Source organism: Paenibacillus sp. JZ16 (assembly GCF_015326965.1).
In the GTDB taxonomy this organism is placed as follows: domain Bacteria; phylum Bacillota; class Bacilli; order Paenibacillales; family Paenibacillaceae; genus Paenibacillus_AQ.
Genome location: NZ_CP017659.1, coordinates 288,358 through 346,028, shown reverse-complemented (window position 1 = coordinate 346,028; position 57,671 = coordinate 288,358). Strand labels below are relative to the sequence as shown.

Genomic DNA, 57,671 nt, shown 5'->3' with positions numbered 1-57,671 from the left:
GAAAATCTGTCCCAAGTAAAAAATATTAAATTGATTGATTTTGCATCCATGGTCGCCAATCCGTACAAAAGCGCCATGGCTCCAGAGTTAAGGGTGTCCGGCAATCAAGCGGAACAATCTAACTTGGATGCCTTAAAGTCAACCCGTAATCAAGCGGTACTCAAACTTGGCGATTTGGGCGTATTTCGAGGAGACAAGCTGGTGGGATGGATGAACCGAAAAGAAAGCAGAGGCGTCGCTTGGCTCTCGAACAGCGTCAAAAACCTGATCATTGTTACCCCATGCAGCGATCGAGAAGCTTCCCGGTTGTCGAGTTACCGAGTCATCCAATCATCGACCCAAGTGGACCCCAAAATGGTGAATGGTTCGGTCAACATGATGATCCATATTCAAACAGTGGGGGCTCTTGATGAAACCAGCTGTACGATGGATTTGACGAACCCGGACGTTATTTCGAAACTCGAGGATACGATTGCCGAGCAGATCAAGGATGAAGTGCTGGCTGCGTGGAAGAGCATGAAGGATTTGAATGTGGACGTGGTTGGTTTCATGGATATGATTCACAGAAAATATCCTGCAGCCAGCAAACACCTTACAAATTCGGAGAGACCGCTCCAGGAACTGGAACTCAAACTGAATGTAAAAGTCACCGTTGAACACACGAATATGATCAATAAACCCTTCTCGAATTTGATTGAACCCAATAAGTAGAACGCTATCGATACCTATAACAAGGAGGTCCCAAATGGAGAAGATCGGTAAATACCAAATCATTGCCATGACCATCTTGTTTATGATCGGCAGCACCCCTTTGTATGAACTGGGGATTGAAGCTAAACAAGATGCGTGGCTGGTCGTGCTGGTTGCAATGATCACGGGAATGTTACTGCTGTTCATCTATTTATATATCCAGAACCAAAATTCGGAGCATGCTCTTCCCCAAATTTTAAATCAGCACTTCGGCAAATATTTAGGTTCCATCATTACTGCAGCCTATATCGTTTATTTTGCGTATGAATCCATGAGGAATACCCGCGAGTTCGCGGACATTATTAATATCTCCTTTCTCCCCAGCACACCGCTGTACTTCCTGATTCTCTTAATGGTGTTGCTGTCCGGTTATGCCGTATGGAAAGGCATTGAGGTATTCTTTCGCGTCACCGAATTCCTGCTCCCTTTCACGCTGATCGGGTATATCCTGATCGTTCTCATGTTCATCGGTTCGAATATCATTCATCTTGAGCGCCTTATGCCTATATTAGAAAACGGAATTCTGCCTGTGCTGCGAACATCGTTGCCGGAGGTGATTAGTTTTCCGTTCGGTCAGGTCGTAGTATTTCTCATGTTTTGGAGTCATCTCGAAGACAAGAAAACGCTGTCCAAGGCATCCTTGTCTTCCTATATATTCGTAGGTATCTTTTTATTGATATTCAATATTTTAAATCTTGCGATTCTGGATCCCACCATAACGAGCATATCGACTTTTCCGCTGCTTCGGTCGGTTCGTCTCATTGAAATCGCCGATTTTCTGGAGCGTTTGGACCCGTTAATCATCTTGCTGATCTATATTGGCATATTCGTTAAAATGACCGCATTCTACCTCGGCGCCGTACTCGGTCTTTCCAGCCTGATCAAAGTCAGCCATAAAAAAACAACCGTGATCGTGGGTGCTTTCATCTTTACCATTTCGTTCGTCTCTCCGAACTTTATTTATCATATCTGGATCGGGTTTGCTCAAAATTTGAAATACCATTTTCCTATCTTCCAGATCTGGGTCCCTTTGATTCTAGCGTTGATTATTTTAATCAAAAGGCCTCGCTCTTCCAAATCCGGCTGATTGGGAACTCAATACATTACAAGAATTTGTATTGAACTCATAGAAAAAACCCCCTCCAATAGACTTTGATGCGCCTTTCACACACTGTCTAATTAAAGGGGGGCATATCATATTCGCGTCCTTATTATCCGGATATGTGCACGGATAGGTTGCTGCAGTTACTCTCTCTTTTGTTTCGGTTGCAGTGAGGCGTTACGCATCATCGGATAGGTGGTTAACAGCGCTGCTAAACCTGCGATTCCGGCTATCGTGAAACCGGTCATTGCATTTATATTTAATGTCGACAACCATGCTATAGGTGCTTCAAGCACTCCCGAGTAGTAGAGAAACATGGCTGCGATGGCAATGATCATGATACTGATTAATGTCCTTGTCATGCCCGCACGATACGTTATGCAGTAGATAAAAAAAGCGCCGCCGAACAAGATTAGTCCGACCATGAGATCGATCCATAAGTAAGGAAAAAATTGGTACTCACTGGAATGAAACATCCCCGCATGCGTAATGGATACCGAGCTGACTCCGCGATCGTATAATGTCCATAATAAACATTGTAAGAGGTTTAAGACTAGCATATACACAAATACACTTGAAACGCCGATGACATAAAAGCTTTTCAGCATTTGAGTTCGTGTGCCTCCAAGGCTGACAGCAATAGGCAGAAGGCTTTTGAACCCCATGACCCCATAGAACGGGATAAAGAAAAAATATGCGGGGCTTGAAATAGAACTGAGTGTCTTATCCATATCAAAGGATGTCCCGATAATAATCCAGGCTGCTGTTAATGGCAGCGTAATGTACAACAGAAGCAGCTTCCCCAAGAACCAGCTTGCATCTTCATAGATTAAACGAAACGTGCCGTGCGTCGAGCTCATCGTACCCCCTCCTTCACATTATCCGTCATATGAAGCAAATAATCCTGAAGATGCGCTTTCTCCACGGAAATTCCATTACTGCGGCCTAGCTCTCTCCATTCGTCGGAGAACGGGACATCAATCATAACTTTCTTTACGGAACCGATGGTGCTTTCATTTAGGATCTTTTGGTTACTGATTAATTGATTCACTCGATCGTGTTCACCGGTTATCCAGATCCCCCGTTCCCGCACCTCTTCCATCGGCTCATGTAACAGCAGCTTTCCGTCATGAACAACCACGATGGATTCCAGCAATGGTTGTAATTCCTCGATTTGATGTGTCGACACCAAGATCAGGCGCGGAAACGCATCATAGCTATCCAACAGCCGTTCATAGAACTTTTTTCGCATTCCTGCATCAAGCCCGTTGGTCGGTTCATCCAAGATCGTAACATCCGCCTGGCTGGCCAAACCGATCACAACCTGTAATGCCGTTTTCATCCCGGTCGACAGCTTCTTGGCTTTTTTATGCTGCGGCAGTTTAAACGTTTCCAGCAGCTCTTCTGCCAATTCCTGATTCCAGTTCGGTTTGAAATATTGATAAAACCGCAAGGCATCGCGTATGGTCCAAATATCACTGAACGGATGATCTTCCTGCATGTAACACAAATGTCGTTGGGCTTCCTGGTTATTGTATGGCCGGTGGCCCATAACCTCAATGTTGCCTTGACTAGGAATCTGATGCCCCGCAATCAGTTTCATCAACGTCGTTTTGCCCACACCGTTCCGTCCCCATAATCCCGTAATGACTGGATTTTGTTCAACGTATGACAATTCCTTGATCACAGGAACATCTTCGTAGGAAAAAGATACCTGCTTTAAAGAAATCATAAGTTCCCCTCCTCTTCCACTATGCACTCCATAACCTCCTCGACCGTCATGCCAATTCGCCTCGCCTCTTCCAGCATCGGACGAATATAATACTCCCGATAATGCTTTTGTTTGTCACGCAGCACCTGTTTCCTGGCCCCTTCCTTTACAAACATTCCTATTCCTCTCTGCTTGTAAATGATGTCCAGGTCAACCAAGGCTTGAAGCCCTCTACGCGCCGTGGCACGGTTAATGTTATAAAATCGGGACAATTCATTCTCAGAAGGGACGCGCTCCCCTTCCTTCACTACACCATCCACAATATCATCGATAATCATTTGAGCAATTTGTTGAAAAATGGGCTGGGATTCATCCAACAAAGCTTTCAAGGTGAAGCCTCCTTTCTGACCGTTATCATCCCCTTAGTCGTTAGGTTGATTACTCGTATGATCAACTGTACAACATGGTGCTGCAATTGTAAAGGGAGAATTATCCGGATCTAACATACATTTGATTCCTTCAAATCAAAAAAAGCCGCATTTTCGCGGCTTTTTCAACGTGCAATAAGTAATATGAACGACTATAGACCATTTGATTCCAACTGTCCTGAAGCTGCTGCAGGTAACCATCCTTCAAGCAGTGCTCCACCTTCCGGTTGGTTGCTTGCGGCAAGTTCGCCTCCGTGCTGCCTAACAATTCTTTGTGAAATGGTTAAGCCTAATCCGCTGCCACCGGTTGAACGACTTCTGGATGCTTCCCCGCGATATAGAGGTTCAAATACACGCTCAAGCTCTTCCCCAGAGAAGCCCGGCCCGGTATCGCGTATCGTAAACTTAACCTTATCACCAACTTTATTACACTGGACTTCGATTTCACCACCCGCAGATGTGTGTCTTACGGCATTATCCAGAAGATTGTTCATGGCTCGTTCTAATAAATGCATATCTCCATGGATGATGCACCGATCCGTTACATGGAACGAGATGGAAACTCCTTTTTGCCGAGCCAGCGGACTCAGACTATCCATCGAATTCCGGACGACCTGGTTAAAATCCACCGTTTTAGTATTCAGTTGCGACTCCACATACTCCATTTTTGTAAAAGTGAAAAGATCCTCTACCAAACGATCCAATTGGGCCGATTTGTCTTTGCAGACTGCAACATATTGGGCTATTTTCTCCGGAGATTGAGCGATCCCTTGCTCCAGACCATCCAAGTATCCTCGCAAAGCGAACAACGGTGTCCGTAAATCATGCGCAACAGCCGCAATGACGAATCGGCGTTCCTCTTCCAGTTCAGCCTGTTTTCGATAGGATTGCTCAAGTCCCTTGACCATAACATCGAATCCATCGCGCACTTCAGCGATTTCGGTGACCCTGGACATGGGTAGCCGAACATCCCAATCCCCTGTTGCAATTTGTCTTGCTGCATTTCCCATCTTCTCGAGTGGTTTGAGAACGAATCGCCTCATTTCCATTCCGACAACAAAGATCGCAAGCAGCAGCCCGACAAAAGCCGACATCACTTGAAATTGGTTGGATTGAGGTAAGTACAGAATAACCCTTCCCAGCAATGAGCCGTCCTCGATGACGGAGAACCGCTCGGTTGATAAATTAGTGCCACGTCGGTCAGGATTGGAACGATAAATTTCCTGATCTTCTGCGGATTGAATGAGCACATCCATCTTCGCTTCACGCAGCGCGGAATACAATTGGTTTTGCCAGACTGGATCTGTCCATTGGTCTGTGTCCGATTCAATTCGCTGCGTCATTTCCGATATATTTCGTTGCAGGGTCTCGTTTTGCAGCCGACCTAGTTCGAAGCTGAGTGTCTTGGTTTCCATAAAGTGCGCAGTAACAAAGAAGATCCACGGCAATAAGAGGATAAAGAAGAAGCAAAGCATGGTAAACGTACGAATGCGGAGTGACCTCATATTACCCTCCCTCAAAGCGATACCCTACTCCCCATACGTTGACCAGGAATATCGGTTTATTCGGATCAGCTTCGATTTTCTCGCGAAGCCGACTAAGATGGACCCGAATTGTATGCCTGTCGCCCACCCCATCCCAAAACTTCGAAAGTAATTGTTCATAGGAGAAAACATGTCTCGGATGTTCGGCAAATAATCGCAGCAGCTCATATTCCCTGGGTGTGAGCACGATGTTGTTTCCATCCACTAGTACTTCTCTTGTGGACAGGTTTAATTTAATGCGTCCGTAATCCAAGACCCTGTTATCCAATTGTTGTGGGGAAGCGGACCGCCGCAATACGGCTTTTACTCTGGCAACGATCTCACCCGGCGAAGCGGTTTTGACGATGTAATCATCGCCTCCGAGGGTAAGGCCTCGAATCTTATCCACATCATCGCTGCGAGCGCTCAAGAACAGGATTGGTACATTGCTCTCCCCGCGAATCCGGCGGCAAAACTCAAATCCATTTTGTCCCGGCATCATAATGTCAAGAACAATACAATCAACGGAGTTTTCCTTAAATATGTCCCACGCTTGAGCGGTGTCGCAAGCGGTTTTCACTTGAAAGTGGTCATTCTCTAGAAAATCCCTTAATAGCTCAACAATATCTTGGTCATCGTCTACAACCAGAATCGTCTTTGATACGCTCATGTTTATCCCACCTTTGCTTTCCTAGTTTATCATTTTTTTTAACAAGAACTAACGCGAGCTTATGTATTGTGATGTTTTCTTTATACTTTTGTGATCTTTTTTCATCTTTGTTTGAGATATTCGTTTGGTATGCTTCTATTTGCGCACACGACCAGCCCCAACTTCGGGTGATCGTCCCGCACACCATGATAAAGGAGGTATACATATGGGTTTGGAAAATAACGCCTTCTCGTTCTTTCCTTTCGGCGCTTTGTTTTGTCTCACGCTGTTTTCTTTCCTGGCGGTTCGAGTATACGCGATTCGTTATCGTTACAAAAACGGTCATCAAAAGAATGACGTCGCTATGATTCTGAAGAACCGAATGGCCAATGGTGAAATTGATGAGAAGGAATATCGTAAGCTGAAAGATCTTTTGACTAAATAGAGACTAGGAGGATTTATGGATGCTTAACGTTCAAATTGTGTTGTTTGACGGCTTCGACCTGCTGGATGCGATAGCGCCTTACGAGGTCTTCTGTGCTGCAGCCATGAATGCTGAAAATGCGTTAAACGTAGAATTGGTCACCGCCGAGGGATCAAGATCCGTGCCTAGCGGCATCAACGGGTTGAGGATTGAAGCAAGTGGCAGACTGGACCCGGAACGAGCGGGCATCATTCTCGTACCTGGCGCGTCCGGCGACGTCGAGGGAGATGGGCCCGATTCGGTTCCGGCTATTCTGGGCCGGGCCATGAGTACCGAATTGACCCGGTTGATCAAGCAGGCTCTCCAGCACAAAGACATTACAGTCGCTACGGTCTGTGGCGGTTCCCTGATTCTTGCTATGGGAGGCCTCTTAGAAGGCCGGCCGGCGGTAACGAACCATCTGGGCATGGCCTTACTTAGTGCAACTGGGGCAGTTCCCGTCTCGGCTCGCGTCGTGGACGACGGCAATCTGGTTACCGGTGGCGGCGTAACTTCAGGACTCGATGTAGCGCTATATCTGGTGGAACGTGAACTTGGACCTCGTATCGCTCACGCGGTAGAGCGGTTATTCGAATATGAACGAAGAGGCACGGTTTGGAAGGATACAGGGATAAAGCCTAACGTTAATAAATCAGTGCCGAGCGACGAACCAAATGCCGCGGTGAACAAAACAGCAATGATACCCACGCCAAGCTCCCAGCATAGCAAAAGCATACAGGCATCGGTCTTCGACGGGGATTGGGAGACCACTATCGCTACGCCCGTCGGGAAGATGGAGGTCAAGCTCTCCATATTGACAAGGGACGATTTGATCCAGGGCACGGCAACGCAGGGGGATGAAACCATTGAGTTTATGAACCCTGTACTTCAGGATAACAAGCTGGCCTGGTCACTACGAATCACGAAACCCATGCGCTTGAATCTCAAGTTTGAAGTTGTCGCCGATGGAGATCACATGGTTGGTATAGCCAAAGCTGGCTTACTGCCTGCATCCAAGTTAACAGGAAATCGGGTTACCTAATCGTAAGAAAGAAAATCCGCGGCATACACGCGCTCTGGCTTCCAGGTATGTATGTCGATCGTGTTTTTCCGTATTCAGAAATGGTGTGTATCAAATATGGAGCTTCGGGAGTTGCGAACGGATGAAGAAACGAAAATCGTTATATCTATTGCTGGCCTGTGTCAGCATTCTATTTATACTACACGCCTTGGTGAAAAACTATTGGATCGATCCAGGTGCTTCGGGATTCTTAAGCCATAAGACCGGGCTAAAGCGCGAGCTCAATCTCCCGGTTTGGCTTAATGTCATGTACGTTCATGTTGCTTTCGCATGTGTGGCCATGGCATCGGGACTGATTAACTTTTCGAATCGAATATTTGAAAGAAGCCGCAGGCTGCATCGCATAAACGGCTATGTATATATCGTATCCGTACTGCTGGTTGTGTTAACTTCCGGATATATGGCCCCCTACGCGACAGGCGGCAAAATAAGCAGTATGGGATTCAATCTGCTGAATATGATCTGGCTGGTTATCACCATTACGGCGCTCGTGCAAATCAAGAGGAAAAGGATCATTCGACATCGCAACTGGATGATTCGTAGTTATGCCTTTTGCTTCACAAACATGTTGATCCATCTCATTACTTCCCTTTTTCATCAGGGATTCGGGTACGTTTACCCTACTAGCTACACCATCGGCGTTTACGGCTCGATAGCGCTGCTGCTAGTTATTCCTGAAATCATCATCAGAACGAATCGAAAGGAATTGGTATCAGGATGAAAAAAATACTTAGTTTACTCACGTCGTTAACACTCGTTCTATGTCTATTCGCCCCCGCAGCAAGCGCAGAAAGAAACAAGAACCCAGATCCATCCATGGGTAAAAGCGTGCATGTACAAATCGTATTATTCGATGGGTTTGATCTGCTGGACGCCTTAGCGCCATATGAAGTATTTGCTGCTGCCGGAATGTACACTGGTGGAAAAGTCACTGTAGAATTAGTATCTGCAGAAGGTAAGCGTTCGGTACCGAGCGGGCTGAATGGACCTGCCCTCGAAGCGCAAGATATGTTAGACCCTAATCGTTCCGGGATTATTGTAGTTCCTGGTGCTTCGGGGAAGCCAGCAGGGAATACCGCAGATGCTATTCCCAACATATTGAGGCAGGCTAAGGATACGGGGTTAACAACGATGATGAAACAAGCTATGAATAATAAGGACGTTACGGTGGCTACCGTGTGTGGAGGTTCATTGCTGCTGGCTATGGATGGATTGTTGAAAGACAGATATGCTGTCACCAATCAGATAGGCATGGGTGCGTTAGGGGCTCTCGGTGCAATTCCGGTCGATGCAAGAATCGTGGAAGATGGCCCACGCTTGGTAACTGGCGGAGGTGTTACTTCCGGACTTGATGTGGCCTTGTATTTGGTTGAGCGTGAAGTCGGACCACAGATTGCGAATGCTATAGAGAAGTTATTCGAGTACGAGCGCAGAGGAACGGTGTGGCAAGCAAACGGCTTACCGCCGATTAACTTTGAGACGAGCCAGGAAACGCCTAAAAAAGAGCAACCGTCTGCACCGGGGAACAAAGACAAAAAGTGAGGAATCGAGGCGATCGGGGAGCTTGGAACCGTGTCGCTCCCACATACCGTTATTAGAGAAAAACAAGTCGCAATGAATTTATGTCGTTTCATCTACTCTAACTGTATAAAATCATCAAAAAAGCCGCAATTTGTGCGGCTTTTTGCGTGTATGCATTGCCTCTATATCAAGCAAAAAATTTATTTATTCCCTTGTAATTCATGCCGCGATGTGTTCCATTATCCTCTCGCTAAAAAAGCAGCAATCAAACCGGCAAGTTCGTCTGCATGTGTCAGGGTAGCCATATGGTCAGCCCCCTCGATTACCTCGAAACGGATGCCTTGCACACGCTTGAACTGTTCCGCAATTCGTTGCATATCCTCCCATTCGACCGTTCCCTGAATAAACAGCGTCCTTGCAGCAAGCTCCTCCAACCGCTCGATCGCTGGCGGCATCGGCCATATCACCTCGAAGCTCTTCCACTCACTAAACACTCTGGTCATATACAACGTGTGCATCTCGCGCAAAAAGTCCCGTTCAGAGCTGGACATCGTCACACGATAATTAGGCCCGCTCAACGATTGTTCGACCAGACGGTCGACATCGGGTGCGCATGCATTTACTTGGGCCATCCAATCGATGAATGGCTGGGCGTGCTTGAAACCGGTTAGCGATGGTGCGATTAATACTAAATGGTCAACCCTGGAAGGGTAAGTCAAGGCAAAATCCGTAACGGCCTGCCCTCCCATGGAATGACCGACAAGCGAAGCGCTGTCAATTTGCAGATGATCGAGCAATGCCCGAAGGTCTTCAACCAAGCTGGTTGGTTTTTGCGGCGCTGGGGATTTTCCCGTTCCCCGCCCATCATACGTGATGACTTGATGGCTCCGGGCTAAATGCGGGGCAATATAGTTCCATTCTCTTGAATCGACACCTGGACTGTGTACCAACACAACAGGTGTCCCACTGCCTTGAGTTTGATAAGCTAAATCCATTTGAAAACTCCTCTCTCCAATGGATGATACATCCAGATTATGATTCTAATATAATTTAAGACTGAACATTCGGTCAATATAAAATTGCATGAAATCCGAGTTGTTTTTCTTGGATGGGATAAGAACGGTCAAAATCAAAACAAAAAAGCCGCCAATGGCGACTTCTTAAACGCGCGATAATCCTACCCGAGATTCCTCCCGTTTACCAACTTTACTGAGCGCAACATTTAATGAACCGGCTTCAGAAAGACTGAACACAATATGGAAGTGAGTTTGACGTTCCTCTTCTTGCAGTCGCTGGTTGTTAACGGCATCTATGTGCATTTCCATCAGATTATACAATCTCTGACCGAACACTCTATCTTCATGCTCACCATTCGTTGAATCGTGTATTGCAGTATTTAGCAGCTGACGAAGTAAAAGCCAATGTTCTCTTTCTCCAAACCCGCTAATTTCTCAAAGAGTTTATCGATTACGATCCCTCCCAAACTTTCGGCTTATTCATATAAAAAAACAAGAAGTTCATCACTTCTTGTTTTCCGCACAGCTGCCACGCTTCGATGCCGCATCCAATACCGACTGGATCGTTTGCTCCTCCAAGTATTGATACAATTGCCGTTCGGCGCCGTCCATCACCTGTTTGACCAGACATACGCACTCACGGGGATTATCCTCGTGCATCTTGGCAGCCTTCTCTTCGGCTAGCAGGCGATGCTGCTGCGAATTGAGATTGGAGCATTCAAACAACTGCTGTCTTCCTTCAATGACCTGTATCACTTCAAGGAATGTAATCTTCTCTGCCTGCTTGGCCAGCTCGTAGCCTCCGTTCACTCCCGGTACAGCCCGCACGATACCATCCTGCCTCAGCTTGGACATGATTTTGGATAAGTAGCTTTCCGAGACGCCCAGCGTCGCAGATAACTCCTTGATCCCGATGTTCTGATCACGCTCCGAATGAGCCAAGTGGATTAATGCGTGCAGAGCATAATCAACGCTTTTGGAAAACTGTATAGCGGTTCCCCCCTTAAATTCGAATTATATAGACCTATGATATCCATTATAGTAATTCGGATTTGTTTTTGCAATGAATCCACGCTTCCTGGTGGAGCATGGTTACACTCACCTTCTGATTCATTGAGGAATATGGTTGAAAAAAAAGCCGCCAACATGGCGACTTCAAGAGTTAATCATACGGATTGACACAAGCCAAAAGACTATTTCGGCGTGTTGCTATTCCGAGGATCATATAATCCCGACGTGTCCTTGAACCATTCGAAGATATGCGATACACAAACCTTAAGGACCGCATAGCCGGGAACGGCTAACAAAATGCCAACCACACCGAACAGATTGCCGGCCGTCAGTATGACAAAGATAATCGTAATGGGGTGAATCTTGAGCGTTTTACCCATAATTTGGGGTGAGATGAACTTCCCTTCTATTAATTGCACGATCGTCCATACCGCCACCATCTTCAGCAGCATCACCGGAGAAGTGACCAGAGCTACAATGAGCGCAGGCGTAATCGCGATTGCGGGTCCCAGATAAGGCACCACGCTGGTGAACGATGCAATAATCGCCAGAATCAACGCGTAATCCAAACCGATGATCATGTAACCGATATACAGCAGAATACCAATACAGAAGCTCACAATAATCTGCCCGCGGATAAACGAGCTGATCTGATGGTTGATATCCTGAAGCACATGCAAAATTCCGGAACGACTCTTCGTCGGCAGGAAAGACAATATTTTCAGAGGGAGCTTCTTGCCGTCTTTCAGCATATAAAACAGTACAAAAGGTACCGTCACGATCGACAACACAACCTCTGTAAATGCACCCAGAAACCCGCCAACTCTACTCCACGTGTGGTTTAGAAGTTCCGTTGCCTTCTGCGTGACGGTGGTCCACCATTCCTGGGAGTTAATGTTCATGGTTTCTTGAATCTGGTTATACAACTCGCTGCCCGTTAGATCTTCAAACTGCTGTCTAACCTTTTCGCTATATGTCGGAAAGTTATCAATCAGCCCCATAATCTGGTTGCGCAGCACCGGAATGACCGCGAGCACCACAATCGTTAGAATACCAGCTATAACCAGATAGAGGATCAGGATGGACCATCCACGCTTGATTTTCCATTTCTCCATCACATCCACCAGAGGATTCAGCAAATAATAGAGTATTCCTGATAAAATGATCGGCAATACGATCGTCTTGATTAACACGGCGAGCGGATGCAGCACAAACGAAATTTTGCTTAGAACCAACACATTGAGTCCAACCAGCAACAGAACAAGCAAAAGAAGCACAAATTTATTGTTCAGAAAAAAGCGCTTGAACCGATCCGGCCAAATACGGGGTTGCTCCATACATGTCCTCCCTTACTTATGTATACATATTCAAGTTGTAAAGCTGAGCATCGATTCACGACACCGAAAAAAACCGACAAAACGACGGGCTCTTCATTCTTTTAACTATAATGTTTGAACGGGGCACATGTCCAGTTTACCAAGAACGAACGGGGAGATACGTTCATGTATTCACAGACATCAGTAATAAACAAGCCCGCATGTCACTATGACACGCAGGCTGAAGCAATTCGGTAAGATGATGTTACAAGTATCGAGAAATGATCCGCACCAGCTTGGCTGGCAGCTCATTCAGGTTGGTCATATCCAAAAATCTCTCGGCACCATAGATCTGACTAATGACATCTTTGTCTTGGCCGATGGCTGCCGCCAGAAATTTGACTCCTTTTCTTTCGTATTCGGATAGAGTCTGCCGCATGTCTTGAATCGCCAGACTACCGGTATAGTCATCCATGGCTTTAGGCTGCCCGTCGCTGATGCTAATCAACAGCTTCGTTTGTTTCGGTGAATTTGCTAACCGTTCCGCCATAATTCTTAAAGCCATACCATCCCGATTATTACTTCTGGCCCGGATGCCCATCAGCCTGAACCGGTCGCGGACATCCGGTTGATCGTAATCGGCATAAGCGAAGATGGACATCTGCTCCAAACGGGAAACATCCGCAGTATCCCCATAAATTAAAACAGGTATATGGCAAATTTGGCAGAATTCATAGACCGCGATGACCGCCCGCTTAGCCGCCTCGAGTCTCCCAAAAGCAGCCATCGATGCTGATTCATCGACCCTTAAACCGACGACAAGACCAGGGGATTCCGTCGGAGGACGTTTCTTGGCAAAATACCTGAAATCACGGTAAGCCACGCTGTCTGCCTGAAACTTAGAACCATAGTAATGGTTCTTGGCATATTCCGTGGTTATCTCGTGCTCCAACAGCGGCATCGTCTGTCTGGCGATTTCCCGCACGATGGGCATAATGTCCTTACGCAGACTCCGATATTCCTCCTGCTGGATCGGGTCAACATCAGGACGGTGAACGATCAGCTTTACAGCCTGATGAATCGAATCGGACACGATGGCCCTGGAGACTTGATTCAGCTTTTTGCGGAAGTCCCGCTCCTTCTGTTTCTCCTCCTCTGTCATGGGTTCGGGATTGGCCTGATGATATTGCGGTGATCCGTCCTCTCCTGAATCCGTGCTTTCCATATCCGCTGACTCATCCGCGAGGATGGATGTGCTGTCTTCGCTTTCAGCGGACTTCTTTAACTGGAGCCCTTCTTCCTCAGCTTGCCCGTCAGGCATGGAATCCAGTTCTATATCGCTCTCCCATGTCGCGATCTCCACTGCCTCTGGGCTTCGTTTTTTATTCTTTTCAACCGGGACTTCCTCCAACATATCCAGCAAACCTTCGCCTTTCAGCGCTTCTTCCAGCAGTGTGATCTCTTCCGAATCGGTTGTTATCTTGTAAATCACTTTATGATAAAGGGATTCCCTCGCAGAAGCACCTTGCGCAACGGTATCCACCCAATAGAAATAAGAGCGCATGCCAGCCACGCCTTTAATGGCATTAGCTCGGGCTGTTTTATCCAATAGGATAATGACCCTTGCCAGCACATCCAGCATTTCATCGTTTTGATAGCCGGTTTTGGCCATCGCTCGCTCTATCATAATCTCTTTGGTCGGCAGGTCCATCTTCTCCGTATGCTGCACTCGGTCACGCAATGCCTCGTTAAGCGGCCTGGATCCGGCGTAACTGCGGTTTGCCGTGATCACCGCTATGAAATCCGGATGCCGCTGCACGATCTCCGTTGGGAGATTAAGACTGCCGCCCGGCTCCAATGCGGAATTCAATGCCATTAATACGCCGGCATCCCGAATCACGTTCGGTTCCTGGATTTCCAGCAGATAGCCCTTCTGAAAAGCTCGGACGATCTCGGAAGCGTAAAATCGATATTCTACAGCTCCATCCTGAGCCATATTCGCGGCCAGCTTCAATAATTGCTTCATTTTTGCGGAAGCCATCTCTTGTGTAATCTCCAGCGCCTCCATCAAAATCTCCGTCGAGCTTCGAAAGCCGTCGCTTTCGTATAATGCTTTCAAGGCCGCTCGGTCCGCTGATTCCAACTGCTTCATTCGATCAGATGAAATAACCGGCAAAATGGCTCCGAGGATATCCGATTTATCCATATCGGCAAAACAAGTTACTTTGGTATAGGGTAACCTGAAGTTTGCGGACAACGCCTTGGCAAGCTGCGTTTTTCCGGAGCCGGCATCCCCTTCCAATAAAATCGTGGCGATTTTCATCTCGCCGCGGTGCCAATTACGCTTGATTTCATTCGTGATTCGCCGTTCTTCCTCGCTTGCTGTATGTGTTAATGGTTTTTTCCAGACAAGACTTTTTTCTTCCTCGGTCAATACTCTCCCAGGAGACAGCACGTAAGATTCATTATCATGCTGGTCTTTCATGACCGCTCACCTCCAAACTCTCGTTAACTCTGAACGCAGGAATGGGTTCATCACTCCCAATCCGGCAGCTTTCTCACCGTACATAACCCAATTCTTCTAACATTCTCGTCAAAGTGCGCAGACGTTCACCAATCATCTCACCATTATCGCTCAATGCCTCGTTGAACAGCTTGATATCCTCCTGAATCTGTTCATTATCCGTGCATACTGCTACCGTCATGGCGTTCCCCTGCAATCCGATCCGGTCGATCACAGGATGTTGCGGGTCATATAAATCTTCAAATCTATAGGCTTCGCTAAAATGTGTCAGGGCACTGCAAATGAGGATGGATAAATCCAGAATTCGATGAAGAGGTAACTCATCCGATGGACCGGCCCCTTGTTCCTCAGCAGCTCTCCATACTTTGGCGGCAATATGCGCCCTACCGTCCCCGTTCTGCTTGGTCAATCCCAAAGATAGTGCACTTACATCTGTCTTATATGCGAATCGCCCATCCACTTTCCCATAGTTATCCGAAATAATCACGGGTTTATGATTTGTAGAAGCAGGTATATTCATTGCGTCTCCTCTTTTCCAAAGAATTAAATCGTAATCCAACTGTGCTCATAGCTGCCTATTTAATATAGGTTTCAACACATTAATTTAAATTGTTAAATAAACATAAACATGATCGATCTATCTATATAATAGACAATATTAATATTGTTGTAAACAGGAGCTTGAAAACACGCATATCGAATCGTTTCCGAGAAGGGGCTGGATTCCCCAAAAAACGGTGAAGGCCGATGTCGATTTGTCTAAGCCGGAACAAACGAAAGGCTGCCGCACTATTCCTGCGGCAGCCTTGTTACAGCTGAAGATATTCCATACATATACTACTCCAGATTAAATGCTGATTCGAGCTCGCGAATCCGATCGTCATCGATGTGTATGACATTCCCAAGCGTTCTGGCCGACAGAATGGACTTGGCGCTGTACTCTGCAACTTCCAATCGATCAAAAGCATTGAGCAGGCTCTGGCCCGCAACGATGACGCAATTATTGTTCACGATGGCGATCGGCGTATCGGGTCTAAACAGCGAAGCGGTACGCTCGGGCTCATTGTAAACCGCATTAAAGGGAAGCTTGGGCATTCCGCGAAGCAAGATATAACTCTCCGGAATCGTTCTTGAATCGAATACGGTATCCGTTACGGCAAATGCCATGATGTTAGGCGGGTGCGCGATAATCACCGAATCGACATGCGGCTGCATTTTATAAATCGCTTCATGGAGAAAGACGGATTTGCTCGGCTGTTTGCCGGCCTCGGCTTTGCCGTTCTCTATACGAACGAGGTCACCCGGCTCCAGATGGTTGCGGTCTTTGCCGTAGGGTGTAATGATAAAATCATGACCAAATAAACGATGGGAAAAAGTACCCTGCGTGCTTGTAAACAGACCTTGTTTATACGCACGCCGCATAATTGCGCACATGTCCCGGCGAATTTCTTTTTCCTCCGACGTGCAGGTGTCGCGGATATACGTATCCAGCTGCAGCGTGCTTTTGTTGCGGACGATGTCGTAATCCTCATCCGTCAACAGGACGGGATTTCCGAGTCGCCGCGCCTCGATCTCCAGCCTCGCACAGAAGTCTAGGGTTTCAAACCGGTTAAACGCTTGCGGAAGATCCCCGGCTCCGACCACAACGCCATGGTTCTCCAGCATGACCGTGTCAATCCCGCGCTTGAAAACAGCCGCAATGTTCTCCCCGAGCTGCTCGCTTCCAGGCAGGGCGTAAGGTGCGATCCCGATCTCGCCGCAGATCTGCCGTTCGTTCGGAAGCAGCCTGGTATCCGGAATGCGTCGGACAATACTGAACGAAACCAGCGCAGGCGGATGGGCATGAATGATTGCTTTCAAATCCGGACGGGCTTGATAGATAAGCCTGTGGAAGGGAAATTCACTGGATGGTTTATGATTTCCCAGGGCCGTACCATCCTCCTTCACGCATACCATATCTCCCCGTGTAAGGGAGCCTTTGTCCACCCCGGCGGGTGTTATCCAAATATCTCCGTTCTCGTCCCTGATAGACAGATTACCCCCGGACGTGGTCGTCATGCCATGGTTATAAATACGATTGATAAATTGAAGGAGCAGATCTGCCGGATGCAAAAACTCCTGATTCATTCCTACCACCGCCTTATCCGAATGTCTTTGTTTAGTTTTGTTTGTTTTTATTATACTGTTTTTTCTATTGATAAGCGATCAAGATTGTGGCAAAAACAAAACAATAACTGTAAGTAATGATTGTGATCTCGAACGGGAACAAAACAGAGATGATATCATCCCTGTTTTGTTGTGTCGCGGTTTATCTTCATGACTTTACTTCAACAAATCAACCATTGGATAGTCTGCGGACGGAGAGGTCAGCAGCGGCTGTGGAGCACCCTTTAAATGAAAATCGAAGAAGGCAGCGACATAATCTCGATGGGCAGCGATTGTCTGTTTCGGGTCGGCAGTTCCGATAAATTGCTGGACTACTCGCGGCGATAGGCTCAGCTTATCTTGAAGCTGTGGAAGCAGCGTCTGATAATCTGTAAACGTATAATGTGCTCCCTCGGGAATAGTTAGATCGAGTTTCCAGCCGGTCGAATGCTGCCAGAACGATTGACGGTCCATCGCGGTTAGATGGGAATCAACCTCGCCATCCTTATTGTAGCCTGAATTCATGAGCATGAAAGGGCGATCCAAACCATGCTGCGCCACCGGCAATGGATTATCGGGCATGTGGCCCATCGTTCCATCCATGTCGATGCCAGCGTCAAAGCGATCATCCTCGTACATCACCTGAGCAGCAGTAGCCCCGCCGGCGGAATGTCCGAATATTCCGATCTTAGACAGGTCCCATGTTTGTTGAAGTCCAGCGGGCAATGGTTGATCGCCTGGATGACTGCCTTCCTTGATGAGTTCGAATTGGTCCAACACATATTGGATATCATCCACTCTTACCTCCAGCATCTTCAGTACCGTCTCTGCACTGAAAGGCGGTAATGACTCCGTTGCCACACGTCCATCGGGAAATTGGACCGCAGAGGCTTCATACGTATGATCGACTGTAACGACCACATAACCTCTGCTGGCCAAGTCTTCGACTACAGCCGTCCCGAAGTTTCTTGGAACAGACCCGCCAGGTGAGTAGATGAGCAGCGGCCACCCAACGTCGTTGTTCGCCGGCGGTGCATTTAACCAAGCGTGAGTGCCGATACCGGAGAGATCGACCCGACCGGGATCCAATCCGATCGTCGAGATTGTGTTTTCATCATAATATTTTGCTGCTTCGGGCTGCATGTACACTGCCTTCTGCTCGCTTTTTCCCGTGGCGGGGTACCATATGCTGATCATGAGTTCCCTGTCTCTGTCCTGTTTCCATGGATCCACCCGGTTGTCATCCTTGAAGTGCATTTCCATCGTCCCCACAGAATATTCTCCAGTAGGTTCTGGTAGCTGTAATTGGATTTTCTCTGCCTGGCCCCTCTCATCCTGCGTTGCAGGGGTTTCCGTGCTGAAGAAGATTCCAATCAGAACCAGAAGACAGACCATGATTGCGATAGCCGCAATTCTAACCACGGGGGCAGACCTTCCATTGACGATCCTGTTGATGGAGTTGACCGTGAGCACATAATAAACCGTGTAGATCAGGAAAAACACAGCCACGCAGATCAGGATGGGCAGCATGAGACTGGCGCCTGCCATATTGCTGAATAATCTTTTTAACAATTGCAGGATGACCATGTAATGTGCAAGGCCGATCATGAGCGGCAAAGCAAAAATAAATGCGTTCTGCCTAATGATTGCCACACTTACTTCTTTTCCGCTTACACCGATTTTTTTAAGAATATCGTACCGTGGTTTGTCTGCTGTTGCTTCAGTCAGCTGCTTGAAATAGATCATGCTGCCTGTTGCCATGACAAAAACGAGCCCAAGAAATCCTAAGATAAACACATTAAAGGCCGCTTCTTCGATTCCAAGACGGTATTCGGAATAATATGAAGATAAATTCGATTCCGGTGTCTTCAGCGACGCCAGCGCATCAGCCGTGTGCTTCGTCGTCTTCTGTTCCTGCACCGCATACCCGACATAGCGGGTCGGAGAAACTTGCGCCTCCATTTTGTCGTAGGTGCCGTTACTTACAACAATCATCACATCCGGATAACTCCAATTCATGATTCGTTCTACGGTCATCCCCGTAAAAGCAAGAGTTAACCGTTGATCCGGCAATTCGATATCGACCGTTTCGCCTTCATAATCGGGCCACTCATAGTCCGTATACATGGGCCGGATCGCTATAGCTTCATCCTGTTCGATCGGATCAAGTACAGGGAAGCGCAGCGCCGCTGCCACCTGGTTGTATTGATCGATCGAGACCACTTTGAGCGGGGTTTTGTCTGCTTCGATCATTCTCTCCGGAAGGATCTCTGGATTGGAAGCCTCCCCTTTTGTCTCCAGCACCGGAATCGTCATTTGCGCAATAATCGGATGCGCTTCATCTCCACGTATGATTTCGTCTACTTTTTTATTAAAGGCGTTGTCCTGGGCAATATACATGTAGCTAAATGGAGCGGTAAGCTTCGATGTTTTGTCAAACGTATAGTATGCGCCTAAGCCGACGCTGAAGGCGCACAACGCCGCAGCGGATAACAGGGAAATGACGCTTAACAAACGAGCGTTTCCTTTAATCCGGTACACCAAATTAGAGGTGATGACCAAATTCATGCCTTTATAATAACTTCGTTTTCTCTTCTTGGCGGTTCTCAGCAAGACAATGACCAGCGAGGAGAAGAGCAGAAGCGTTCCAGCGATAATTCCGACAGTCATCACGCTCAGATTGACAAGAATTTCTTCGGTGACGGCAAAATCGCGGAAGGCGAACCCATATCCCGCAGTCAAAAAGAGAACTGCACCCACTGCCGATAGAAACGACGCTTTCGGCTCTTGCTCCCCTTCCTGCTCCGCGCGAAACAATTCGATGAGTTTAAAGCTGTAAATCAATCGATAGCCTTGGATCGACGTCGCCAAAATAATCACCATGAACACGATGAGCGTATGAATCAGAGCTCGAAGAGAGAAAGCCATGCCTACCTGTACCGGCGTCCCCAGCAGCTTGATTAAGATCATAGCGAACAGCTTGGACAACAATGTGCCAATCAAGATTCCTATGATTAAAACAGTTACCCCAATGATCAGGTTTTCATAAAACAGCATTTTTCCGATCTTTTTTTGGGTAGACCAAGTAACGCGTACAAGCCTACTTCCTTTTTACGCTGCCTGGAGAAAAAACGGTTGGAATACATAATAAAGACGGTAACAAATACGATCAAAATGATGGATGCTATCATAAAAACGGATCGCATGCTCTGCGATGATTCGATTGAACTCGTAATTTCTTGGCTGTATTGCAAAGAAAGAAAAGTATAATAGATAATGACGCTGAACAGGATGGAAATGAAATAGATCGTGTAGTTTTTGAAGTTCCCTTTCATGTTCTTTTTCACGATGTCAAACAAGGTCACTTGCATCCCCTCCCAAAACGGTCAATACATCCAATATTTTTTTAAAAAAGTGTTTGCGGGATGCATCTCCTCTAGTCAGTTCGGTGAAAATGCGACCATCCTTTATAAACAGCACCCGCGTGCAGTAGCTTGCCGCAAACGTGTCATGAGTGACCATCAAAATCGTTGCCTGATCATATTCATTCAGGTCTTTCAGGCTCTCCAGCAGCGCGGTCGCCGATTTCGAATCCAGAGCGCCGGTCGGCTCATCGGCCAGCAGCAGACTGGGGCCGGAAATCATGGCGCGTGAAGCCGCAGTCCGCTGTTTTTGCCCTCCGGAAATCTGATACGGGTATTTGTTCAGAATCGGGGTGATGCCGAATTTGTCCGCGATTTCCTCCACTCTATGCTCCAGTTCTTTGACATTCATCTTGGCCAGCGCCAAGGGCAGCAAGATGTTCTCCTTCACCGTTAAAGTGTCCAGCAAATTGTAATCTTGAAAAATGAATCCCAGTTTATCCCGGCGAAAAGCGGATAATTGTTCCTCATCCATCTTCAGTACGTCTACCCCGTCAATCATCACCTCTCCCGAAGTAGGCTGATCAATTGTCGCAAGCACATGGAGCAATGTCGACTTGCCTGCGCCGGACGGCCCCATGATCCCCACGAACTCTCCCTCCTGCACGGTCAAATCGATATCATCCAAGGCGGTATATACATTTCCTTTTACGCCATAAACCTTTCTAATCTGAGAAGCGTTCACTACCATTTTCATGTTGATCTATCCTTCCTGGTTATCAATATAGAAACAATCAGCACGATTTCGACATCATGTATTTCTTATCCTGATCTTAATACAGTTCACCTTTACTTTAGCTTACAACTTCCCCCTCTACCTTACATTCCTGTCACATTAGACAAAGGAAGAACCCCCGGATACTTGCTTGTCTGCCGCGGGAAGATCGTATACAATGTGTTTAATTTGCCGCTCGTAACGCCCGGGAGGATCGTTTATGAAAATCATGATCGTAGAGGATGACCCGACCATTCGGGGGATGATCCAATTAGCATTAACCAAATGGAGCTTGGAAACGGTAATCGTCGAAAACTTTGACCATGTCGTACAGTGCTTTATTCATAACCAACCCCATCTTGTCATCATGGATATTAACCTGCCTTCGTATGATGGATTTTACTGGTGTCAGAAGATAAGAGAAATTTCCAATGTACCGGTGGTCTTTCTTTCTTCCCGCGATTCGCCCATGGATGTTGTTATGTCAGTGAATATGGGCGGGGACGATTATATTCAGAAGCCGTTCCATATGGATGTGTTGACCGCTAAAGTTAATGCGCTGCTGCGCCGAACCTATTCCTATTCGGACATGCAATCGGATGTGCTCGAACATGAGGGGGTCATGTTCCATCCGGAGAAAGGTATTCTCTCGTATGAAGGAGGGAAAGCGGAGCTTACCAAAACGGAGGTCAGTATACTGAAAATCCTCATGCAGCAAAAGGGAAAGGTTGTTGACCGTAAGAAAATCATGCGTCATCTTTGGCAGGATGAAAGCTTCGTGGACGAAAACACGTTAACCGTTAACATCGTCCGCTTGCGTAAAAAACTGGCCGGCATCGGAAAGGAAAACTGGATTGTTACCAAGAAAGGGCAAGGTTATATGGTCCCATGAGTTTCATTCAATACATAAAGGACAAACGTTATTTTTTGATGTTGTACGCGGGTATGATGGGCTTTATTTCAATAATCATGACTTTATCCTTCAACCCGGCCCTCGTGTCAGGCAACTTGCTGTATATTCATATCGTTTGCTTTGCCTTGGTCGCAGCTTACTTGCTAATTGGCTATTATTATCGAAGATCCTATTACCGGAAGCTTCAGCAACTGATCCATCTGGACCGGGATGATTGGACTGTCGTTGCCCCTGAACCACAAAACTTGCAACAACGGCTGTATCTCGAGCTTTTCACCAAATTGCATCGCCAACATGAACGCGACCTTCGGAAACTGAATGAAGAGAAGATCGATCATCAGGAATTTATCTTGTCCTGGATTCATGAGGTGAAACTTCCGATAGCGGCAAGTCGTCTGCTAATGGAGAATAGCACCGGGGAAACAGCAGATTCCCTAGCCGATAAACTTGAGGATGAGCTCGACAAAATTGAAAATTATGTGGAGCAGGCATTATACTATTCTCGAATTGATTCCTTCTCCAAAGATTACTTCATCACGGAAGAACCATTAGACGCGATCATTAAAACCTGTGCGAAAAAATTCGCAAAAACGTTTATCAACAAGCGGATTCGCTTTCATATGGAGGACATTCGGCAATCGGTTCATACCGACCGGAAATGGCTCGGATTTATCCTTGATCAAATCGTTGCGAATGCTTTGAAATATACGAATGAAGGCGGAACCATCACATTCACGGTCGAGGAGGACCGACAGGAAAAAAGGATGCATATTATAGATTCGGGCATCGGAATTCAGCCGGAAGATCTTCATCGAGTCTTTGATAAAGGATTTACCGGTTCCATCGGAAGAAGCCATGCCAAATCGACCGGCATGGGTCTTTACCTCGCAAAGCAATTAGTGCATAAGCTGGGCCATCATTTATCCATCCAATCGGAGGCGGGAGCTTATACCAAGGTCACGATCCATTTTCCTAAAACGGATACGTATCACAGCTTGCTGTAACGGTTTGAGCCCGCTACCCAACCTAAATCAAAGGAAGCCGCCAGTATGGCGGCTTCTTCATCGTATAGAGTTCTTGTCGACTGGCAGTCATCAAAGTCATCCTATAAGACCATACATGTTATGATCGAATGCCTACATCACTAAGCAGAATGCTTCCCCGCTTGGTTAGATTGAACTCGATGCGAATCTTGCTCAACTGCAGCGGGTTGAAGTCCGGATTCATTTTGTGATAATCGTCTAACTGGAAATCATAGCTTTGAAATACAGGTTCTGAAGTATTGCCTGCATTCGAAAATGGCCATTTGAGAAGTTTACCTTCAATAACAGGCGGCAACTTGGATATGTGGCTGAGGGGAAGACTTGCCTGATGGCCCTTCCTATCTTCAACCGTAATCGTAAAATTGATAAGCTCTTTCGGGTCGCCGCTTTCTTCTGTTTTGCGTGCATCTGCCAGCGAAAATACGATCGAGCTATCCCTCCCTGTTTCCACCCCGTTATCCGGCAAAGTAACCGTATAGGACGCAGGCTCGGACGAACCGTTCGAATTCCAGCCTAAGCGAACCGCGCTGTAATCCGCTTCGCCTAATTTTGTCTTAACCTTTTCTTCCTTCCATTGCTGCAGGTTCTCGCCCTGCAAGCTGCCGCCGGTAAGTGTGGTGCTCTGCAGATCGATGTCTTCATGAAAATTGGCGATCAAAGTCATCTGCGAATCGTAATAATTGCCCACATACAGATTGTCGGGAATCCATTCCTTGGCATAACCCAAATCCTTGAACACCTCCCTGTATTGCCTTTGGTCCTTCAGCGTGGCATCCAGGAACGAAGATATGAACACTTTTGCGATGGTTTCCTGCTCATCCCGTGGCATAATTTGACGTAGGTTAAACAGTTGGTTCCCCAACCCTGCCCCATCCCCTCTGCCCCAGCCTCCGTTAAACTGGCCGTGGTTGGCTCCATAGATATAGATCAGCGATTTCATGTAATTTGTGCCCTTGGTATAACGAATCCGGTGATATTGCTTCGCACCGTCCAGGCTGTTGACATCCATATCATGAGCTCCATGCAAAGCCAGATAATTTACGTCTTGCAGCGGCAAAGGTTTGCCTTGCGGCTTATATTGCCCGTCCGTTCCCGCAATGGAAATGAGCGAGCGGATCGAGAAGTTATAATCAAACTTGATATCCCCATGGTCCGGATGACGGCTAAGCTTGTTATACGCTGCCGCGATCGCGACCGCTTCGCCGCCTCGGGAATGACCGATGAGGGCGATTCGTTCCATATTGACCTTTTGGTAAAACGGGTTGTCCGGATCGCTGTTCCAGCCCTTCCAGGTTTGCAAATGCTCCAGCAGCAGCAGACCCCTTGCCGGGTTTTCCTTTAGCAGCGGATTGATCAGGAATAGATCCTCATATGGGGAGAAATTGAGGAAATTTTCATCCACGGAGACAAATATATACCCTTTGCTCGCGAGCAGCCTGCCGAGATATTCATAACCCGGATCGGAATAATCATTCATTAAGTGATTACCATGTACAATCAAAACAAGCGGAAAGGTGCCCTCCCCTTCGGGATACCACACTCTTCCGTTTAACGGCATGGCCTCGGGTCCGAATCCAAGCGACTTCGTGCGCAAAGACGACCATTTCTCAACAAACCTGGACGCATCCACCGTTTGGGTGGTTAGGGAACCGCTTTGGTTAAATTCTGTCCGATAGTTGTCAGGATTTCCGTATAACAGACTTTGGACGGGATATGTGCCTTGTTCGGCCGGGTTAATCATCGAGTCTTCATATCGGGTTGAGATTTTCAGCTGTTTCAATGTGATGTCCGGAGCGGCATCATCTCCGGCACGAATCAGCCAGAAACTGCCCGCGCCGATCGCGATGGTGATCAAGGACAAACAGGCCATCGAGCCGATTTTCCTGGTTTTAGACACTTGCTTGTAGCTTCCCGCTGCAAATTTATAAGCCAATGCACCAAATAAAGATAAAACAATGGCCAAAGAGACGATGAAGACTGCCGATACGCCCGGCTGCACAATAAAACAGAACAAAAACATGATCAGGGAATACAGCAACATCCAAATATAACGGCTTGGTAGTTTCTTGACCCCGTGCAGCAACATTGATGCTAGGCCGCTTATAAGGGCAGCCGCAAAGAGAAACAGGAATGTGCCCACGATGAATTTACCGACACCATGCCCCGTCAATAGATAGTTGGCCTGTATCAAAATTAGAATAAAGCCGGTGGCGCCAAGCCCAAGCGACGCCCCCTTCCATCCAGGGGATAACGGCCCCCTACGCTTCCGGTTTGCCATGATTCTTCGAAAAAAAGTAACGCCTTTTTCTTTCTCTTTCTCTTTGTGTATTTCCAATCTCTCCAGTCCTCCTGTATCCCTTAAAGTGGTTGGTTCTACTTCTGAGGTTACCGGATAACTCTTTCGCTCCGCTTTCCTGAATCTTTCAGTAATCTTACAATTCGTTAGGAAGAAAAAGAATGAATTTCGTGTGCCCGTTCGTGATCAGCCTGATGTTACCCCCATGTTTTTCAACCACTTGTTTGGCAATGGCAAGACCCAGACCCGTCCCCCCATCGCTTTTTCGGGCTTGGTCTCCGCGGACAAAGGCATCGAAGACCTTTTCCTTCAACACATCCGGAATTCCGATGCCATCGTCTGTAATGTGAATTTCGACTCCTTTCCCCGTTGCTGCCAATTTCAGTTCAACAGCTGTACCGGGCGGATTGTATTGAATAGCGTTTGATAGGATATTGGAAACCGCCCGATTTAACCAGGTCGTGTTGAATGGTACGATGATTACACTGTCAGGAATATCGTAATGGAAATGAAACTTCTGTTCTTCGAACACCTCGTAATACTCGGCTGCAATTTCCCTTGTGAATTCTGTAATGTCGGATGCCTCAACGGCAAAAGGATAGTCGGGACTATCCAGCTTGGACAGCTCGAAGATACCGTCGATCAGCTCCGACATCAGGCTGGCTTTGTCGGAAATCAAACGCAGGATTTTTTGCCTTCTCTCTTCCGAATTAACGAGCCCCAATTCCATCGCTTCGATATAGCCCTGAATGGTGGTCATCGGTGTCTTCAGGTCATGGGAAATGTCAATCAGCATTCGCTGCTTGCTCTCTGCAAGCTCTCGCTTTTCCCTCTCCATCCGTTCGAGCCGTGCAGCCATATCATTGAAATCATCCTGAATCTGCGCAAGTTCATAGCTCGCTCGAAAATGTAATCTTTCATGGTAATGTCCACGTGCAATGCTGCGGATACCATCCGCAATCGATCGGAGCGGGGTCGTCAGCCGGGATGCCGTCCATCTTCCGAAGACATATACGGTAATTGCAAACAAAGCGAGAAACAGCAGCAGCGTTTTCAGTGCCATTCCATAAAACACCTTCTCATGCTGATCGCTGTCCATGCCTGGCACGGCTGTTGGACTGCCTATGACTCCAGCCTCCGCCTTGACCGGTCCGGAAGCCTCCATAAAATAATCCATGATCAGCGCATTTAATACAAATAGCGAAAACGCGGCAATAAGCGCAATGGTAACAAAGAAAAAAATATATTGGCGAATCAGTGAACGCTGCAGACGATTAGGTGAATTCATGGCTGTAACTCATCTTTCTTCGCAAACCGGTAACCGAGACCGCGAATGGTTTTGATATAGACAGGCTTCCTGGGACAAGCCTCGATTTTGTCGCGAAGCCTGCTGATTTGGACCATCACGGCATTATCGTCAGCCAAATAAAGTTCATCCCAGGCATGCTCAAAAATTTGCTTCTTCGTAAATACGCGCCCCGGCTCCCCCATGAACAGCTTCAATAATTTGTACTCGATCGCACTCAGCGAAATCGGCGTTCCCTTGATGTATAACATGCATTCCCGGTGATCCAGCTGCAAGTCCCCGACGCAGGTTTCGGATACCGCTGGAGCTTCCAACGGCTCATTAAACTCACAGGAGCGTCTTAACTGTGCCTGAATTCTCGCCATCACTTCGAGCGGGCTGAACGGCTTGGACACATAATCGTCTGCCCCCAGCTTGAGTCCGGTTATTTTATCAAGCTCCTGATTTTTGGCCGAGATGAGAATAACCGGGATTTTATAATCCTGCCGCATCATACGGAGCAGCTGGAATCCGTCGATGAGCGGCATCATGATATCGAAGAGTGCGAGATCCACGTGCCTGCTTCGCAGATGCTCTAGGGCAGTTTTCCCGTCGAAAGCTTCGAGCGTCTTATATCCCTCTGCGTCCAGATAAAGTTTAAGCATGTCAATGATATCCGGATCATCATCGACTACAAGTATGGTTTTAGGCATAGATGCATCCTCCTCCAAGTAATATATGGTTCTCCTTGGGGGGCGAAATTCCTTTTTAGGGTTTGTTCGTTAACTCATGGTCGGAGGTCCCAGCAACTTTACCAAGGCAGATTCGAAACGGCAGGCAAGTCGAATGCCCACTGGAAATCTCGCTTCTTGCCAATAACGGTTCGTTTTAATGTAATTGATGGCGGGATGTTCGTTAAACCTGGAATCGCAAATTCCAAATATTCCGATGTTACTGGCTCCCCCTGCGTATAAGCTCCACCGATATGGACCTTGTATTCCTGCCCATTATTATCAACTGCTACCCATTCATCAAGTAATGGCTGATTCATAAACCTTCCCTTGGCGTACAGGGCAACAATTTGTTCTCCTGTAGAAGGATCTTTCAGCAGCGAAGATTTTGTAAACGTAAGGGTGTCTCCTCCATCCATCATCACAGCGGGATTCTTATCCAGCTCTCTGGGGTTAAGCTGAATGGCGCCTTCGTTTAGGAAACGCATGGTCAATCCGTCGACCACCACCCTCACATGACTGGAATCCGGAGGAATCACGGTCGAATCGAATTCATTGGACCATTCCAGGGTCCCGCTTGAAGTATTCATTTGCTGCGATTCCACTTTTTTAATATAGGATCCGATGGTCTTATACCGGTTACCTTCCTTAATCTTCACTTGATACAAAACCTCCAGGCCGTTATGCCAGTTCGATGGGACCTGTTCGAGCATCTGGGGAGCCAGGGATATCGACATATCAAAGCGGATACCGTTTGGTGTAACTAGAAGCTGTTTCATGTCCATATTGAGCCCTTCCTGCGTTGAATATGTATCCTCTAAAGGTTTAGATACCGATAAAGATTTGGCATTTGTCATATCCATCGTCAACTCCAGCGGCCAATTAACCAGGACACGTTCTTGTGGTTGTTGTTCTGGATCAGCTACTACTTCTACTGCTTTACCCTGGATAACAATGTGATCCGGAACCGTGCCATTGAATACATAAACATAATCCTGTATTCCCGGATCCGTGTTGCGAAGATGCCTACCGGGAATTGCAACTTGGCGTCCCTGCGTGTCCGTAATCAAGAACGGATCGCGCACACTGTCTTTTAGTGAACGGCCATCTGGTCCGAATTGCTTCGTGATGATAACAATATGGGAACGGTCCTTCAACACGGCCATGATTTCCATCGAGTATCCGCCATCTTCCACTTTGACGTTCTGCATTTGAAGAAGATCAAAGCGTCGAGCTCTTTCATATTCCTCATCCCATAACCAATATCCGTTGGTGGATAAAGAGTCACTTCCTTGATACCGATGCTCGCCGATCATAGAGGTACTGTCAGGCGAATTCTGCCATACCATATACGCTCCGCCCATGAGTATTACGGCAGCAGCTCCGGTCATCACCATTCGCCGCAATACCTGCTTGAAAGCGGCTTTCTTTTGCAAGCCTCCGCCAAGCCCCCTCGGGTCCATTTCGATGTTCTCTAATGCTTTCATCACGTTTGAAGTAAATTCGGGGTCCGGTCCTTCCTCATATATTTTGGAGCCCCAATACTCCTCGTCACTAGCCTTTAATATAGGTTTCAAACCATATCCCTCCCTTGTTCTCGATTTGTTTCTTGAGATTCTTTTTGCCTCTGTGCATGGCATTTCGAACTTGGTCAGCATTTAATCCGGTAATCTCGCAGATTTCTTCATATGTCAGGTCATTCGTATACTTGAGAAGGAGCACCAATCGATACTTAAAGGGCAATTCCTGTAGCTGATGATATAATTCCCTCTGCATTTCTTTTTGAAGGACAAACTGTTCAGGCGTATGCTGGTGGCTTGGTTCATGGGTCCCTTCATTTGAAGCAGAACGGATTCGATTTCGGCGCTGAAGATCCTTCACCGCATGAACGACGATTCTATATACCCAGGCCGAAAAATGCCCTTCGTCCCGATAATTCGCCAAGCTGCGGTAGATTTTAACAAATGCTTCCTGCGCAATGTCCTGAGAATCCTGATGATTTAACCCCATGCTGCGGATGATTCCGTATACTTTAATTTTGTAACGATCGACGATAACGGCAAATAATTGCTTTTCGCCTCCGACGATACGACGAATGATCTCGGTTTCGGAAGACGCATCTGTCATGTGTTTCACCTCATTTCCCTGCTCATTTAGTACAACCTATAAACGTAAGCTGTCCCTCAAACTTCTCAGTAAAGTTAAAAATAAAAAATCAAAAAAGAACCTTCCGGAATCGGAAAGGCACTTTCCATCTGACTATTTAGCGGCGTCCAACGAAACCATATAAGAGTAGCTGGATAAGTTCCGCCATCTTGTTTTTATAATTCCCGGCTCTGGCCCAGGAAGCTTGGAGCGTCCCGACGACACTTAATAATTCCAATAGGGTCTCCAGCGAAACAGAGGAATGAATCGCCCCTTCCTTGTTCCCCAGCTCAATAAATTCCTGAATAAGCTCTATTCTAATTTGATTCGTGTTTTCACTATATAAGCTCGCTAACACCTGATCCTCAACGGCACCCGGTGTACCAAGCAATTGATAGTCTTGATCTGCACAGATCTCCAAAATCCGAGATATCTTATCCTTAAAGTCGATATTTTGATGCAAAAGCTCCTTAGCCATTTGGATCGTATTTTGCATCAGAACATTCGCACATTCCTTGACCACCCCTTCTTTACTGCCGAAGTAGTTATACAGCGATACCGACGATACGCCGGATTCATCGGCAATGTCCTTAATGCTAACATGGACGAAGCCTTTTTCTTTAAAAAGCTTTAATGCCGCATGAATGATTGCATCCTTCTTTTGCTGCGTTCTGATTTCGAATTTATTCATCACTCTTCACTCACTTCCCGTGTTCATCACTACAAGTAGTTTAACATAATGCGAATAGTTTTTAAATTTCACATTCAATATTTAAAAACTTGTTGACATCCTGGTTGATGTCCATATAGAATCAAGCTATGATTTTTAAATTTTGAAGATAATATTTAAAAACTTTGTTAAAGAGACAAGGGATAAACGCTTGAGCAAACATGGTTTGATTCAATCCTTTAACCCAAAATGGAGGGACCCGCGATGAGAATATTGGTTTACGGCGCAGGGGTTCTGGGCAGTTATTTAGCCCACGAGCTAGTGCGTGGAGGGCACAACGTCACGATGCTGGCAAGAGGACGACGAGCAGAGGAGTTGGAGAAGAACGGCAATGTCATTCGGCATTATTTTCAGTTTCAAACTACGGTTAATCAAGTAAGGGTCATCCGAGAACTACAGCCGGACGATGTTTATGACCTTATTTTTGTTGTAATGAAATATCCGGATTTCGAGGCTGTGCTGCCTGCCCTTGCGGCGAATCATAGCTGCCATATCGTTATAATGGGCAACAATGCAAGCCCTGGGGAAATGGAGAAGTATTTGCAAACCCATAGTCCGGTAGCGAAACAGGTTTCGTTCGCTTTTCAGTCGATTGCCGGCTGGAGGGAGAATGGCCGGATCATTAGCGTGCACGGCCCAAAAACCAACCTAACGATCGGTGGTTTAGGAGAGGATCTGTCATGGCGCACACTGATCGATGAAGCCTTGGTTAACACTAAATATAAATGGAATTACATTACAAATATGGATGAGTGGCTGAAAAGTCATTTTGTGATCATCTTGCCTTTGAATTCCATAGCTTCTTCATATAACGGTAATTTGCGCAGAGCCGCAAAAGACAAGAAGCTTCTTAATCTGGTCATCCATGCGGTAGATGAGGGGCATCAAGTCTTAGAGAAAAACGGCTTTACGGTTACGCCTGCCGGTCAGAAGCAATTTGCCCGGGGCAAAAGAAAGCTGTTCTACATCCTGCTGAAGCTGATGCTCTCAAGCCCGATTGGCAGAATCCTGTTAAGTGATAAGGCGGTGTCGGCAGACGAGATGACCGCTTTACAGCAAGCTTTTGATCATTTGAAGATACGCGCAAACATAGCTACGCCTCATTGGGATGAGCTTCTACATTATTCCCCACCCATACAGGGATCATAGAAGATGGCTCAGTCGATCTATCACTTAGCCAGATAAGAGACAATGTTCATTAAAAATCTCTGCTCAACCAACGAGCAGAGATGATATGAACCTTCCGACGGACCTAGACTGACACTTCAAGAGCAGGCTGTCACCGCCTTGAACCTTGTTAAACGGCTACACATCCCCTTCACTCTCCTTGGCAAGGTTGTTGCTCGAAGCCACCAAGCTTCCTCTTCGCTCGTACGCAACAATTACCATAGCCATGCTTAATACAGCGCATATCATATACATGACGGAGTATGAGAAATAATCCGCGATGGGCCCCATCACAACCCCGCCCATGGATACGCCAAGGTCAGCCATGGCAATAAACAGCCCGATTAACACATTGCGGTTGGATGAAGGTAATACAAAGGACAAATAAGTAGTTAACGTTGGGTATAAGAGCGCCTGCGTAATGCCCATGAGAATAGCGCCAGTATAAAGAAAAGCTGCTCCCTGCTCTGAAGAAATGCTGATGCAAACTGCAGCGAGGGTTAGTAGAAGCATAGTACCCATGATAAAAAACGAATGCCATTTGCCATCCGAAGGAATTCTTTTTCTTAGAAGAAATCGTGAAGCAACAACGACCGCAGCCTGGAGCATCAAATAAATGCCGGCACTGCCGCTGCTTAGCTGCGATCCGTATAATGGCATAAACGTTGTTACGGCTCCAAATATGATCGATGCCGACAGCATTAACACGCTGCATTTGAACAGGGACGGATTCTTCACGATTTGTCCAAAGGAATGAAATACGCCCGAACGATTCGCCGATTGTCCGGATGGTCCCTCTTCTCTATCCATCTTGACGCTGTATCCGAACAAACCGGTACAGATTGCGATGGCTACAAAAATGACGGTGAATGAATCCATCCCCCCGGTCTGCCAGAGGCCTAATGCGAGAACGGGGCCGATCACGCCGGGAATATAGGAAAACAATGAATAGAACGAGATTCCTTGCGAACGTTCCTTCTCGGGCAGTGCATCGATGATGCCGATCTGGAGTGCCATCGAAAAAAAAGCCGTTGCTACCCCTTGCAATATTCGAGCAACCAGATATCCTCCTAATCCTGTACATGTATACAGAATTAAGGCAGCGCCATTGACCAAAAGGATCAGCCGCAGCACCTTGACCGGACCGTGCTTTTGAATCAAATGTCCGGCCCAGGGTCGAAAGAACATCGTCGTGAACATGTAAGCTCCCATGACAAGACCGATGGTTGAGCTGCTGGCTCCCCAAGCAGCTCCTTGTAGCGGAATTAATACATTGAGTAAAGCATTCGCGCTGAAATAAAGCAGCGCCAGTATATATAAACGCAAAAATGGCCAAGACATCGCTCCACTCACTATTTCTCTCCTCCTGCTTGCGACTGATCCTTAGAACGTAATCAAATGCTCCATTAATTTTTTGGCATAATCCGACTGAACATGCTTTAATTCCTCTACACGAACCGTTTCCTCCACCCTGCCGCTTTTGAATATCAGAACCCTGTCGCAAAGATAAGCGGCAGCTTGTATATCATGCGTGATGAAGATGTAACTCATCTTATAAATGTCTTTGAGCTCCTTCAATAATCGAAGGACTTGAATTTGTACGGATACGTCCAAAGAGCTAATCGCCTCGTCGAGTACGATACACTTCGGTTCCGTGGCAATGGCTCTGGCAATGCATACTCGCTGCGCCTCACCACCGGATAACTCATGAGCATATTTCGTTTTATAGGAAGCATCCAATCCGACCTGATTCAGCAACAGATCGATTTTGGCCCTCGTATCATCATTCAATGACCTCTGCGCCGTTAAGGGTTCCATGATCGCTTGTTCCACAGTAAAGAATGGGTTGATTGACGAAGTGTAATCCTGAAATACGGCGCTTATATTGCCAAATCGCACATGGCGATGTATGACGTGGTTCCCTTCGAATAAGACATGCCCAAGGTCCGGTTTCTCAATTCCCAAGATCATGCGTCCCAGGGTTGATTTGCCGCTACCGCTTTCACCGATGATGCCGAGGCATTCCCCACTGCCGCATTCAAAGCTTACACCCTCCAGAATGCGTTGCCTTTTCCCTGAAAACAAGCCGCCGACCCGGTAGGATTTATGAACGTTCTCAACTTTCAGCACGTTACACTCCCCCGTTCATAATCTTATTGAAATGGTGGCTGAGCTCAAGGCGCGTGGAAACCAAGTATTGCGTGTAAGGGTGCTGTGGTGCTGTAAATACCTCTTCAACGCTCCCGCTCTCCACGATGTCGCCGTTTCTCATAACCAGGACTTCATCGGCAATCTTCTTCACGACACCCAAGTCATGCGACACAAAGATCATGGAGCCGCCCATCCTTTCGCGAAGCTGGATGAATTGTTCCACGACCTCGAATTGCGAGATCGTATCCAGCGCCGTTGTCGGTTCATCGGCGATGACGACAGCGGGTTCCAGCACCAGCGTGAGCGCGATCATTAAACGCTGCAGCATCCCGCCGGATAACTGGTGAGGAAACTTATTCATGATCTCCATCGGATGGGAAAGCATAACGCTTTCCATCGCTTTTTTCATGCTGGCTTCAGCCTCGCCTTTGCTCCAGCCGAAATGCGCCTTCAACGTCTCTTGGAAATGAACGCCGACCACACTGGAGGGATCGAATGCTCCCATCCCGTTCTGCATGATCATGCCGATGTGCTTTCCCCTTCTTTTTCTCATGTCCCTTTCCGACAGGTGATTTAAATGCTCTCCTTGGAAGATGATTTCCCCGGATTGGCGAATCCAGGGTTTATGCAGCCTTATGATCGACCTGCATGTCAGGGATTTTCCGCTCCCGCTTTCCCCTACAATCGCCAGACAGGTTCCCTCCTTTAATTGAAAGGAGCTGTCATGGATAATCTCTTTTCCCTCGTTCGCATCCCATACCCTTAGATGCTTAACCTCTAGCATATTCATAAGTCGGTTTCTCCACCTCTGTTGATCTCGGCTGCTTACCGGAATTCATCCTTTTGGGATCAAGCGCGACTTGAAGCCCATCTGCCAGAAAATTGAAAGCCGATACGGCAATCACAATAGCCAAGCCAGGCGCTAACATGAGCTCGGGGCGTGAGAACATAACCTCTCTCGCTTCATTCAGCATCATCCCCCATTCCGCATTGGGGGCCTTGATGCCAAGCCCTAAGAATGATAATCCGGAGATCTGCAGAATCATGGAACACATTGAACCGCTGGCAATGACGGCAATATCCGAAAATGTCACGGGAACGATATGCTTCAATATGATCCTGCGATTGCTGATGCCGGCTGCTTTTGAAAACTTCACATAATCCATTTCCGCGTACTGCAGGACCGACGTTCGGATGACACGGGCAAACCACGCCCATTTCATGGCAACAAAAGCAATCAGGATGTTCTCAAGGCCTGCTCCCAGGATGCCGACAACCGCCAACGTCATAACATAACCGGGAAAAGATAGCATGATATCGCAAATTCGCATCAGGATCGCGTCCGTTTTTCCTCTGAAGTAACCTGCAATGAAACCAACGATCCCGCCAACTCCTACCGACGCCAACAGAGCTGCCAACACCCATAAAATACTGGGACGTATGCCATAAATTATCCGGGATAAGATACATCTCCCCAGATGATCGTTACCGAACCAATGCGCCCAGGAAGACCCGGCATAACGCAGCTTCATATCAACTTGATTCGGATCGTGGGGCGCGAATATAGGGGCACACAGGCCCACGATGACAATTGCAGCTATGGCGACCAGTGACAGGCTGGCCAGCTTGTCTCTACTCAAACTTCGAAGTACGTTCATCAGATTTCCTTCCTTAGTTTCGGATTCAGTGCAGCATTGATCATGTCGGACAAGGTGTTAAATAACACGAAGGCTACAGCCAGAATAAGAACATACGCCTGGATGACCGGAAAGTCCCTGCTTAGAATGGATTTCACGCTCAGCCGCCCAAGTCCGGGCCATGCAAACACATTTTCGATGACGACAGTGCTGCCCAGAATAATGGGGATCGCCATGCAAAATATGGATACGGCAACCTGAAGCGAATTTCTCAGAATGCGCATAGTAATCTTCTTCTCGGGCAAACCGCAGGCTCTCCCGTAAACAACATATTCTTCATGCAAGTGATTCAACATCGAGCTTCTTACGTTTCTGAAATAAATGCCGACATAACTCACCGATATGACCGTCACGGGAAGGATATAGCTTTGATACGAATCCATTCCGCTGGTTGGCAGCAGGTCCAAACGCACGGAAAAATACCAGATCAAAATCGATGCAAGCCAGTATGAAGGCATCGCTGTTAGAAAGAAGGAAACTCCTCTCACTGACCGATCCCATATTCTGCCCTCGTTTAATGCGCAAGCAACCCCCAAGATAACGGACATGATGATAATAATGGTTGACGAAACCATGGTCAGCTTTAAAGTATTGAGAAATGCCGGGCTTATCAATGACCAAACCGTCTGTCCCGTCACGTAGGATTCTCCAAAGTCCAATCGAAGGCAGGCCATCACCCAATCGGCGTACTGTTTCAAGAACGGCTGATTCAGCCCTAGCTCTTCACGCGTCTGTGCGATCAGTTCTTCCGTGATTTCCGGAACTTCTTGGGCGCGGAGCACCACTTCGGCAGGATCCATGGGGGACAGATTAATCAGCAGAAAGGTCAAAAACGAAATGATGAGCAGAATCGGAACGGACAACAATAACCTTTTTACTATATAACTTCCCATAATGACTCCTTATCGAATAATAAGTTCGTGTCCTATTCAAAATACATTTGCTCAAAAGGAAGCTCAAACTGGGTTTGCTTGAACGTGATGCCTTTCAAGTCCTTCGGTGCAAGAACCGTGACGCTCCCGCTCGAGATCGGGATAAACACCGCTTCATCGTGAACCGTTCGCATAATTTCAGCGTATAGCGACTTGCGGGTCTCCTCGTCCTTGGATACCATAACTTCTTGAATATGCTCATAAAGATGATCCGCTTGTGCGATTCCTTTGGTTGTATGTAGATAAGAAGCTTCAGAAGTGAAGGCAGAGATGGTGCTCTGCGGGTCATACGCCAAACCCCAGGTTTGATTAAACAATAACTCATAATCCCCCGTGGATCTTCGATTCGCGATGGAGCTCGACTCTTCTCCGATGATATCCAGCTTGATTCCGATCCCTTTTACCGCATTTTGGATGAATTCCGCCTGCGTTTTTTGTGATGATGAATTACTGTCATAATATAATTTCATGGCCAGCTCCTTACCGGCTTTGAACCTGGCCTTGCCGTCACTCTCCTTCTTCCATCCGGCCTCTTCCAGCATTTGCTCAGCCCTTCCCGGATCATAGCCGCGTTCCTTCAATTCGACATCCGCATAATTCACATTGGATGAGAACAGCGTGTTCGCTTCCGTCTCGGTCCCCTCGAATATGTCCTTACTGATGGTTTCCCGATCGATTGTATGCCAGATCGCTTCACGGACCGCGGTTTCGCTTACCGGACTTTCCGATTTGCTGCTGTTCGCCACCATCATTTTTGTATTCATGGCTTCGCTGCGAACCAGCTGATATGTTCCGGCATCAACCAGTTGATTCATCGCTTGCACGTCGATGCTGTCTGCTCCCCGATCATCGGTGAATACGAAGTTCACCTCTCCTTTCTGCATGGCCAAAAACGTCGTCTCGCCCGCAGGCAGTACCTTGGCCGTGATTTTTTTGATTTTTGGCGGACCTCCCCAATACTCCTCGTTGGCGGTAAAGGTAGCGTACTCGTCGATTTTATGTTCCGTAAACTGGTAAGGACCCGTACCGTGGTGTCCATTAACGCCATCCTTCGTTTCCCCCTGAATGAAATCCTTGGGTGAGAGAAACACATACGGCCGCGTCATGGACAGTTCGACCAGTGCAGGGTAATAGGCTTCGCTTAAAACCAATTGGACGGTGTATGCATCCACTACCTTCACGTTCTTGATTTTGGTCGACAGTTTAATCCAGGCGTGTTTCTCGGCATTATGCTGCACGGCATCGATATTCAGTTTGACAGCTTCGGCATTAAATGGTTCTCCGTCATGAAACTTCACGTCCTTCCTCAGATGAAAGGTGTAGGTGGTTCCATCTTCCGAAATGTCCCAGGATTCCGCCAGCAAAGGCTTGATCCCTTCCTTTGTGTTCTCCACCAGCGATTCATATACCATACCCTGAGCCGGCATGGATCCCGTGTATAAATGAGGATTCATATCATGAATATCTTTTGCTGTAGCATAGATGATTTCATCCCTGATTGCTGATTCGGCCTTACTTCCCTGCGTTGTCTCCCCGCACCCTGCCAGAAGCGCGATGGAGATCATTAACATCCATATCTTGACACTTTTTCTATTCACAGTTTTCCTCCTGCTATCCACTTGTTTATTGTTTCTTTCATTGGTTTGATAGTTCCATGCATATCAGATCCAGATCTTCCTCGAAGCTCTGAACCGTAAACGCATTGGACAACGACCGGCCCTTGTGAGCAAGTGATACATTTACGATTTTGTCCTCATACGATTGGATGAACTGATCGATGGTAGGACAATCCACCTTCAAGAATCTGGCAATGCCCTGGATCACCTTGATTCGATAATAGTCTTCTTTAGGCATTCTCGGGATATCCAGGCAGCCTTCCTTATTGATAAACAAACTCCTAATCGGAACAGCCGAGAAATCAAAGTACTTTCCATCTGCATCGGGCTGAGAAAAAGGGTCAATTAACAAGGAGGCGTAACGTATATACAATAGATACTCCTGATGAATCGCTTGTAATTGATCAAAGCTATCGATATCCTGGCGCGATAAACTCTCGTTTCTTACCGGATAGTTATCATCCGTCATAAATTTCAGCAAATTGATGCCCTTCATCCCTAATTGGTTTAAGATGTTCATCATCTCTTTCCACTGGGACAACATACTGCGAATCAGATCTTGCGTAATTGGGCCTTCAGGAAAAAGCTTGTAGACGTACTTGCGCGAACCCGACTCATCAAATATGGCGCTTAACGAGAAATCATTCATGAACAAAGCAGGATGAACATATAACGAAATATTTCTTGCCTCTGCCTCTAGCGGCGTCCTCATGACGCTTAGCTCAATATTCAGCTCCTTATACAGGCGGCTCAGCTTGTCGACAAGATCAGAGTGCCCTCGCGTAGAGCCGATATAGACCTTTTTCTTAACCCCCGTCGTGATGACATGATTCGAAACTTGGTTATCCACCCACCTCGTGTCGCCATAATATGTAGAAAAACTAATGACTTCCGCATCCGGATTCAGTTGACGTATAAAACCGGATATCAAGCTGTTAGAACCAAAAGTTGGAGATATCAGCACCACACATTTGACCTTACGCAGGACGTTATGATTCATCTGCTGTAAGACTTCCATATACGCATCGGTCGTCACCGCAACAAATAAAGTGTCCCATTCGCCTTCTATGGTCTCAAAACCCTGAAACACATCGTCAATGCGACATTCGCCTTCCATGGAACGATGCTTTTCATTTTGGATGCTCGCGTAAACCATTTGATCGTTCCTCGCAAGGCCGTCGAAGAATCCAAGAGACCGAACCGATTCACGACCGGCGATCCCCAGGCGACAATGGAACCCCTTTTTAAGAGTCACTGCCAGCTGCAAGGCTGCAGGGCCTGTTCCCAACAACAGGACATGCTTCATCTCTTTCATAAGTCACCTCACTCCGATTACAGGTCTGCTAAGCCAGGATTTTTTGATATAAAGCGATGTCAAATATATCGTCTCGGCGCAGCACGTTATCCACTAGTCCCCATTTATGTTCATCCGTCTCTTTCAGGGGATAGTTGAATAAAGATTTCAATCGGTTTCCATACCTCATGGCTACAACAACCTGCTCATTCGTCAACGGATATAAACGCTCCAGCAGTTCGTACTTCTCTGCAACCGTTGAGCTGAAAATGATGTGGGTTATCTCATTTAAATCATCAAGGAATTCAACCGATGTCTTTTCCAATCGGATCTTCAGCTCAGGACCCAATGTCTCTACAACCTTCAGACCTAGCTCAATAGCTTCAGCATCAATGTCGATCCCGACCACCGCAGCTCCTGTGCGCTTTGCGATCAATAGTGCCGTCATCGGGAATGAACCAGAGCCAACCAACAATACCTTCGATGTAGAAGAAATCTGGAAACTTCCGAACTCTTTCTCGATGCATTCCTCGATATTCCTGAAATAATCGGTGATCTCCGTATCTCCCTTTTGCAAATTCAGCGCGCGATATTTCTCCAGTATCGCGACGCAGCGCGCTGAACTTTTCCTCAGTCCATCAACAAGACCGCTAGTTCTGCCGATTCCTTGTTGCTCCAGCTCATCCCAAACTGTGATGTTGGTTTCGTCAGTTATAAACGCCGAGTATTGGTCAATTAAACGCTCCAACTCGGATTGGTGACGAGGTGTGTAATCGAATCGGTCAGCAAAGTACTCAAACCTGGTTAAATAATCATCTAATGATTTCTCAAACTCTGCTAACTTCATGAATACTCTCCCCTGCAGATAGGTTAACTTCCGTATCAATGAACGCTGTGCCTTGTGCTACGATTCCAACAGAGCCTTCGATTTCCAGACGGGTCAGCCGGTCCTGCTCATAGAGTGCCTTTACAAGCATCGTCCCGCCGGGCTGATGGATATAGGTTTCGATATTGCGTTTATTCTTCCATGCTAAGTAAGCGCCTATGGAAGCCGTACCGGAGCCGCACCCTCTTTCCCACACCGCACTATTCAATGCCTGGACGTATATAAGCGGTGTTAGATGATGCGTCGTATTGTTGTACAACAGAATCCCAAGCATGCTTGTGTCTAGAAAGGGTCCGATGAGTTTGGCCAAGGATAACATGTTGTTCTTCATATCTGTGTCTATGCGTTCTACTTCAATCACGAAATGAATAAAGTCCTTGTATTTGACGACAACCATATCGATCGGGAAACGATCATCATGAAGTACCGTTTGTTCAATCTTCTCAGGAAGCGGCATATCGACTCGACATTGAAAATCCTCCCTATTTTTGGTTACCAGGCATGTCACTAGTCGCTCTGCTCCTGAAACCTCTAACCTTATTTCATTCGTTTCGTAATGTTCCAAACCATGTTCATTCGCCAGAAATGCGGCTAAGGCCATACAAGCATTACCGCAAAATTCACCCCCTGCCATTTGTAAAAACGCATCAGCTTCCTGGTTCATGGTTGGCTCGATAAAACCAACTTGTTCAGCATAAACGTTGTCATAAGACATAATTTTAGAAGCAATACGTTTATGTTCATCACGTGGAAGCATCGTGTTAATTAGAATCGTCATATTCTGTGTTGGATTGCATTTCACAAAATCGATCATCTGCTTCATCACGTTTCTGTGGACTCCCCTCTACTCCTAATTATGGTAGTTGGCTTGACCAGAATGTTAATCGTAATAATTACGATTAATGACGAAAAGAATATAGCATGGCATTTTGTAATAGTCAACAATTATTTCCATGGACACAACAAAAAAACCACTGGATTCCGTTTCGAATCAGCGGTTCAGAAAGTTTTTTCGAAATGCTTCAATCATCGCTTTCACTATAGGAAGGTTTCGAAATTTGATAGGATAAGCCAGATACAGCTCGTTGCTTACCTTGAAGGAAGGATAAATGATCTTTACCTGACGGTTGTGTATTGACTTTTCCAGCATATAAGTGGGGAGGACACTTATTCCCGAACCGTGTTCTATGGCGGCTAATATGGAATGAAGGTCCGGCAGAACGTGCATGATTTGCATATGTGGTCTTTTCTTGAAGTGTTCTCTCCATAATCTGCGTATGATCGGTAAATCACTGCCATAGCTGATCCAATCTTGAGCGCACAGCCAGGCTTCGAACCGGTCGGGATCTTCGAAGTCGATTTCTTTAAAATTATAGGGTGCAACCAGCACAAACTCTTCTTGAACATAATGGATATATTCAATGCCGGGAGCCAATATTTTTTGGGACGTTATAAGTATGTCGACCTTTTCTTCCAATAATAACTCCAAAATATGTGAGGCGACGCCAAAATGAGCAATCATTCGAAAGGGGAACTCCCCCAAATGGGGAGCTAGCTTCTCCCGAAAATATTCGTGGGCTGTCCCAATTCGGATGACGGGAGCTGTTACAGAAGTGTTCATCATGAATGTTTGCGTTGCTTCTTCCAAGGCTTCGATCAACGGAACCACTTGAGTATAGAGTTCTTTACCTTTTTCGGTGGGAACCATCTTTCTAGAGGTTCTTGTAAACAATGATTCACCCAGTTCGGCTTCCAATGCGGCAAGATGCTGGCTCATTGCGGGCTGAGTCATTAACCGAGTTTTGGCGGCTTCCGATACGGATCTATGTTTATAGATACTGATAAAGCTTCGGTACCATTCAAAATCCACCATTATATTCCTACCCCTTTGCATATGGACTCAATCGTGGTGTCCCTAATATCAGCGCAATGTCGGTCCATGCTGCGCTTTTTTTGATACCGGTTTGTTTACTACAATGATAGACTTCCTAATCATTCTACACAAAAGAAAAGCATGGAGGTCACTGTTTTATACAAACAGCAGCCTCCGTGCTCCTTATCCGAGTTTTTCAATAACAGCTTTGGTTACAGCCAGGGTAGACTGAGGATTCTGGCCTGTTATCAAATTCCCGTCAACTTCATGATGGGTAGTCCAGTTAGGCGCCGCCACGAAAACGGCTCCCAATTCCCGAAGCTTGCTTTCAAGTAGAAAAGGAAGAATTTCGCTAAGTCCAGTTTCCGCCTCTTCCCTGTCTGTGAAAGCATTCACCCGTTTTCCAGCAACTAGGGGCTGTCCATCCGATAATGTGACTCCTGTCAATCCAGCAGGTCCATGACACACTGCAGCGACTATTTTTCCAGCTTCATAAAAATTACGGACTAATTGATGCAGCATTTGTTCGTCCGGCAAGTCATACATCGTTCCATGACCACCCGGCAGGAAAATAGCATCGAAATTATGGGCAGAAACATCACGGATACGAACCGTGTTTTCCAGATGTACTGCTGCTTCCCATATCTCTTTCGGGGTATCCTCATTCACGCTGTTTGGATCTACTGGACTTTGTCCGCCGAGCGGACTCGCCACTGTAACCTGATAGCCCTTCTTTATAAACTCAATATAAGCTTCAGCGAATTCTGCTAACCAGATGCCCGTTTTTCTTCCGTCTTGTATATCTGAATGATTGGTAACGACAATTAGTATGCTTTTCTCCATTGTACTTCCTCCTTTTGTTGTTGGCTGTTTACAGAGATTATTCTACAAGCCGTCTTTTAATAAGACAAATTAGATTATTATACTAGTTGTATAAATATATTTATAGATTGATCTGCCAACCCACAATTGAGGCCACTTCAGTGCAAGAAAAAACCCTTCCAGCCTTTCGGTGAAAGAGTTGCAGCTGAGAACATGACTGATTTGATTATCTGTGGACTTTCGAGCTAGATCACTTTATGTATCTGTTCAACTTATAGCGAATGGACTATTCTGCACGACACTCAGCCATTCACGTGAAATCAATTGATGCCCGGCTGTCGTGGGATGAATGCCATCCCATATCCAATACTCTGCGCCTACTCGTTCTGCCGCATGATCAAACGCTTCTTGCAGGGGAACAAACAACGTTTCAAACTCTTGAGCCAATTGCCGGACAACTAGGCTATATTCATTCAACCGCTGACGCCATTCGTCCCAGTGTTGCACGGTGGTGCCCGTTTTCAGTACGAATGGCTCACATAACACCAGTCCCGTCTGTGGAAGCACTTCTTTCGTTTCCTCCAGTATGTGACGATATGCTTTTTCGAACCTGTCGGTAGCTCCGCTTGGCGAGCCTTCGATGATCCGGCCTGCGTCGTTAACGCCAACCAACATACTGATCAGGTCAGGTCGCAGGCTAATCGCATCTTCATTCCAACGCGCGTACAAATCCGAGACGCGATGGCCGCTGATTCCTCGATTGATGAACTGTGGCTGGCTTTCCGCTAGTTCATAGCCCAGCTCAGCAGCAATAAGATATACGTAGCCATGTCCATGAATATGATTAGGATCGTTGTCGCGCCCCCAATTCCCGTCCGTTATGGAGTCACCTTGAAACAATATGGTTTTGCTTGTCTTCGTCATCCTCTTCACTGTACCTTTCTTCAAATGGATTCGTGGAGCTATACGGATCTTTGACACGCCGAATGTTACCGCTTTCAAAATTACCCATTACATAATGATAAACCAAGCAGCGAAGCGAAAATACCCTAGCGATTAGTTTAAAAAGCATATCAACATTAGATATGAACTGGATATCTTTTGAGCTCATCGGCATCATGGTGCATTGCCACAGCATATCTAATAAAAAGCAGAAATACATCATAGATGTATGGTCATAGCCCCGTCAAGTAGACATTAAAAAAGAGATTTTATTAAGCGGCGACTTTTTCCCGAAACTCAATCGGGGAGAGGTCGCCCAGTTTGTTTTGGAAACGTTCCATGTTGTAAAACGAAATATACTCCGTAATTTGGCTCCTGGCTTGCTCCAGATTTTGAGGTCTCTCCAAATACAGTTTCTCTGTCTTTAAGTGGGAGAAGAACGACTCAATACAAGCATTGTCATAGCAGTTTCCACGCCGGGAATGGCTTCCTGTAAGCTTCTTCTCTTCAAGTAACTTGGCATAGGTTTGTGTTGTATACTGAAACCCTTGGTCCGAGTGGAGCAAGGAAGGTCCACATTTCAGTTTCTTCACTGTGTCTGTAACGAGTTTTAAGTCATTTCGCTCAGAGAGTTCCCACGCTACAATTTCATTGTTGTACAGATCCATCACCACGGAGAGATAAGCAAAATCATGCCCAATCCGGACATACGTAATATCCGTCACGAGCTTCTGCACAGGAGTTGTCGCTGAGAATTCCCGATTTAGGACATTACGGAACAGAACGGACGGTTTCCGGCCAGCAAATGGACGTTTCTTGCGAATCACGGAACGAATCTGAAGTTCTCTCATTAAGCGGCGTACCTTTTTGTGATTCACTACAAGGCCTTCTTTGCCTAACGCGGTTCGCATACGTTTGTAGCCGAAATAAGGACGAAGCCGATGAATGCTTAAAATATGTGCTTTCAGATCCGCATCCCGGTCTGCTCGTTTCTCTCTGAGGGCAGCATGTTTCTTCCATTTGTAGTAACCTGCACGCGAAATTTCAGCAATTTTACACAGCCAAACCACAGGTGCCCACTTGCTTATTTCTCGAACGGACTGGCACCGGGCTTCGAAATCCAACTTTCCTCTCCGTGCAAATTTGGATTGAGCTTTTTTAGATATTCTACCTGTGCTTTCAGATAAGCATTTTCTTCTTCTGCACTACTAAAATGCTTCTTCGTCCAACGTCCACGGTAATCCTCGAAACTCTCTCCATTTTGGCTTTTACGAACCCATGTGATAATCTGGCTCTCGCTCTTAATCCCAAACTTCTTCATGATCCGACTGTACGCCCAACCTTCTTCCACTCGCAGACGAACGGCTTCTTTCTTCGTTTCTTCGCTATATCGATTAAAGGTTTGGCCTTTCTTCGCTGACATAACAAAAATCCCCTCCGGTATCCAGTATTTGAGTTCATTGTAACATGTCCTCTTTTTTCACTGTCTACCATGAGGGGATAATACCAGTATTTCTGCTCTTTTCTGCTCTATCGGCCTGTATAAAATTAAGTTACACAGAGTATTCTGAGTTTCTATTGCTTGTTTTCTTTTGCATACAGGCTTTCTTCAGCTACCTGCGCTAACTCCTCTGCTTTGATACTAATCTCATGGATCGTTGCTGAGAATTCCTGAATCGCCCTTGACTGGGTATCGGTTAGCGTGTGGATATCGGAAAAAGCATGATTTAAGTGCTGCAAAAATTCTTGAATATTCTTCGTAATGCCATTAATCTGGTCCACGTTCTCTTTGGAGCTTGTCGCAAGCTTCCGAATCTCATCGGCAACGACCGAGAAGCCTCTTCCGACTTCCCCAGCTCTTGCTGCTTCGATAGAAGCATTAAGCCCTAACATGTTGCTCTGATCCGAAATCTCCTTAACAACGCTGGAAATCTTTCCAATCTGCTGCGCGCTGGAGCTGACATCCGTCATTTGGTTCGTTACATCAGTTACACGTTCGGTAAGGTGAGCAATCGATTGGCTGATGTCTTCAATGGACGCGGTGGTCTGTTCGACAATTGCCGAGAAACTCTCGGCCATCTCAAACAGCGCATTCGCTTTTTCAAGACTTGTCCCCATACCTACACCGCCGATAACCCTGCCCTGCTCGTCGTGAAGGGGGATCGCGCGTGCAGCTAGCGGAAATCCAAACAGCTCTTTCGGAACGACAGCCGATAAAGCTTTATTATTGCGGATGGCATCGGTTACGATATCCCCCTCCACTAGCGGGTCCCCAGGCTTGACATTCAGCGAAAAGGTTCTTCCCGGAATGTTGATGATAAGCTTCTCCGTATCATAAATGCCAATTGTGATGTCATCATTCGTAAGGCTTTTCAGCAATGGAGCAACCTTTACAAAGGCGCTGATCAACTCATGCTGTGTTTGCTCTTCAGTCACATTATTCATGCCTATCTCCCCCAACCCTTAATACGGAAATTTCCTTTGTCCGTAATGAACCGATATCCATTTCATGGTCGTAAATTCATCCAGGCTCCACTCCCCATTCAGACGACCCAATCCCGACTGCTTCTCTCCGCCAAATGCTACAATCGGCTCGTCGTTAATCGTGACATCGTTCACATGGATCATACCTGTATGGACCTTCTTCGCCAGCTCTACCCCGCGTTCAAGATTGGAGGTGTGAATAGCCCCGCTAAGCCCAAATCGTGTATCGTTGGCGATCGCGATTCCTTCCTCTTCCGTTTCGAACGGGATGATACATACTACCGGGCCGAACAATTCCTCTTGCGCTACCTCCATATCCGGTTTGACATTGACGAGGACGGTAGGCTCCACCATTCTGCCGGTGATTTTACCCCGTACCAGTGGAACTGCACCTTGCTCAATCCCCTTCTCAATCAGCTTCTCCAGCGTTTCTGCCTGTCGATGGTTGATGACGGGCCCGATAATGGTCTGCGGATCGCTCGGATCACCTGTTGTAAGGGTGGAGACCTTCTCTTTATATTTATCTACAAATTCCTGATAGATCGGCTTCTGTACAAGAATCCGGTTGGCCGACATACAGATCTGGCCTTGATGCGTGAATCTGCTGAACGTTGCCGCTTGTACCGCGTAACCGATATCAGCATCTTCCAGTATAATGAACGCGCTGTTCCCGCCGAGCTCCAGCAGCGGCTTTTTGAAGTGCTTGACGGCCAGCTGGCCAATATGGCTTCCAACCTTAGTCGAACCCGTGAATGAAATGATTCTCGGAATCGGATGCTCAACGAACGCATCGCCAATCTCCTTGATATCTGTCACCACTACATTCAACAGGCCCTTCGGTATACCCGCTTCTTCGAAAATCTTGCCGATCAGCGTTCCACCCGTAATCGGCGAATCCTCATGCGGCTTCAGCACGACGCCGTTGCCGGCACCTAATGCCGGGGCGACGGACTTCATGGACAAGAAGAAAGGAAAGTTAAATGGACTGATTACCCCAACCACGCCAGCCGGGATCCGATACAGTCGGTTCTCCTTGCCATCTTCAGTGGATGGTAAAATCTTTCCCTCCATTCTTAGGGGAAACGTTGCCGCTTCCTTAATCATATTTTTCACAAGACCGATCTCGAATGCCGCCTTCAGACGCGTTCCACCCAGCTCCTGAACAATAATGGACGTAATATCTTCCTCATGCGACTCCATATATTTAACAGCATTTTCAAGGATGTCGCGTTTACGGTAAGGGTTAACCTTATCCCATTCCAGCTTAGCTTGGTAGGCAGCCTGATAGGCATCATCAATGTCTGCAACACTCGCGATTTGAAAAGCCGTAATGACCTCATCATTATATGGATTGATGTCAGGCAGCGTTTTACCGCTTTTACCGTCTCGCCATACCCCGCCTATGAATTGTTTTCCCAATTTCGAATAATCCATATGCACCCTCCTGTGTCGAATAATTCCAACTGATATATTTATCGACTGAATACAGGGAATAGTTAAGTGAATTTTATTTGACCTCTTCTCCCTCCCGGGGAAGGAGTCTGCACGCTAATCATGACAAAACAATAACGCCTTAACCATAAGGTTAGGGCGTTATTGTTAGGGCGTTATTTTACACGTTCGATCGTCATCCGAGCAATACATCACCCAGCTTAGAAGGGGTTCTAACCAATGTTATACCGCTTCGAGAATCCGCTCAAACAAGATGTTGTTTTCCAGATGGATATGCTCGAAGGTGTCCTTTTCAAGCATGGCCAACCGTTGATAGACCAGCCGATACGTGCCGCAGGCATCCGACGGAAGTTCGAAATCAGCGGTTACTTCCCTGAGCTCTTGAAGCAATCTGCCGGCGTGAGCATGTTCATCTTCCAGCTCAGACACATGCGGCTTAAGCTCCGCTGCAGCTTGGTGGTTAGGCTCTGCAACAAATTTCAAGATAAGCGGGAATACATGCTCGTCCTCATCCATCGTATGCTCCAGCAGTTCTTTTTTCAGATCCGAGAAAAGCTCCTGCACCCGGAGAAGCTCGGGATGATGCTCTCCATGAACGCGTGCCAACTTCGTCACATACGGCGTTAAAGCAGGTAATTCATCCCGCAAGAAGGCATGATGTTTATGCTGGATGTATTCAATCAGTTCGGATTCCCTCAGTGAAGCCGGACGGCTTTCCTGATAATCGGCAAACTTGTTCTCCAGGGTTTGAACCTTCTCCAGTACGGCGGCAGGTTCCAAATTACGCTGTTTAGCTGCTTCTTCCAGTGGCACCTGCCCTCCACAACAAAAATCAATCCGGAGTGATCGGAATAAATCCGCCGTTTGCGGGATGGATGTAACAATATCGGATACCTGGCTCTGAAGCGTGAATGAACTCATAGTCAAACCTCCTTAGACTAAACCCCATCTTTGTGAACTATTTCACTCTTACAACCCAAGTATATGAAACTCCTGTCTCCGTACATGTGATTGCAGTCATACTGAAATGGAACACTATGTGAACGTTCAGGATCCGAGAACTACGGGAGCCAGAGCAGCACAAAAACAGGGATCTCACCATCCCTGTTTTGTGGATTCTGGAATAAAAGCATCATGATATCCAGCTTGATTCAAAATTTGAGGGCTTTAGAACTTATATAATCTCTTCTCTTAATGCCTCGGCATGCCGCAGCAGGATGTCCGCCGCCAGTTCTGACACATGTTTGCCCCGCTGTGCCCGGACCTCGTTCTCAAAGCTATCCATATTTCCCTTCTCCAGCTTCTTCGTCAAACTGTTGGCGATACCGGCATTCCCAATCTCTCCGCTGCTCAGGAACCGTTCGATCAAAGCGATCATATCGCCGGTGCTCGTAACCGTCTGAAATTCAATCTCAGCTACTGACGTATTGCCCGCAAGATCTGCTCCTTCAACGGTTAAGACATGACTCCCGAGCGGGAGCTGGTACAGCGGGATGGCTTCACCGGGTTGAACGGGATTACCGTCCAGCTTGATAACCGTCCGGCTGTCGTCGACGCCGGAAACGGAATCGCTCATTTCAATGATCGGCGTCCAATCCCTGGAGACATTCCATCCTCCCTCCTGTACCGGTGTTTCTACGTAAATATCCGGTGGGGACAGATCCATATTCAATACAATGGATCGGATGCTTTCCTCAAGACCTGCAGCGTTGACGGAGCGATAGTATATCGCAGCCGCGGCCGCTTCCCGGTCCAGAACGATCGGCCCCGAGTAAGGAGTCCAGGTGATACCGTCTAAACTGTAGACGGTTTCGGTAACAGTTGAACCGTCGTCTTCCGCACTCAATTCAATGGTAACCGGCACCGTATACCAGCCGTTCAGGCCGTTCGGTGTTTCCGGTGTTATTTTGGACGATGTGTGCGGAGGTGTATCGTCTTCTTCCCCGTAAGGCTGCGGAAGAACAGGCATTCTAGTCGGATCCCAACCATCCGATCCCTTCATCATCATTGGAATCGTGTACAGATTCGCTTCCTCCGGCGTGAGCTGCTTCGACCAATTCGCGCGGGCTTCGGCTGCCGCACCAGGTCCGGTATTGTTATATTCATAGTATTTGGCGGTTTTCTCGTTATCCGGTCGTCCCCAGTTATGCCAGCCTTTATCGTGCACGATTCCTTCCATTTCCGTGTTCATGAACAGCACATGGGCAAAGGGTCTCCATGGTCGCCCGAGGTAGACATCTTCGATTCCGTCCGCTCCTGTAATCTTGCTGTTGAGGAACAAATATCCGTAGGGCTGATTTTCCGGCGTGCTGGCAGCGGTAATATATCCGCCTGAACGGACATTGTGAATGACGCTCTGGTCAAACACGGCGATTCCAGGTCCATAGATAAAATCCACCGCTCCTTCAATATAACTGTTCTTCACATACACCCGTTTCCCGGCATTGTTCACAAAGAACGTATCCTGATAACCGATCATGCGGACATGCTTGAAAAAGGCCCGATCTCCCCGAAGGTCCAGCGCAGGCGCCGGGCCTTGAGGACCCGCTCCATTCGCAAACGTGATGTTCTCGGCGGTAAAATCATCGGATTCGACGGCGGTGGCACGTTCATTGAATCCGGTGCCCGTTATCCCGGTGTAGGTAATGACCGTATCTTCCTTGCTCTCGCCAATAAAACTCACGGCATGCTTCGTCTTAGGAACGGTAACCTGCTCCTCATAGATTCCATTACGGATATAGATTATCGTTCGGTCCGTATTGCCATCCGGGATGGAGTCCACCGCGGCTTGAACGCTGGTAAACATGCCTGTGCCGTCTTTCGCCACGACGATGACGGAAGCAGGTGTTGCTCCTTGAGGATCGCTTCCGACGCCCGGCCCGTTCTCGTTTACCGACTGCACCGAATAATAATAAGTTGTGCCGGCAACGACATCCGTATCGATAAATTCGGGCTGCCGCAAATCGGAGGCGACGACACTTCCTGCTTCGCTTCTTGATTCCGACCTTCTGATTTGATAAGAAGCTGCACCTTCTACGGCTGACCAGGACAGCTTGACGTGGTCTTTGGCCGGGTTTAGTCGAAGATCACCCGGAGGCGGCGAGGTATTCGCAGGGAATGGAATGACCCGAACCGCTTCAGAATTCGCGCTGGAGGCGGTGCCGTTATGTGCGGAAACAACATAATAGTAGGCCGTCCCGTTCTCCAAGCCGCTTTCCTCATAGCGGATATCCTTTACTTGATCGGCAATGACCTTGTATGGGCCGCCGAGAACGGTGCTTCGCTTGATCTGATAACTCGAAGCATCGGGTGAGGCATTCCACGAGATCACCGCCGATGCATCGCCGGCACTCGCTTTAACATCCGCTGGCGACTCTAGCGGCGCCACCGGACGGACCTCGACCGGGTCGGACGCCTCGCTTTCGCCGGCAACGCTTGTCGCCGTCACCGTATAATAGTAGACTTTACCGTTTACAAGCCCCGTATCTCTAAAGAAAGGCTCTTCTGCGCGTCCTGCCTCAATATAAGGCCCTTCCTGACTTTCGCTTCGCTTCACCGTATAGGTGACCGCATGCTCCACCGGCTGCCAGGTGAGATCAGCCTGTGTGTTGCGGCTAAGTCCCGCGAGCTCCGTCGGGGCTTGCGGCTTCACGGCATTCACCGATGGCGTAACACGCACTTGGTTCGAGGGATCGCTTTCTCCTAAATCACTCACGCCGGTAACCACATAATAATAAGTGGTTTCGTTAATTACGCTTGTATCCGTATACGATGGATTGGAAGCACTCAGATCGGATGCCACGGTCTCGTACGGCCCCCCGTTTGTCGTGCTTCTTTTGACGGTATACGATAAAGCACCTTGGGCGTTATCCCAATCCAGCTGAACCTTCCCGTTCCCAGGGATCGCCCGTAGTCCTTTAGGTGCGGCTGCCGGTTCCACGTATACCTTGATGTTGTCGAAGTAATAAGTTCCCTTGCCGGTTCCGGGCGTTCTGCCGAACAATGCGCTACCTAGCCCTAATGTCCGCATATCGTCTCTAAACTCAACTTGCTCGGCTGCCAGTGCGTTGTCTACGTAAATATCCATGGTGTTAGCCGCCGCATTGGCAATGACCTTCAGATTGTACCAGCGGTTAGCGGCCGGAAGGTCGGTTAACTTTACGTCTTGCCCATTCTTGTTCTTGTAAACCAGGGCGTACGCATCCTCCTGAATCGGTAACTGCGGCTTGCGCACCTCAAGAGCAATCGGCGTCTTGGTACCTTCTGCATCCTTAATCTGAAGCAGCACCGAAGTGCCGGGCATGGCCGGTGACATGAAATCCGTCTCGACGACTACCGTACCCAACTGCTGCGGGAAGCTGATTGTAAACCCTGTGCTGCCTACTGCATTATCATATACCTTTAGCGCCTTTTCTGAATCGTTACCCGTAGAATTGAAGGGAACTTCCTCCACGGTGACCGTATGATCCGCATCCTGAGGCTCCGGGATCACGCCATAACCGTCAGGTACGGAGCCAGCTTCAAGGTTTTCAAAATCATCGTTCACATAATATACGGTTTTCGGGCCGCTGCCTGTATCTGCCGATATATTGATGTTAGTAAATGTCGAGGTATTGTATTTCCACGTCTCATTGTTCACTTTGGCCGCATCCGCCACGAGTCCGACATAGGCTTGCTTAGGCAAATCGACTTGGACGTTTCCGACCGTGGTCCAGCTGGTTCCATCTTGAGAGATCATTGATGTGAATTGGTTATCCTTGCGGACAAGCTTGATCCAATAAGGCAGCTGAAATTGCTGCTCCGGCTGAATTCTCGCAACCTCTCCGCCCTCCTCTGCTCGACTCAGGGTAACACCTCTTTTCCCCGTACGAATATAAGGGACAACAAGGGAGACGAATGGAGCATCCTCCTTCAGGCTCTCGCGGAACATGATGCCGGCTTCTGCTTCCTCGTTCGTTGGGGTAATGTATTCAACCCGGGCCACAATTTCAGCGTCCCCCTCGATCTCCTGATAGGCAAAATGAAAGACGTCCTTCGCTCCGCCGATATCGCCTGCTGCCTTGACGGTCATCTCGCCGAGGGCATCACCAAGCTGGGTGTGTCCCGGTATTCCCGGACTGCCTATATCGGCCGACTTCCAAGGCTCGATGCTCCCTTCGGTGTTCGCATGAACGACCACGCTCGTCGAGAACGCCATCGTTCCCGTATCGTCGATCGCTTTCGCGGCCCAATAATGGGTGCCGTCCGCAGCGTCCGTCCACTCATAGCGGAACGGCATGCTGTCGTCCTCTCCAACCTTCTCTCCGTTCCGGTAAAACTCGACCTTCGATACGCTTCCGTCTTTATCGGACACGGACGCTTCAATCGTCACGTTCGATCCGGCTTTGACCACCGTGTTGTTTGCCGGAGCGGTAATGACTGCAGAGGGATTAGCTGATCCGTTTCCCGTCATGGAATTCAAATACAGCTCCAGATTCGTGTATCCTTCCTCATTTGCCAGATTGCGGTCACTCGGATCTCTCGGGTCCAGCCCGCGAGCGATCTCCCAATCATTCGGCATACCATCATGATCATCATCTTCTAACGTGGATCTGACCATCTCTACTAGCGGATATCCGCCTACTTCATTCTGAGAGTTGATATGCATGCCGGTTCGGTGAATAACGTCATGGATGATTCTGGCATCGACGGCATCCCGTTTCGGCAGGGTGGCTCCGGCGCTTTGCATAACCGCTGCATAAGCCCCTTCGGCGGATTCGGTCGGCAGTGGATTGGCAAAGGAAGCGGGAGTTTCCAGCTTCACGTAATCCGGATACTTATGAACGCCAGACCAGTTATCCTGAGTATATTCCGGATTGCCGTCCATAACGTTGCCGTCAATATAGTAGCTCCCGGTGCTCTCCGCATTCATAAACCGAACCACTTCCGTTTCAGGTCCGGGCTTGTAATAATTGTTGATCATATTGGTAACCGCGCCTTTGCCTCCGTACGAAGCAAAGAATCCCCAGTTGTAAACAACGTTATTGCGGAAATCATGGGAATTGCCTGCCGTGCTGTCAAACGCCGGGTTGCGGCTGGAGTTGTGGGCGATCAAATTATGATGAAAGCTGGTGTTCTTGCCGCCCCATATCCCGCCGTAGCCGTGTCTGCCTTTGACATGTTTGCTAATGTGTATGGCGTCTGCTATGATCGACCACTGCACCGTGACATTTTCGTTACCGTAAGGGCTGAGCACTTCGTCGACGGACCAGCTGAACGAGGAGTGGTCGATGATAATGTTTTTCTTATACCGTCCGCCAAAAGAGTCTGCTTCCGTTTCATTCATATCGCCCAGACGGAATCGCATATAACGGATGATCAGGTTGTTTCCATCAAAGGACGTTGGATACCCGATGACCGTAATTCCATCGCCCGGCGCCGTTTGGCCGGCAATCGTCAGATTGTCTCCGAGAATCTTAAGGGGAGATTTCAGCTCGATGACGCCGCCGACTTTAAATACAACGGTCCGGTTTCCAGCACTGACCGCATCACGAAGCGAGCCTGGACCCGAGTCGGCCAGCGTCGTTACCTCGTACACGTCGCCGCCCCGGCCGCCAGTCGTATACTTTCCACCGCCTTCGGCACCCGGAAATGCCGGCGTTCGCGAGGAATTGGACGAGGTTACGGTTTCAGGGCTTTCCTCAGCATAAGCGGCTCCGCCGGAAAAACTTGTAAACAGCATGGTGAGGACAAGCATTTGCTTTAACCATTTTGCTGCTATCAATTGCGTACCTCCTTATCATTTTGAAATGCTTGCAACGGTTATAATTCGATCACCTCCTTTCTAAGCCTTATTGAATCCAACAGCAAAGCTACTTGATCACGACCTCCTCCGGTTCCACTTCAGAAGAAATCATAATCTGCCTAGCCTTATCGGCCTTCAGCCCCGAGCATTCGATTTGCCTGGACCGTTCCCCGGTCACCACCAGCAGGCGGTCATCCTGTGAGCCCCCTTCTCCGCTGACATTCGCCACCTGAGCATTTCGGCTTTGGTGAAAGAGAAGCAGCTGATTTTCCTGATTACGAAGGACGATGTCCTGAATGCTGAGGTTCTTTCCATTTCGGCATACAATGCCTTCCCGACTTGTGATGGCCGACCTCTTCACCGTCAAGTTCTCCACCGGCATCTCCGGCAAGCCGTTGATGAGCAGCGCAGTGTGCGCACCGCTGCACACAATATCCTGAATGACAATATTCCGGAACACGGGGGTTTCCTCGGTAACGGGCAGCATCACTTCCGTTTGATACTCGCCGGAGCCGGCTTTCCCTTCGTAATATAAATTGAAGGAGATCGCATCCCCGTCGATATCCCGCATCCGGATCCTTTCAATGAAGATGTTCTCGACCACGCCGCCGCGACCGCGGCAGCTTTTAAAACGAATGCCGATATCGGTGCCGATGAAGGTGCAATCGGATACGTATACATCCTTGATGCCTCCGGACATTTCACTGCCGACCACGATGCCGCCGTGGCCGTGATAAACGGTGCAGTTCCGGATGCTGATCCGCTCACTCGGCTTTCCCAGCAGGCGCCCGGCTTCATTTTTACCGGACTTCAGACAAATCGCATCATCTCCTACATCAAACGAGCTGTTTTCCACGATTACGCATTTGCATGAATCGATGTCCAGACCGTCCCCGTTCTGGGCATACCATGGATTCCGGACGGTAATGTTCTGAATGGTAATCTGCTCTGATGCCCAAGGATGCAGGCACCAGGCTGCGGAGTTTTGAAAGGTCGGGCCGCTGAGCAGGATCCGCTTGCATTTTCTAAAGCTGAGCAGATTGGGCCTCAGGTAGTCTCTCACAGGCGCATAGTCATGTGGATCCTCGCTGCCTGTCTTTTCGATCCGGGCCAAGTTCTCCTTCCCGTCCCGGGCAGCCGGCGTTGGCCACCACAGTCCCTCGCCATCCACGACACCACCGTTGTGAATTAAACGATCCCACTGGCTTTCGGTCAGCTTCCCTTGCTTAACCGGCCTCCAGGCTTCGCCGCTTCCGTCAAAGATGCCGCTGCCGGTAATCGCGATATCCTCCAGCCCTTCTCCATCGAGCGGAGACTGGCAGCGGAACATCTGCCGGCCCTCATAAGTAGACATCCGGATCGGATAAGCTTCGAATTGCTTGCTGAACACAACAAGCGCACCGGCAGAGGCGTGAAGCTCAATCCGGCTCTGCAGGGTCAATGGACCGGTGTGCCAGATCCCGGGAGGGATGACCACCTTCCCACCACCGGCCTTAACGCAGGCTTCAATCGCTTGATGAAATGCCTCGGTGTTGTCATATACGCCGTCTCCAACGGCTCCATAGTCCGTAATCGTTACGATATACTCCGGGATCACTGGCAAGTCAGGACATATCGCTTCTTCTGTTTGTTTGATCATGTGTACCTCCGTATTTGTAAGATTGCTTATTCGATTTATACCGGCAGGACGATATACCTTCCGCCTTGTTCGGTAGGCATTTCGATAACATGGCCATGGCGTTCCATCGGGACCTCTATTCCATCCGGGGTTAAAAAAACTTCTGCTCCTCTGAAAACTCATACTTTCTTTCATCTTAAAAATTGTTGCCGATTGCGTTCAAAGCCCTTGAAGATCGGCTGCAGGCATGATATATAATTTTCTACGATCACAATCGGTGGTAATCCAACCATGCGAACTAAGGAGTTAATGAGGAATGAATGACCGGCTGCAGCCCAAGTACCACATCGGAGACCATGATTTCTCCATCCAATACATGTCGCGAAACGGTTCCAGCAGCATGCCCCGTCCGCATGAGCATCCCTACTTCGAGCTGTATTACTTGCTTAACGGTGAGCGGGTCTACTTCATGGACGATAACGTGTTTACCGTCAAAAAAGGGGACATGATGATCGTGAACCCGCATGATCTCCACTCAACGGCAAGCTCCGATAAGCTGACCTTCGAGCGGGTGCTGATCAGCTTCTCCAGAAGCTTCATCGAACAAGGCGATGCCGGCGTCGCCAAGCTGCTCGATCATGGGACGTCCAGACTCGTTCGCATTCCGCTGAAGCATCAGCCCGAAATCGAACGGCTGCTCCTCTCGATGCTCGCAGAATGCCAAACGGAGCAGACTCACTACAGCTCATTGGTTCGCGCATGGATGAACGAGCTGCTCATCCGCCTTCATCGGATCGAGACCACGCTTCAATTTCAAACCCATGAATATGAGCATCCGATGCATCAGAAAATTTCAGAAATTGCCCAATACATCAAATCCAATTATCATGAAAGACTTACGCTGGAGCAGGTCGCCAAGCAGTTTTACATCAGCCCTTCCTATCTCAGCAGAGTGTTCACCAAGCTGACAGGCTTTCACTTTCGCGAATACCTGCAGGTGGTACGAATTCGCGAAGCACAGAAAATGCTCGTGAACAGCAGAGAATCCGTACAATTCATCTCCGAGCAAGCCGGATTTGAGCATATTGCCCACTTTAATAAAACCTTCAAAAAAATCGCGGGGACCACGCCTCTTCAGTACCGCAAGCGTCATGGATAGAATCGGGGCTGTTCCAAAGTTGTTACCGTCTTGGAGCAGCCCCGTAATCTTTCTCTTTCTATATCTCTCCTCTTCCAACCCTAAACCAGTCGATATCCACATACCCTCTATCCGCTTGTTCTTCCGTACTTGCCGCGAACAATCCGACCTTGGCACCGACCCAGTGCCCCTTTTCGGCTTCGAACTCCCTATCTCCGCACGGCAAGAAAGGACCATCGGCAGAAGCAAAATAGAAGCGGCATTGAGCACCGGGATGAACGGTCACCCGAATCGT

General features: G+C 47.7%; 49 protein-coding genes (2 of these 49 only partly in view). 10 read left to right on the top strand and 39 right to left on the bottom strand.

Going from position 1 to position 57,671, the window contains the following annotated elements; genetic code table 11:
• On the top strand, positions 1 to 711 hold the 3' portion of the coding sequence (locus BJP58_RS01490; protein WP_194542493.1) for a Ger(x)C family spore germination protein. The gene continues 507 nt to the left of window position 1, outside the view; the window shows 711 of its 1,218 coding nt (coding positions 508-1,218); its start codon lies beyond the left edge, outside the window; the stop codon is at positions 709 to 711.
• A gap of 34 nt (positions 712 to 745) precedes the next feature.
• Entirely contained in the window at positions 746 to 1,837 is a 1,092-nt protein-coding gene (locus BJP58_RS01485) for a GerAB/ArcD/ProY family transporter (protein WP_194542492.1), read from the top strand.
• A 158-nt stretch (positions 1,838 to 1,995) separates the two neighbouring features.
• Here BJP58_RS01485 and BJP58_RS01480 read toward each other — a convergent pair whose 3' ends face one another.
• From BJP58_RS01480 to BJP58_RS01460, 5 genes are all read right to left on the bottom strand, one after another.
• Positions 1,996 to 2,712 (bottom strand): hypothetical protein, encoded by a 717-nt coding sequence (locus BJP58_RS01480; RefSeq protein ID WP_194542491.1) that lies wholly within the window; start codon positions 2,710 to 2,712, stop codon positions 1,996 to 1,998.
• Positions 2,709 to 3,584: an ATP-binding cassette domain-containing protein gene (locus tag BJP58_RS01475; protein WP_194542490.1), complete on the bottom strand. Its 876-nt coding sequence runs from the start codon at positions 3,582 to 3,584 to the stop codon at positions 2,709 to 2,711. Before BJP58_RS01475 ends, BJP58_RS01480 begins: the two co-directional genes overlap by 4 nt.
• On the bottom strand, positions 3,581 to 3,952 hold the full coding sequence (locus BJP58_RS01470; RefSeq protein ID WP_194542489.1) for a GntR family transcriptional regulator: 372 nt from the start codon (positions 3,950 to 3,952) through the stop codon (positions 3,581 to 3,583). The genes BJP58_RS01475 and BJP58_RS01470 overlap by 4 nt, the downstream gene beginning before the upstream one ends.
• 191 nt (positions 3,953 to 4,143) lie before the next feature.
• Positions 4,144 to 5,496 (bottom strand): sensor histidine kinase, encoded by a 1,353-nt coding sequence (locus tag BJP58_RS01465; RefSeq protein WP_194542488.1) that lies wholly within the window; start codon positions 5,494 to 5,496, stop codon positions 4,144 to 4,146.
• 1 nt (position 5,497) lies between these two features.
• On the bottom strand, positions 5,498 to 6,184 hold the full coding sequence (locus BJP58_RS01460) for a response regulator transcription factor (protein ID WP_194542487.1): 687 nt from the start codon (positions 6,182 to 6,184) through the stop codon (positions 5,498 to 5,500).
• A gap of 205 nt (positions 6,185 to 6,389) precedes the next feature.
• Here BJP58_RS01460 and BJP58_RS01455 point away from each other — a divergent pair, with 205 nt between their 5' ends.
• The 4 genes from BJP58_RS01455 to BJP58_RS01440 all read left to right on the top strand — a co-directional run bounded on the left by BJP58_RS01455 (position 6,390) and on the right by BJP58_RS01440 (position 9,249).
• Entirely contained in the window at positions 6,390 to 6,608 is a 219-nt protein-coding gene (locus BJP58_RS01455) for an SHOCT domain-containing protein (RefSeq protein WP_194542486.1), read from the top strand.
• A gap of 19 nt (positions 6,609 to 6,627) precedes the next feature.
• Positions 6,628 to 7,668, top strand: coding sequence for a DJ-1/PfpI family protein (locus tag BJP58_RS01450; RefSeq protein WP_194542485.1), 1,041 nt, complete (start codon positions 6,628 to 6,630; stop codon positions 7,666 to 7,668).
• A 121-nt stretch (positions 7,669 to 7,789) separates the two neighbouring features.
• Positions 7,790 to 8,428, top strand: coding sequence for a DUF2306 domain-containing protein (locus tag BJP58_RS01445; protein ID WP_194542484.1), 639 nt, complete (start codon positions 7,790 to 7,792; stop codon positions 8,426 to 8,428).
• Positions 8,429 to 8,523: 95 nt separating this feature from the next.
• Positions 8,524 to 9,249, top strand: coding sequence for a DJ-1/PfpI family protein (locus BJP58_RS01440; protein WP_233354859.1), 726 nt, complete (start codon positions 8,524 to 8,526; stop codon positions 9,247 to 9,249).
• Between the two features lie 218 nt (positions 9,250 to 9,467).
• Here the strand turns inward: BJP58_RS01440 and BJP58_RS01435 are convergent, their stop codons facing one another.
• The 9 genes from BJP58_RS01435 to BJP58_RS01400 form a co-directional block, all read right to left on the bottom strand.
• Entirely contained in the window at positions 9,468 to 10,223 is a 756-nt protein-coding gene (locus BJP58_RS01435; RefSeq protein WP_194542482.1) for an alpha/beta fold hydrolase, read from the bottom strand.
• 525 nt (positions 10,224 to 10,748) lie between these two features.
• Positions 10,749 to 11,234, bottom strand: a complete 486-nt coding sequence (locus BJP58_RS01430; protein ID WP_194544771.1) for an RrF2 family transcriptional regulator — start codon at positions 11,232 to 11,234, stop codon at positions 10,749 to 10,751.
• A gap of 203 nt (positions 11,235 to 11,437) precedes the next feature.
• The gene (locus tag BJP58_RS01425) at positions 11,438 to 12,592 is read right to left on the bottom strand and encodes an AI-2E family transporter (protein WP_071221663.1); all 1,155 of its coding nucleotides are present in this window, start codon (positions 12,590 to 12,592) and stop codon (positions 11,438 to 11,440) included.
• 244 nt (positions 12,593 to 12,836) lie between these two features.
• Entirely contained in the window at positions 12,837 to 15,056 is a 2,220-nt protein-coding gene (locus BJP58_RS01420; RefSeq protein ID WP_194542481.1) for an AAA family ATPase, read from the bottom strand.
• 73 nt (positions 15,057 to 15,129) lie between these two features.
• Entirely contained in the window at positions 15,130 to 15,615 is a 486-nt protein-coding gene (locus BJP58_RS01415) for a DUF6530 family protein (protein WP_194542480.1), read from the bottom strand.
• A gap of 317 nt (positions 15,616 to 15,932) precedes the next feature.
• The gene (locus tag BJP58_RS01410) at positions 15,933 to 17,222 is read right to left on the bottom strand and encodes a class II aldolase/adducin family protein (protein ID WP_194542479.1); all 1,290 of its coding nucleotides are present in this window, start codon (positions 17,220 to 17,222) and stop codon (positions 15,933 to 15,935) included.
• Between the two features lie 195 nt (positions 17,223 to 17,417).
• Complete coding sequence (locus BJP58_RS01405) at positions 17,418 to 20,243, bottom strand: alpha/beta hydrolase (protein ID WP_233354858.1); 2,826 nt, start codon at positions 20,241 to 20,243, stop codon at positions 17,418 to 17,420.
• A 32-nt stretch (positions 20,244 to 20,275) separates the two neighbouring features.
• Positions 20,276 to 20,605, bottom strand: a complete 330-nt coding sequence (locus BJP58_RS33430) for a hypothetical protein (protein ID WP_233354857.1) — start codon at positions 20,603 to 20,605, stop codon at positions 20,276 to 20,278.
• Entirely contained in the window at positions 20,592 to 21,359 is a 768-nt protein-coding gene (locus tag BJP58_RS01400) for an ABC transporter ATP-binding protein (RefSeq protein ID WP_194542478.1), read from the bottom strand. The genes BJP58_RS33430 and BJP58_RS01400 overlap by 14 nt, the downstream gene beginning before the upstream one ends.
• Before the next feature lie 238 nt (positions 21,360 to 21,597).
• Here BJP58_RS01400 and BJP58_RS01395 point away from each other — a divergent pair, with 238 nt between their 5' ends.
• Positions 21,598 to 22,269, top strand: a complete 672-nt coding sequence (locus BJP58_RS01395) for a response regulator transcription factor (protein WP_194542477.1) — start codon at positions 21,598 to 21,600, stop codon at positions 22,267 to 22,269.
• Positions 22,266 to 23,294 carry a sensor histidine kinase gene (locus BJP58_RS01390; RefSeq protein ID WP_194542476.1) on the top strand — a complete coding sequence of 343 codons (1,029 nt, stop codon included), beginning with the start codon at positions 22,266 to 22,268 and terminating at the stop codon, positions 23,292 to 23,294. The genes BJP58_RS01395 and BJP58_RS01390 overlap by 4 nt, the downstream gene beginning before the upstream one ends.
• Before the next feature lie 118 nt (positions 23,295 to 23,412).
• Here BJP58_RS01390 and bahA read toward each other — a convergent pair whose 3' ends face one another.
• From bahA to BJP58_RS01360, 6 genes are all read right to left on the bottom strand, one after another.
• A complete protein-coding gene (bahA, locus tag BJP58_RS01385; protein WP_194542475.1) occupies positions 23,413 to 25,668 on the bottom strand; it encodes a bacitracin amidohydrolase BahA in 2,256 nt (751 codons plus the stop codon).
• A gap of 97 nt (positions 25,669 to 25,765) precedes the next feature.
• The gene (locus BJP58_RS01380) at positions 25,766 to 26,917 is read right to left on the bottom strand and encodes a HAMP domain-containing sensor histidine kinase (RefSeq protein WP_194542474.1); all 1,152 of its coding nucleotides are present in this window, start codon (positions 26,915 to 26,917) and stop codon (positions 25,766 to 25,768) included.
• Positions 26,914 to 27,627: a response regulator transcription factor gene (locus BJP58_RS01375; RefSeq protein WP_194542473.1), complete on the bottom strand. Its 714-nt coding sequence runs from the start codon at positions 27,625 to 27,627 to the stop codon at positions 26,914 to 26,916. The genes BJP58_RS01380 and BJP58_RS01375 overlap by 4 nt, the downstream gene beginning before the upstream one ends.
• Before the next feature lie 98 nt (positions 27,628 to 27,725).
• Entirely contained in the window at positions 27,726 to 29,222 is a 1,497-nt protein-coding gene (locus BJP58_RS01370; protein ID WP_194542472.1) for a hypothetical protein, read from the bottom strand.
• Positions 29,200 to 29,772: an RNA polymerase sigma factor gene (locus BJP58_RS01365; protein ID WP_194542471.1), complete on the bottom strand. Its 573-nt coding sequence runs from the start codon at positions 29,770 to 29,772 to the stop codon at positions 29,200 to 29,202. The genes BJP58_RS01370 and BJP58_RS01365 overlap by 23 nt, the downstream gene beginning before the upstream one ends.
• Positions 29,773 to 29,908: 136 nt before the next feature.
• Positions 29,909 to 30,481 (bottom strand): TetR/AcrR family transcriptional regulator, encoded by a 573-nt coding sequence (locus BJP58_RS01360; protein ID WP_194542470.1) that lies wholly within the window; start codon positions 30,479 to 30,481, stop codon positions 29,909 to 29,911.
• Positions 30,482 to 30,724: 243 nt separating this feature from the next.
• Between BJP58_RS01360 and BJP58_RS01355 the strand changes: the two genes are divergently transcribed.
• Positions 30,725 to 31,669 carry a ketopantoate reductase family protein gene (locus tag BJP58_RS01355; RefSeq protein ID WP_194542469.1) on the top strand — a complete coding sequence of 315 codons (945 nt, stop codon included), beginning with the start codon at positions 30,725 to 30,727 and terminating at the stop codon, positions 31,667 to 31,669.
• A gap of 156 nt (positions 31,670 to 31,825) precedes the next feature.
• Here BJP58_RS01355 and cntE read toward each other — a convergent pair whose 3' ends face one another.
• The 18 genes from cntE to BJP58_RS01265 form a co-directional block, all read right to left on the bottom strand.
• Entirely contained in the window at positions 31,826 to 33,040 is a 1,215-nt protein-coding gene (cntE, locus tag BJP58_RS01350) for a staphylopine family metallophore export MFS transporter CntE (protein ID WP_194542468.1), read from the bottom strand.
• Between the two features lie 30 nt (positions 33,041 to 33,070).
• Positions 33,071 to 33,817 (bottom strand): ABC transporter ATP-binding protein, encoded by a 747-nt coding sequence (locus tag BJP58_RS01345; protein ID WP_194542467.1) that lies wholly within the window; start codon positions 33,815 to 33,817, stop codon positions 33,071 to 33,073.
• 1 nt (position 33,818) lies between these two features.
• Positions 33,819 to 34,628: a staphylopine uptake ABC transporter ATP-binding protein CntD gene (gene cntD, locus BJP58_RS01340; RefSeq protein ID WP_194542466.1), complete on the bottom strand. Its 810-nt coding sequence runs from the start codon at positions 34,626 to 34,628 to the stop codon at positions 33,819 to 33,821.
• Entirely contained in the window at positions 34,609 to 35,496 is an 888-nt protein-coding gene (gene cntC / locus BJP58_RS01335) for a staphylopine uptake ABC transporter permease subunit CntC (RefSeq protein ID WP_194542465.1), read from the bottom strand. Before cntC ends, cntD begins: the two co-directional genes overlap by 20 nt.
• The gene (gene opp1B, locus BJP58_RS01330; protein WP_194542464.1) at positions 35,496 to 36,428 is read right to left on the bottom strand and encodes a nickel/cobalt ABC transporter permease; all 933 of its coding nucleotides are present in this window, start codon (positions 36,426 to 36,428) and stop codon (positions 35,496 to 35,498) included. The genes cntC and opp1B overlap by 1 nt, the downstream gene beginning before the upstream one ends.
• A gap of 32 nt (positions 36,429 to 36,460) precedes the next feature.
• The gene (gene cntA / locus BJP58_RS01325) at positions 36,461 to 38,065 is read right to left on the bottom strand and encodes a staphylopine-dependent metal ABC transporter substrate-binding lipoprotein (RefSeq protein WP_442953945.1); all 1,605 of its coding nucleotides are present in this window, start codon (positions 38,063 to 38,065) and stop codon (positions 36,461 to 36,463) included.
• A gap of 37 nt (positions 38,066 to 38,102) precedes the next feature.
• Entirely contained in the window at positions 38,103 to 39,398 is a 1,296-nt protein-coding gene (locus BJP58_RS01320) for an opine metallophore biosynthesis dehydrogenase (RefSeq protein WP_194542463.1), read from the bottom strand.
• A 28-nt stretch (positions 39,399 to 39,426) separates the two neighbouring features.
• Positions 39,427 to 40,224, bottom strand: coding sequence for an SAM-dependent methyltransferase (locus tag BJP58_RS01315; protein ID WP_194542462.1), 798 nt, complete (start codon positions 40,222 to 40,224; stop codon positions 39,427 to 39,429).
• Complete coding sequence (locus tag BJP58_RS01310) at positions 40,205 to 41,086, bottom strand: histidine racemase CntK family protein (protein WP_194544769.1); 882 nt, start codon at positions 41,084 to 41,086, stop codon at positions 40,205 to 40,207. The genes BJP58_RS01315 and BJP58_RS01310 overlap by 20 nt, the downstream gene beginning before the upstream one ends.
• A 168-nt stretch (positions 41,087 to 41,254) precedes the next feature.
• Entirely contained in the window at positions 41,255 to 42,136 is an 882-nt protein-coding gene (locus BJP58_RS01305; protein WP_194542461.1) for a LysR family transcriptional regulator, read from the bottom strand.
• 183 nt (positions 42,137 to 42,319) lie between these two features.
• Positions 42,320 to 42,979 carry a type 1 glutamine amidotransferase domain-containing protein gene (locus tag BJP58_RS01300; RefSeq protein WP_194542460.1) on the bottom strand — a complete coding sequence of 220 codons (660 nt, stop codon included), beginning with the start codon at positions 42,977 to 42,979 and terminating at the stop codon, positions 42,320 to 42,322.
• Between the two features lie 246 nt (positions 42,980 to 43,225).
• A complete protein-coding gene (locus BJP58_RS01295) occupies positions 43,226 to 43,882 on the bottom strand; it encodes an SGNH/GDSL hydrolase family protein (protein WP_194542459.1) in 657 nt (218 codons plus the stop codon).
• A 290-nt stretch (positions 43,883 to 44,172) separates the two neighbouring features.
• Positions 44,173 to 45,323 (bottom strand): IS3 family transposase gene (locus BJP58_RS01290; RefSeq protein ID WP_194542458.1). Its coding sequence is split into 2 segments (ribosomal slippage): positions 44,173 to 45,062 and positions 45,062 to 45,323, totalling 1,152 coding nucleotides; the frame shifts between segments, so codons are not numbered across the junction.
• 152 nt (positions 45,324 to 45,475) lie between these two features.
• A complete protein-coding gene (locus BJP58_RS01285) occupies positions 45,476 to 46,345 on the bottom strand; it encodes a methyl-accepting chemotaxis protein (RefSeq protein ID WP_194542457.1) in 870 nt (289 codons plus the stop codon).
• 18 nt (positions 46,346 to 46,363) lie between these two features.
• A complete protein-coding gene (locus BJP58_RS01280) occupies positions 46,364 to 47,818 on the bottom strand; it encodes a benzaldehyde dehydrogenase (RefSeq protein WP_194542456.1) in 1,455 nt (484 codons plus the stop codon).
• Between the two features lie 240 nt (positions 47,819 to 48,058).
• Positions 48,059 to 48,757, bottom strand: coding sequence for an iron-sulfur cluster repair di-iron protein (gene ric / locus BJP58_RS01275; RefSeq protein ID WP_194542455.1), 699 nt, complete (start codon positions 48,755 to 48,757; stop codon positions 48,059 to 48,061).
• A 253-nt stretch (positions 48,758 to 49,010) separates the two neighbouring features.
• Positions 49,011 to 54,599, bottom strand: coding sequence for a pectinesterase family protein (locus BJP58_RS01270; protein ID WP_194542454.1), 5,589 nt, complete (start codon positions 54,597 to 54,599; stop codon positions 49,011 to 49,013).
• A gap of 88 nt (positions 54,600 to 54,687) precedes the next feature.
• Complete coding sequence (locus BJP58_RS01265) at positions 54,688 to 56,259, bottom strand: glycoside hydrolase family 28 protein (RefSeq protein ID WP_194542453.1); 1,572 nt, start codon at positions 56,257 to 56,259, stop codon at positions 54,688 to 54,690.
• A 295-nt stretch (positions 56,260 to 56,554) separates the two neighbouring features.
• On the opposite strand from BJP58_RS01265, the gene BJP58_RS01260 reads away from it, so the two are divergent.
• Positions 56,555 to 57,397 (top strand): helix-turn-helix transcriptional regulator, encoded by an 843-nt coding sequence (locus BJP58_RS01260; RefSeq protein WP_194542452.1) that lies wholly within the window; start codon positions 56,555 to 56,557, stop codon positions 57,395 to 57,397.
• Positions 57,398 to 57,455: 58 nt separating this feature from the next.
• Here the strand turns inward: BJP58_RS01260 and BJP58_RS01255 are convergent, their stop codons facing one another.
• On the bottom strand, positions 57,456 to 57,671 hold the end of the coding sequence (locus BJP58_RS01255) for a glycoside hydrolase family 43 protein (protein ID WP_194542451.1). The gene runs 1,371 nt beyond the window's last position; 216 of the gene's 1,587 nt are visible here — the last part of the coding sequence; its start codon lies off the right edge, out of view; it ends in the stop codon at positions 57,456 to 57,458.

Excerpts from the sequence above, each read along its gene's own strand:
- BJP58_RS01300 (WP_194542460.1), bottom strand. The coding sequence starts at position 42,979 with ATGGAGAAAAGCATACTAATTGTCGTTACCAATCATTCAGATATACAA.
- BJP58_RS01320 (WP_194542463.1), bottom strand. The coding sequence starts at position 39,398 with ATGAAAGAGATGAAGCATGTCCTGTTGTTGGGAACAGGCCCTGCAGCC.
- ric (WP_194542455.1), bottom strand. The coding sequence starts at position 48,757 with ATGAGTTCATTCACGCTTCAGAGCCAGGTATCCGATATTGTTACATCC.
- cntD (WP_194542466.1), bottom strand. The coding sequence starts at position 34,628 with ATGAATATGCTAGAGGTTAAGCATCTAAGGGTATGGGATGCGAACGAG.
- BJP58_RS01365 (WP_194542471.1), bottom strand. The coding sequence starts at position 29,772 with ATGACAGATGCGTCTTCCGAAACCGAGATCATTCGTCGTATCGTCGGA.
- opp1B (WP_194542464.1), bottom strand. The coding sequence starts at position 36,428 with ATGGGAAGTTATATAGTAAAAAGGTTATTGTTGTCCGTTCCGATTCTG.
- BJP58_RS01295 (WP_194542459.1), bottom strand. The coding sequence starts at position 43,882 with ATGACGAAGACAAGCAAAACCATATTGTTTCAAGGTGACTCCATAACG.
- BJP58_RS01360 (WP_194542470.1), bottom strand. The coding sequence starts at position 30,481 with ATGAATAAATTCGAAATCAGAACGCAGCAAAAGAAGGATGCAATCATT.
- BJP58_RS01390 (WP_194542476.1), top strand. The coding sequence starts at position 22,266 with ATGAGTTTCATTCAATACATAAAGGACAAACGTTATTTTTTGATGTTG.
- BJP58_RS01475 (WP_194542490.1), bottom strand. The coding sequence starts at position 3,584 with ATGATTTCTTTAAAGCAGGTATCTTTTTCCTACGAAGATGTTCCTGTG.
- BJP58_RS01445 (WP_194542484.1), top strand. The coding sequence starts at position 7,790 with ATGAAGAAACGAAAATCGTTATATCTATTGCTGGCCTGTGTCAGCATT.
- BJP58_RS01440 (WP_233354859.1), top strand. The coding sequence starts at position 8,524 with ATGGGTAAAAGCGTGCATGTACAAATCGTATTATTCGATGGGTTTGAT.
- BJP58_RS01410 (WP_194542479.1), bottom strand. The coding sequence starts at position 17,222 with ATGAATCAGGAGTTTTTGCATCCGGCAGATCTGCTCCTTCAATTTATC.
- BJP58_RS01280 (WP_194542456.1), bottom strand. The coding sequence starts at position 47,818 with ATGGATTATTCGAAATTGGGAAAACAATTCATAGGCGGGGTATGGCGA.
- BJP58_RS01355 (WP_194542469.1), top strand. The coding sequence starts at position 30,725 with ATGAGAATATTGGTTTACGGCGCAGGGGTTCTGGGCAGTTATTTAGCC.
- BJP58_RS01285 (WP_194542457.1), bottom strand. The coding sequence starts at position 46,345 with ATGAATAATGTGACTGAAGAGCAAACACAGCATGAGTTGATCAGCGCC.
- BJP58_RS01485 (WP_194542492.1), top strand. The coding sequence starts at position 746 with ATGGAGAAGATCGGTAAATACCAAATCATTGCCATGACCATCTTGTTT.
- BJP58_RS01455 (WP_194542486.1), top strand. The coding sequence starts at position 6,390 with ATGGGTTTGGAAAATAACGCCTTCTCGTTCTTTCCTTTCGGCGCTTTG.
- BJP58_RS01395 (WP_194542477.1), top strand. The coding sequence starts at position 21,598 with ATGAAAATCATGATCGTAGAGGATGACCCGACCATTCGGGGGATGATC.
- BJP58_RS01480 (WP_194542491.1), bottom strand. The coding sequence starts at position 2,712 with ATGAGCTCGACGCACGGCACGTTTCGTTTAATCTATGAAGATGCAAGC.
- BJP58_RS01310 (WP_194544769.1), bottom strand. The coding sequence starts at position 41,086 with ATGAAGCAGATGATCGATTTTGTGAAATGCAATCCAACACAGAATATG.
- BJP58_RS01415 (WP_194542480.1), bottom strand. The coding sequence starts at position 15,615 with ATGAATATACCTGCTTCTACAAATCATAAACCCGTGATTATTTCGGAT.
- BJP58_RS01400 (WP_194542478.1), bottom strand. The coding sequence starts at position 21,359 with ATGAAAATGGTAGTGAACGCTTCTCAGATTAGAAAGGTTTATGGCGTA.
- BJP58_RS01305 (WP_194542461.1), bottom strand. The coding sequence starts at position 42,136 with ATGGTGGATTTTGAATGGTACCGAAGCTTTATCAGTATCTATAAACAT.
- BJP58_RS01380 (WP_194542474.1), bottom strand. The coding sequence starts at position 26,917 with ATGAATTCACCTAATCGTCTGCAGCGTTCACTGATTCGCCAATATATT.
- BJP58_RS01315 (WP_194542462.1), bottom strand. The coding sequence starts at position 40,224 with ATGAAGTTAGCAGAGTTTGAGAAATCATTAGATGATTATTTAACCAGG.
- BJP58_RS01260 (WP_194542452.1), top strand. The coding sequence starts at position 56,555 with ATGAATGACCGGCTGCAGCCCAAGTACCACATCGGAGACCATGATTTC.
- BJP58_RS01460 (WP_194542487.1), bottom strand. The coding sequence starts at position 6,184 with ATGAGCGTATCAAAGACGATTCTGGTTGTAGACGATGACCAAGATATT.
- BJP58_RS01465 (WP_194542488.1), bottom strand. The coding sequence starts at position 5,496 with ATGAGGTCACTCCGCATTCGTACGTTTACCATGCTTTGCTTCTTCTTT.
- BJP58_RS01425 (WP_071221663.1), bottom strand. The coding sequence starts at position 12,592 with ATGGAGCAACCCCGTATTTGGCCGGATCGGTTCAAGCGCTTTTTTCTG.
- BJP58_RS01450 (WP_194542485.1), top strand. The coding sequence starts at position 6,628 with ATGCTTAACGTTCAAATTGTGTTGTTTGACGGCTTCGACCTGCTGGAT.
- cntC (WP_194542465.1), bottom strand. The coding sequence starts at position 35,496 with ATGAACGTACTTCGAAGTTTGAGTAGAGACAAGCTGGCCAGCCTGTCA.
- BJP58_RS01420 (WP_194542481.1), bottom strand. The coding sequence starts at position 15,056 with ATGAAAGACCAGCATGATAATGAATCTTACGTGCTGTCTCCTGGGAGA.
- BJP58_RS01375 (WP_194542473.1), bottom strand. The coding sequence starts at position 27,627 with ATGCCTAAAACCATACTTGTAGTCGATGATGATCCGGATATCATTGAC.
- BJP58_RS01435 (WP_194542482.1), bottom strand. The coding sequence starts at position 10,223 with ATGGATTTAGCTTATCAAACTCAAGGCAGTGGGACACCTGTTGTGTTG.
- BJP58_RS01265 (WP_194542453.1), bottom strand. The coding sequence starts at position 56,259 with ATGATCAAACAAACAGAAGAAGCGATATGTCCTGACTTGCCAGTGATC.